This is a genomic window from Pseudomonas sp. P39-UII1 (genome assembly GCF_039672635.1).
Lineage (GTDB): Bacteria > Pseudomonadota > Gammaproteobacteria > Pseudomonadales > Pseudomonadaceae > Aquipseudomonas.
The window spans coordinates 57,672-112,486 of the sequence record NZ_JBDFPP010000002.1; the positions used below are offsets into that span (position 1 = coordinate 57,672).

56 protein-coding genes, 3 tRNA genes and 1 pseudogene (1 of these 60 only partly in view) are annotated in these 54,815 nt (G+C 62.6%); 25 read left to right on the forward strand and 35 right to left on the reverse strand.

Annotated features, from left to right (window positions below; translation table 11 throughout):
• The 8 genes from ABEH27_RS02830 to ABEH27_RS02865 form a co-directional block, all read right to left on the reverse strand.
• Positions 1-1,002: the 5' portion of a DNA topoisomerase III gene (locus ABEH27_RS02830; protein WP_346612113.1), read on the reverse strand. Its footprint begins 945 nt before the window's first position; 1,002 of the gene's 1,947 nt are visible here — the first part of the coding sequence; its start codon is at positions 1,000-1,002; its stop codon lies off the left edge, out of view.
• Positions 1,003-1,381: 379 nt separating this feature from the next.
• Entirely contained in the window at positions 1,382-1,816 is a 435-nt protein-coding gene (locus ABEH27_RS02835) for a GNAT family N-acetyltransferase (RefSeq protein WP_346612114.1), read from the reverse strand.
• Positions 1,809-2,975 (reverse strand): cupin domain-containing protein, encoded by a 1,167-nt coding sequence (locus tag ABEH27_RS02840; RefSeq protein WP_346612115.1) that lies wholly within the window; start codon positions 2,973-2,975, stop codon positions 1,809-1,811. The genes ABEH27_RS02835 and ABEH27_RS02840 overlap by 8 nt, the downstream gene beginning before the upstream one ends.
• Before the next feature lie 81 nt (positions 2,976-3,056).
• Positions 3,057-4,427 (reverse strand): adenylosuccinate lyase, encoded by a 1,371-nt coding sequence (purB, locus tag ABEH27_RS02845; protein ID WP_346612116.1) that lies wholly within the window; start codon positions 4,425-4,427, stop codon positions 3,057-3,059.
• A gap of 132 nt (positions 4,428-4,559) precedes the next feature.
• Positions 4,560-5,186 (reverse strand): high frequency lysogenization protein HflD, encoded by a 627-nt coding sequence (hflD, locus tag ABEH27_RS02850; protein ID WP_346612117.1) that lies wholly within the window; start codon positions 5,184-5,186, stop codon positions 4,560-4,562.
• Positions 5,183-6,307 (reverse strand): tRNA 2-thiouridine(34) synthase MnmA, encoded by a 1,125-nt coding sequence (gene mnmA, locus ABEH27_RS02855; protein ID WP_346612118.1) that lies wholly within the window; start codon positions 6,305-6,307, stop codon positions 5,183-5,185. The genes hflD and mnmA overlap by 4 nt, the downstream gene beginning before the upstream one ends.
• A gap of 59 nt (positions 6,308-6,366) precedes the next feature.
• The gene (locus tag ABEH27_RS02860; protein WP_346612119.1) at positions 6,367-6,807 is read right to left on the reverse strand and encodes an NUDIX hydrolase; all 441 of its coding nucleotides are present in this window, start codon (positions 6,805-6,807) and stop codon (positions 6,367-6,369) included.
• A 202-nt stretch (positions 6,808-7,009) separates the two neighbouring features.
• A complete protein-coding gene (locus ABEH27_RS02865) occupies positions 7,010-9,235 on the reverse strand; it encodes an NADP-dependent isocitrate dehydrogenase (RefSeq protein ID WP_346612120.1) in 2,226 nt (741 codons plus the stop codon).
• A gap of 415 nt (positions 9,236-9,650) precedes the next feature.
• Here ABEH27_RS02865 and icd point away from each other — a divergent pair, with 415 nt between their 5' ends.
• Positions 9,651-10,907, forward strand: a complete 1,257-nt coding sequence (gene icd / locus ABEH27_RS02870; RefSeq protein ID WP_346612121.1) for an NADP-dependent isocitrate dehydrogenase — start codon at positions 9,651-9,653, stop codon at positions 10,905-10,907.
• A gap of 75 nt (positions 10,908-10,982) precedes the next feature.
• Here icd and cspD read toward each other — a convergent pair whose 3' ends face one another.
• Complete coding sequence (gene cspD, locus ABEH27_RS02875) at positions 10,983-11,252, reverse strand: cold shock domain-containing protein CspD (RefSeq protein ID WP_346612122.1); 270 nt, start codon at positions 11,250-11,252, stop codon at positions 10,983-10,985.
• 230 nt (positions 11,253-11,482) lie between these two features.
• Between cspD and clpS the strand changes: the two genes are divergently transcribed.
• Positions 11,483-11,845: an ATP-dependent Clp protease adapter ClpS gene (clpS, locus tag ABEH27_RS02880; RefSeq protein WP_012315251.1), complete on the forward strand. Its 363-nt coding sequence runs from the start codon at positions 11,483-11,485 to the stop codon at positions 11,843-11,845.
• A gap of 30 nt (positions 11,846-11,875) precedes the next feature.
• Entirely contained in the window at positions 11,876-14,146 is a 2,271-nt protein-coding gene (gene clpA / locus ABEH27_RS02885; protein ID WP_346612123.1) for an ATP-dependent Clp protease ATP-binding subunit ClpA, read from the forward strand.
• Positions 14,147-14,302: 156 nt separating this feature from the next.
• Here the strand turns inward: clpA and infA are convergent, their stop codons facing one another.
• From infA to aat, 3 genes are all read right to left on the reverse strand, one after another.
• Entirely contained in the window at positions 14,303-14,521 is a 219-nt protein-coding gene (gene infA, locus ABEH27_RS02890; protein WP_002553999.1) for a translation initiation factor IF-1, read from the reverse strand.
• 102 nt (positions 14,522-14,623) lie between these two features.
• Positions 14,624-15,331, reverse strand: coding sequence for an arginyltransferase (locus ABEH27_RS02895; RefSeq protein ID WP_346612124.1), 708 nt, complete (start codon positions 15,329-15,331; stop codon positions 14,624-14,626).
• Positions 15,332-15,387: 56 nt separating this feature from the next.
• On the reverse strand, positions 15,388-16,068 hold the full coding sequence (gene aat / locus ABEH27_RS02900) for a leucyl/phenylalanyl-tRNA--protein transferase (protein WP_346612125.1): 681 nt from the start codon (positions 16,066-16,068) through the stop codon (positions 15,388-15,390).
• A 383-nt stretch (positions 16,069-16,451) separates the two neighbouring features.
• On the opposite strand from aat, the gene ABEH27_RS02905 reads away from it, so the two are divergent.
• The 6 genes from ABEH27_RS02905 to cysG all read left to right on the forward strand — a co-directional run bounded on the left by ABEH27_RS02905 (position 16,452) and on the right by cysG (position 24,005).
• Entirely contained in the window at positions 16,452-18,908 is a 2,457-nt protein-coding gene (locus ABEH27_RS02905) for a DNA translocase FtsK 4TM domain-containing protein (RefSeq protein ID WP_346612126.1), read from the forward strand.
• A 61-nt stretch (positions 18,909-18,969) separates the two neighbouring features.
• Complete coding sequence (gene lolA, locus ABEH27_RS02910; RefSeq protein ID WP_346612127.1) at positions 18,970-19,593, forward strand: outer membrane lipoprotein chaperone LolA; 624 nt, start codon at positions 18,970-18,972, stop codon at positions 19,591-19,593.
• 12 nt (positions 19,594-19,605) lie between these two features.
• A complete protein-coding gene (locus tag ABEH27_RS02915) occupies positions 19,606-20,931 on the forward strand; it encodes a replication-associated recombination protein A (RefSeq protein WP_346612128.1) in 1,326 nt (441 codons plus the stop codon).
• On the forward strand, positions 20,928-21,302 hold the full coding sequence (gene crcB / locus ABEH27_RS02920) for a fluoride efflux transporter CrcB (RefSeq protein ID WP_346612129.1): 375 nt from the start codon (positions 20,928-20,930) through the stop codon (positions 21,300-21,302). The genes ABEH27_RS02915 and crcB overlap by 4 nt, the downstream gene beginning before the upstream one ends.
• A 30-nt stretch (positions 21,303-21,332) precedes the next feature.
• Positions 21,333-22,613, forward strand: coding sequence for a serine--tRNA ligase (gene serS / locus ABEH27_RS02925; RefSeq protein ID WP_346612130.1), 1,281 nt, complete (start codon positions 21,333-21,335; stop codon positions 22,611-22,613).
• The gene (gene cysG, locus ABEH27_RS02930) at positions 22,614-24,005 is read left to right on the forward strand and encodes a siroheme synthase CysG (RefSeq protein WP_346612131.1); all 1,392 of its coding nucleotides are present in this window, start codon (positions 22,614-22,616) and stop codon (positions 24,003-24,005) included. It abuts the gene before it with no gap.
• A 253-nt stretch (positions 24,006-24,258) separates the two neighbouring features.
• Here the strand turns inward: cysG and ABEH27_RS02935 are convergent, their stop codons facing one another.
• The 8 genes from ABEH27_RS02935 to ABEH27_RS02970 all read right to left on the reverse strand — a co-directional run bounded on the left by ABEH27_RS02935 (position 24,259) and on the right by ABEH27_RS02970 (position 30,354).
• Complete coding sequence (locus ABEH27_RS02935; RefSeq protein WP_346612132.1) at positions 24,259-25,218, reverse strand: glutathione S-transferase family protein; 960 nt, start codon at positions 25,216-25,218, stop codon at positions 24,259-24,261.
• 92 nt (positions 25,219-25,310) lie between these two features.
• Positions 25,311-26,297 carry a glycosyl transferase family protein gene (locus ABEH27_RS02940; protein ID WP_346612525.1) on the reverse strand — a complete coding sequence of 329 codons (987 nt, stop codon included), beginning with the start codon at positions 26,295-26,297 and terminating at the stop codon, positions 25,311-25,313.
• A 14-nt stretch (positions 26,298-26,311) separates the two neighbouring features.
• Positions 26,312-26,647 (reverse strand): TusE/DsrC/DsvC family sulfur relay protein, encoded by a 336-nt coding sequence (locus ABEH27_RS02945; protein WP_346612133.1) that lies wholly within the window; start codon positions 26,645-26,647, stop codon positions 26,312-26,314.
• On the reverse strand, positions 26,644-26,940 hold the full coding sequence (gene tusB, locus ABEH27_RS02950) for a sulfurtransferase complex subunit TusB (RefSeq protein ID WP_346612134.1): 297 nt from the start codon (positions 26,938-26,940) through the stop codon (positions 26,644-26,646). Before tusB ends, ABEH27_RS02945 begins: the two co-directional genes overlap by 4 nt.
• Entirely contained in the window at positions 26,940-27,299 is a 360-nt protein-coding gene (tusC, locus tag ABEH27_RS02955; RefSeq protein WP_346612135.1) for a sulfurtransferase complex subunit TusC, read from the reverse strand. Before tusC ends, tusB begins: the two co-directional genes overlap by 1 nt.
• 1 nt (position 27,300) lies before the next feature.
• Complete coding sequence (gene tusD, locus ABEH27_RS02960) at positions 27,301-27,693, reverse strand: sulfurtransferase complex subunit TusD (protein ID WP_346612136.1); 393 nt, start codon at positions 27,691-27,693, stop codon at positions 27,301-27,303.
• A 210-nt stretch (positions 27,694-27,903) separates the two neighbouring features.
• Entirely contained in the window at positions 27,904-29,283 is a 1,380-nt protein-coding gene (locus ABEH27_RS02965; RefSeq protein WP_346612137.1) for a uracil-xanthine permease family protein, read from the reverse strand.
• A gap of 399 nt (positions 29,284-29,682) precedes the next feature.
• Positions 29,683-30,354 (reverse strand): Bax inhibitor-1/YccA family protein, encoded by a 672-nt coding sequence (locus ABEH27_RS02970; RefSeq protein ID WP_346612138.1) that lies wholly within the window; start codon positions 30,352-30,354, stop codon positions 29,683-29,685.
• A 134-nt stretch (positions 30,355-30,488) separates the two neighbouring features.
• Between ABEH27_RS02970 and ABEH27_RS02975 the strand changes: the two genes are divergently transcribed.
• A tRNA-Ser gene (locus tag ABEH27_RS02975) sits at positions 30,489-30,576 on the forward strand.
• Between the two features lie 294 nt (positions 30,577-30,870).
• Positions 30,871-31,749, forward strand: coding sequence for a LysR substrate-binding domain-containing protein (locus tag ABEH27_RS02980; protein WP_346612139.1), 879 nt, complete (start codon positions 30,871-30,873; stop codon positions 31,747-31,749).
• Between the two features lie 153 nt (positions 31,750-31,902).
• Here the strand turns inward: ABEH27_RS02980 and ABEH27_RS02985 are convergent, their stop codons facing one another.
• The gene (locus ABEH27_RS02985; protein WP_346612140.1) at positions 31,903-33,120 is read right to left on the reverse strand and encodes an amidohydrolase family protein; all 1,218 of its coding nucleotides are present in this window, start codon (positions 33,118-33,120) and stop codon (positions 31,903-31,905) included.
• Positions 33,121-33,385: 265 nt separating this feature from the next.
• On the opposite strand from ABEH27_RS02985, the gene ABEH27_RS02990 reads away from it, so the two are divergent.
• Positions 33,386-34,540 carry an MFS transporter gene (locus ABEH27_RS02990; RefSeq protein WP_346612141.1) on the forward strand — a complete coding sequence of 385 codons (1,155 nt, stop codon included), beginning with the start codon at positions 33,386-33,388 and terminating at the stop codon, positions 34,538-34,540.
• A 27-nt stretch (positions 34,541-34,567) separates the two neighbouring features.
• On the opposite strand, the gene ABEH27_RS02995 is transcribed toward ABEH27_RS02990, so the two are convergent.
• Positions 34,568-34,753, reverse strand: coding sequence for a hypothetical protein (locus ABEH27_RS02995; protein WP_346612142.1), 186 nt, complete (start codon positions 34,751-34,753; stop codon positions 34,568-34,570).
• A gap of 462 nt (positions 34,754-35,215) precedes the next feature.
• On the opposite strand from ABEH27_RS02995, the gene ABEH27_RS03000 reads away from it, so the two are divergent.
• Positions 35,216-35,569, forward strand: coding sequence for an SH3 domain-containing protein (locus tag ABEH27_RS03000; RefSeq protein WP_346612143.1), 354 nt, complete (start codon positions 35,216-35,218; stop codon positions 35,567-35,569).
• A 381-nt stretch (positions 35,570-35,950) separates the two neighbouring features.
• Positions 35,951-36,145: a hypothetical protein gene (locus tag ABEH27_RS03005; RefSeq protein ID WP_346612144.1), complete on the forward strand. Its 195-nt coding sequence runs from the start codon at positions 35,951-35,953 to the stop codon at positions 36,143-36,145.
• Positions 36,146-36,261: 116 nt separating this feature from the next.
• Here the strand turns inward: ABEH27_RS03005 and ABEH27_RS03010 are convergent, their stop codons facing one another.
• Positions 36,262-37,182: a LysR substrate-binding domain-containing protein gene (locus ABEH27_RS03010; RefSeq protein WP_346612145.1), complete on the reverse strand. Its 921-nt coding sequence runs from the start codon at positions 37,180-37,182 to the stop codon at positions 36,262-36,264.
• Positions 37,183-37,281: 99 nt separating this feature from the next.
• On the opposite strand from ABEH27_RS03010, the gene ABEH27_RS03015 reads away from it, so the two are divergent.
• Positions 37,282-38,043: a TSUP family transporter gene (locus tag ABEH27_RS03015; protein ID WP_346612146.1), complete on the forward strand. Its 762-nt coding sequence runs from the start codon at positions 37,282-37,284 to the stop codon at positions 38,041-38,043.
• Between the two features lies 1 nt (position 38,044).
• Here ABEH27_RS03015 and ABEH27_RS03020 read toward each other — a convergent pair whose 3' ends face one another.
• From ABEH27_RS03020 to ABEH27_RS03035, 4 genes are all read right to left on the reverse strand, one after another.
• Positions 38,045-39,469 (reverse strand): diguanylate cyclase, encoded by a 1,425-nt coding sequence (locus tag ABEH27_RS03020; RefSeq protein ID WP_346612147.1) that lies wholly within the window; start codon positions 39,467-39,469, stop codon positions 38,045-38,047.
• A gap of 138 nt (positions 39,470-39,607) precedes the next feature.
• Positions 39,608-41,437 (reverse strand): SLC13 family permease, encoded by a 1,830-nt coding sequence (locus tag ABEH27_RS03025; protein WP_346612148.1) that lies wholly within the window; start codon positions 41,435-41,437, stop codon positions 39,608-39,610.
• Positions 41,438-41,586: 149 nt separating this feature from the next.
• A complete protein-coding gene (locus ABEH27_RS03030; protein ID WP_346612149.1) occupies positions 41,587-41,973 on the reverse strand; it encodes a glycine zipper domain-containing protein in 387 nt (128 codons plus the stop codon).
• A 51-nt stretch (positions 41,974-42,024) separates the two neighbouring features.
• Entirely contained in the window at positions 42,025-42,204 is a 180-nt protein-coding gene (locus ABEH27_RS03035; protein ID WP_346612150.1) for a hypothetical protein, read from the reverse strand.
• A gap of 224 nt (positions 42,205-42,428) precedes the next feature.
• On the opposite strand from ABEH27_RS03035, the gene ABEH27_RS03040 reads away from it, so the two are divergent.
• A complete protein-coding gene (locus ABEH27_RS03040) occupies positions 42,429-43,589 on the forward strand; it encodes a diguanylate cyclase (protein ID WP_346612526.1) in 1,161 nt (386 codons plus the stop codon).
• Position 43,590: 1 nt separating this feature from the next.
• On the opposite strand, the gene ABEH27_RS03045 is transcribed toward ABEH27_RS03040, so the two are convergent.
• Entirely contained in the window at positions 43,591-43,893 is a 303-nt protein-coding gene (locus ABEH27_RS03045; protein WP_346612151.1) for an RcnB family protein, read from the reverse strand.
• Positions 43,894-44,006: 113 nt separating this feature from the next.
• Between ABEH27_RS03045 and ABEH27_RS03050 the strand changes: the two genes are divergently transcribed.
• Positions 44,007-44,357, forward strand: a complete 351-nt coding sequence (locus tag ABEH27_RS03050) for a hypothetical protein (RefSeq protein WP_346612152.1) — start codon at positions 44,007-44,009, stop codon at positions 44,355-44,357.
• Positions 44,358-44,364: 7 nt separating this feature from the next.
• Positions 44,365-44,454 (forward strand): annotated as a pseudogene (locus ABEH27_RS03055) (SAM-dependent methyltransferase); the annotation flags it as partial.
• On the opposite strand, the gene ABEH27_RS03060 reads toward ABEH27_RS03055, so the two are convergent.
• From ABEH27_RS03060 to ABEH27_RS03075, 4 genes are all read right to left on the reverse strand, one after another.
• Positions 44,455-45,222: an SDR family oxidoreductase gene (locus ABEH27_RS03060; protein WP_346612153.1), complete on the reverse strand. Its 768-nt coding sequence runs from the start codon at positions 45,220-45,222 to the stop codon at positions 44,455-44,457.
• Positions 45,223-45,245: 23 nt separating this feature from the next.
• A complete protein-coding gene (locus ABEH27_RS03065) occupies positions 45,246-46,313 on the reverse strand; it encodes a phosphotransferase family protein (RefSeq protein WP_346612154.1) in 1,068 nt (355 codons plus the stop codon).
• Between the two features lie 192 nt (positions 46,314-46,505).
• The gene (locus tag ABEH27_RS03070; RefSeq protein ID WP_346612155.1) at positions 46,506-46,823 is read right to left on the reverse strand and encodes an SCP2 sterol-binding domain-containing protein; all 318 of its coding nucleotides are present in this window, start codon (positions 46,821-46,823) and stop codon (positions 46,506-46,508) included.
• A 56-nt stretch (positions 46,824-46,879) separates the two neighbouring features.
• Positions 46,880-47,590 (reverse strand): histidine phosphatase family protein, encoded by a 711-nt coding sequence (locus tag ABEH27_RS03075; protein WP_346612156.1) that lies wholly within the window; start codon positions 47,588-47,590, stop codon positions 46,880-46,882.
• Positions 47,591-47,788: 198 nt separating this feature from the next.
• On the opposite strand from ABEH27_RS03075, the gene sohB reads away from it, so the two are divergent.
• Both sohB and ABEH27_RS03085 read left to right on the forward strand, forming a co-directional pair.
• Positions 47,789-48,808, forward strand: a complete 1,020-nt coding sequence (gene sohB / locus ABEH27_RS03080) for a protease SohB (RefSeq protein WP_346612157.1) — start codon at positions 47,789-47,791, stop codon at positions 48,806-48,808.
• Positions 48,809-48,960: 152 nt separating this feature from the next.
• Positions 48,961-49,034, forward strand: a tRNA-Cys gene (locus ABEH27_RS03085).
• A 254-nt stretch (positions 49,035-49,288) separates the two neighbouring features.
• Here the strand turns inward: ABEH27_RS03085 and ABEH27_RS03090 are convergent.
• Positions 49,289-50,014 (reverse strand): hypothetical protein, encoded by a 726-nt coding sequence (locus ABEH27_RS03090; protein WP_346612158.1) that lies wholly within the window; start codon positions 50,012-50,014, stop codon positions 49,289-49,291.
• A gap of 414 nt (positions 50,015-50,428) precedes the next feature.
• Here ABEH27_RS03090 and ABEH27_RS03095 point away from each other — a divergent pair, with 414 nt between their 5' ends.
• Positions 50,429-50,623: a hypothetical protein gene (locus ABEH27_RS03095; RefSeq protein WP_346612159.1), complete on the forward strand. Its 195-nt coding sequence runs from the start codon at positions 50,429-50,431 to the stop codon at positions 50,621-50,623.
• Position 50,624: 1 nt separating this feature from the next.
• Here the strand turns inward: ABEH27_RS03095 and ABEH27_RS03100 are convergent, their stop codons facing one another.
• Together ABEH27_RS03100 and ABEH27_RS03105 are read right to left on the reverse strand one after the other, a co-directional pair.
• Positions 50,625-51,038: a DoxX family protein gene (locus ABEH27_RS03100; protein ID WP_346612160.1), complete on the reverse strand. Its 414-nt coding sequence runs from the start codon at positions 51,036-51,038 to the stop codon at positions 50,625-50,627.
• Positions 51,039-51,141: 103 nt separating this feature from the next.
• Positions 51,142-51,226, reverse strand: a tRNA-Leu gene (locus ABEH27_RS03105).
• A 203-nt stretch (positions 51,227-51,429) separates the two neighbouring features.
• Between ABEH27_RS03105 and ABEH27_RS03110 the strand changes: the two genes are divergently transcribed.
• From ABEH27_RS03110 to ABEH27_RS03125, 4 genes are all read left to right on the forward strand, one after another.
• Positions 51,430-51,714, forward strand: coding sequence for a hypothetical protein (locus tag ABEH27_RS03110; RefSeq protein WP_346612161.1), 285 nt, complete (start codon positions 51,430-51,432; stop codon positions 51,712-51,714).
• A gap of 83 nt (positions 51,715-51,797) precedes the next feature.
• A complete protein-coding gene (locus tag ABEH27_RS03115) occupies positions 51,798-52,958 on the forward strand; it encodes an ATP-binding protein (RefSeq protein ID WP_346612162.1) in 1,161 nt (386 codons plus the stop codon).
• A gap of 5 nt (positions 52,959-52,963) precedes the next feature.
• Positions 52,964-54,409: an ATPase domain-containing protein gene (locus ABEH27_RS03120; protein ID WP_346612163.1), complete on the forward strand. Its 1,446-nt coding sequence runs from the start codon at positions 52,964-52,966 to the stop codon at positions 54,407-54,409.
• A 12-nt stretch (positions 54,410-54,421) separates the two neighbouring features.
• Positions 54,422-54,775 carry a response regulator gene (locus ABEH27_RS03125; RefSeq protein WP_346612164.1) on the forward strand — a complete coding sequence of 118 codons (354 nt, stop codon included), beginning with the start codon at positions 54,422-54,424 and terminating at the stop codon, positions 54,773-54,775.
• The last annotated feature ends 40 nt before the right edge of the window (positions 54,776-54,815 follow it).

Consider the following 54,815-nt stretch of genomic DNA (forward strand, 5'->3'; position numbering starts at 1 on the left):
TTCGCTGTGCTGGCTGAGGGGCAGGTAGCCGCAGTCGCTGCGCGGGTAGGTGATCAGCTTGTGGGTTTCGTACAGGGCCTGGGCAATGTCCAGGGTTTCCTGGGCGCCCAGGCCGAACTTTTTCGAGCACAGCTCCTGCAGGGTGCCGAGGTCGAAGGGCAGGGGTGCAGCCTCGCGCACGCGCTCGGTGGCGACCTTGATCACCCGTGCCGAGCCGGCGTTGCCCATGTCGGCAGCGGCTTGTTGGGCCAGCGCCTGGTTGAGGCAGCGGCCCTGGTCGTCGCAGGCGTCTTCCGGCGCCCGCCATTGGGCATTGAAGCGCTGGCCGGTATGTTCGAGCTGGACGTCGATGGCCCAGAACGGTACCGGGACGAAATCGGCGATGCTGCGGTCGCGGTCCACCACCAGGCGTAGCGTCGGCGTTTGCACACGGCCCACTGGCAGCACGCCCTGGTAGCCGGATTGGCGGCCGAGCAGGGTGAACAGCCGGCTCATGTTCATGCCAATCAGCCAGTCGGCGCGGGAGCGGCCCAAGGCCGAGTGGTACAGGTTGAAGGTTTCCTGCCCGGGCAGCAGGCGGGCCAGGGCCTTGCGGATCGACGCGTCGTCCAGTGCAGACAACCACAGGCGCTGGATCGGCCCACGGTAGCGGCAATGCTCGACCAGTTCGCGGGCGATCATCTCGCCCTCGCGGTCGGCGTCGGTGGCGATGACCAGTTCGCGCGCTTCACCTAGCAGGCGCTTGACGGCCTTGAATTGGCTGGCGGTCTTGGGCTTGACCAGCATTTTCCACTTTTCCGGGATGATCGGCAGGTCGGCGAGGTTCCAGCGCTTGTAGCGTTCGTCGTAGCTGTCGGGCGGGGCAGTTTCGAGCAGGTGGCCGATGCACCAGGTGACGCAGACGTCGGTGCCTTGCCAGCAGCCGTCGGCCTTGCGGGTGGCGCCGAGGACCTTGGCGATGTCTTTTGCCTGGGAGGGTTTTTCGCAGAGGAACAGGCGCATGGCCGGGAACGCTTTATCGAGGGTGATAAGCGCTAGGATGCGCAAGCGGGGGCGCGGAGGCAAGTTTTATCTGGATGGATGTACAGGTTTTTATCAGTGAGGATGTTGCTGTGACCACCGGCCTCTCGCCGGCAAGCCGGCTCCCACAGGTGCATCGCCGCTCTTGAAGGCTATGAGGTCTCTGTGACCAGCGGCCTCTCGCCGGCAAGCCGGCTCCCACAGGTGCATCACCGCTCTTGAAGGCTATGAGGTCTCTGTGACCACCGGCCTCTCGCCGGCAAGCCGGCTCTCACAGGTGCATCATTGCTCTTGAAAGCCATGAGGTCTGTGTGGGAGCCGGCTTGCCGGCGATAGGGCCGGTGAGGTCAACCGCCAGGGATCAGGCGATCTCGCGAGAGTCGCGCACCATGTCCACGTGCGGGATGCCGGCTTCGAGAAATTCCTCGCTGACCACGCGAAAGCCCAGCCGCTCGTAGAACGGTGTGGCGTGCACCTGGGCGCTGAGCATCTGCTGCTTGAGGTCGCGGTTCTGCGCTTCGACGATCACCGCATTGACCAGCGCATCGCCGACCTTGAGGCCTCGCCAGTCCTTGAGCACCGAAATGCGGCCGATGGTGCCGTCCGCCAGCAGGCGGGCGGTGCCAATCGGGTAGTCCCCTTCCAGTGCCAGGAAGTGCAGTGCCTCCTGGTCCTCCGAGTCGAATTCCAGTTCCGGCGGAATGTGCTGTTCGGCGACGAATACTGCTTCCCGGATACGGCGGATATCGGCGTTGTCCTTCTGCCAGTCGGCGAGGCGCACACGTATCTTATTCATTGGCGAATCCCAGGCTGCCTTGTTTGATCAGCTGCTGTACCAGCATAAGGCCATCTTCATCCTGCAGCCACTGCTCAAGGTTGTCGATGTGTAACGCGTCGGCCGAGCACACCAGCTTCAACAGCTCGCGCAGCTTGGCTGGCAGCGGGCAGCTGCGGCCGCTGGCGAACAGCATCAGGTCGTCGCCCAGCTCCGACCAGGCCATGCGGGCGCTCGGGTTGCGGATCAGGATGGCGCCATCTTCCAGCGCTTCGATCAGCTCTTGCTCCTCCAGCTCTTCACCCACCACCTGCTCGGGGTAGCGCGGTTCGGTCATGAACTGGCCGAACCAGGTCAGCAGCAGGTCCTTGTCGTTCATGTGCTTGTCGATCAGCCCCTTGAGGCGGTCGAGGGCATCGTGCTGGATCTGGTGCGGGTCGCTGACTGGCTGGGCGTCGGCGTCGCTGTAGCGCTCTTCGTCAGGCAGGAACTGGCCGAGGAAGTCGGTGAAGTGGGTCAACACTTCGGCGGCGCTTGGGGCGCGGAAGCCGACCGAGTAGGTCAGGCAGTCGTCCACGGCCACGCCGTAGTGGGCCAGGCGCGGTGGCAGGTAGAGCATGTCCCCCGGTTCCAGGGTCCATTCACCGCTCTGTTCGAATTCGGCGAGGATGCGCAGGTCGGCGTGCTCCAGCAGCGGGCTCTCGCTGTCGCACATCTGGCCGATTTTCCAGTTGCGCTGGCCGTGGCCCTGCAGCAGGAACACGTCGTAGTTGTCGAAGTGCGGACCGACGCTGCCACCTGGGGCTGCGAAGCTGATCATCACGTCGTCGATACGCCAGCTCGGCAGGAAGCGGAAGTGCTCCAGCAGCTCGGCGACTTCCGGCACGAACTGGTCGACAGCCTGCACCAGCAGGGTCCAGTCCTTTTCCGGCAATTCGGCGAAGGTGTCATCGTTGAACGGGCCGCGGCGCAGCTCCCACGGGTGGGCGCCGTGCTCGAGCACGATGCGCGACTCGACTTCTTCCTCGAGGGCCAGGCCGGCCAGCTCGTCGGGGTCGATCGGGCTTTCGAAGTCCGGGAACGCCTGGCGCACCAGCAGCGGCTTCTTCTGCCAGTAGTCGCGCATGAATTCGCGGGCCGAGATGCCGCCGAGCAGCTGCAGTGGAGTATCAGGATTCATGTTCAACCTATTGAAAAAACGTAATTTTCGTCCGGGAATAAAAACGCCCGGCTAGGCCGGGCGTTGAACGCGACGGGCAACTTAGATGCGTTTGGCCTGTGCTGCCGCGTTACCGATGTAGCTGGCAGGGGTCAATTGCTTGAGCTCGGCCTTGGCGTCGGCTGGCATGTCCAGGCCGTCGATGAAGGTCAGCAGCGCTTCAGGGGTGATGCCCTTGCCACGGGTCAGCTCTTTGAGCTTCTCGTAGGGGTTCTCGATGTTGAAGCGGCGCATGACGGTCTGGATCGGCTCGGCCAGGACTTCCCAGCAGGCGTCCAGGTCGGCGGCGATACGAGCGGTGTTGACTTCCAGTTTGCCGATGCCTTTCAGGCTGGCTTCGTAGGCGATGACGCTGTGGGCGAAGCCCACGCCCAGGTTGCGCAGCACGGTGGAGTCGGTCAGGTCACGCTGCCAGCGCGAGATCGGCAGCTTGCTGGCCAGGTGCTGGAACAGCGCGTTGGCGATACCCAGGTTGCCTTCGGAGTTTTCGAAGTCGATCGGGTTGACCTTGTGCGGCATGGTCGACGAGCCGATTTCGCCGGCAACGGTCTTCTGCTTGAAGTAGCCCAGCGAGATGTAGCCCCAGACGTCGCGGTCGAAGTCGATGAGGATGGTGTTGAAGCGGGCGATGGCGTCGAACAGCTCGGCAATGTAGTCGTGCGGCTCGATCTGGGTAGTGTACGGGTTGAACTGCAGGCCCAGCTCGCCTTCGATGAAGGCGCGGGCGTTCTCTTCCCAGTCGACCTGCGAGTAGGCCGAGAGGTGGGCGTTGTAGTTGCCCACGGCGCCGTTGATCTTGCCCAGCAGCGGCACGGCGGCTACCTGGGCGATCTGGCGCTCCAGGCGGTACACCACGTTGGCCAGCTCTTTGCCCAGGGTGGTCGGCGAGGCCGGCTGACCGTGGGTACGCGACAGCATCGGCACGTCGGCGTGAGCGTGGGCCTGGGCGCGGATGGCATCGGCGATCTGGCGCATCAGCGGCAGCAGCACTTCGTCGCGACCGGCGCGCAGCATCAGGGCGTGGGACAGGTTGTTGATGTCCTCGCTGGTGCAGGCGAAGTGGATGAACTCGCTGACCTTGGCCAGCTCAGGCAGTTGCGCAGCCTGCTCCTTGAGGAGGTATTCGATCGCCTTGACGTCGTGGTTGGTGGTGCGCTCGATTTCCTTGACGCGTTCGGCGTGCTCGAGCTTGAAGTCGGTGGCCAGGCCGTCCAGCAGAGCGTTGGCCTCGGCGGAGAACGCCGGCACTTCGCTGATCTGCGGGTGGGCGGCCAGACGCTGCAGCCAGCGTACTTCGACCAGGGCGCGGAAACGGATCAGGCCGTATTCGCTGAAAATGGGGCGCAAGGCCTGGGTTTTGCCGGCGTAACGGCCGTCTACAGGGGAAACCGCAGTGAGCGAAGAGAGCTGCATGGGGTGTTCTCGGACAGTCAGGCTTTTGGAGGGCGCATATCATACATGAAAAATGCGCCGGGGTCGGGTGGCTGACCAAAGGTCGGGCCTATCAAAACATGTCGCAGTGCCTATGTGGGGGCGGCGCCGCCTTCAGGAAGGCTTGCGCATCATGTCGTACAGTTCGTTGAGCAGCTTGCGCCGGCTGAACACCAGTTGCCAGCGGTGCCCGCCCAGCTGGCGCCACAGGCGCGCGGCGCGGATGCCGGCAAGCAGCAGCGCGCGGATTTTCGAGGCGTTGTTGGGCTGCTGCAGGAAACGCATGTCGCCATGCACCTGGATGCGCTGGCGCAGGGTGCTGAGGGTGTCCTGGTACAAGGCGCCACTGGAAGCGATGACGTTTTCGTGAACCAGGCCGAAATGGTCGGCCTGGGACTGGATCTGCGGCAGGCGGTTGCCGATGGTGTCGAGCAGGTCGCCGCGCTTGTTCAGCTGGCGTTCCAGGCCGAGCATCGACAGCGCATAACGCAGCGGCTCGCGCTGCAGGCTGTTGGGGTCGCGCTCGAGTGCGCCGACCAGCGCGCGGTAACCGTCGCGCAGGTTGCTGTCATCACCGCCAAATACCTCGAGGGTGTCCTTGGGGTCACGCACCAGCAAGCTGCCGAGCATGCAGCCGATATTGGCCTCGCTGGCCTGACCGGTGCGGGCGATGCGGTCGACCAGCACGGCGGCCTGGAACACGCCGCCCAGGGCAATCAATTGCTCCTGCAGGTTGCTCATGCGCGCGGGCTCCACGGCTCGGCCGTCTCGATCACGCCGCCGCCCAGGCACACCTCGCCATCATAGAACACCACCGACTGGCCCGGGGTGACGGCGCGCTGCGGTTCGTCGAACACCGCGCGGTAACCGCTTTCGGTCAGTTCCAGGGTGCAGTGCTGGTCGCTCTGGCGGTAGCGCACCTTGGCGGTGAGCTTGCGCGGGCTGCTGAGGTCGACCGGGTTGACCCAGAAGATTTCCGAGGCGAGCAGGGCGCGGGAGAACAGCCACGGGTGTTCGTTGCCCTGGCCGACCACCAGCACGTTGCGGGTCAGGTCTTTGTGCAGCACGTACCACGGCTCGTCGCCGGCGTCTTTCAGGCCGCCGATGCCCAAGCCCTGGCGCTGGCCGATGGTGTGGTACATCAGGCCGTGGTGGCGGCCGATGACTTCGCCGTCGGTGGTCTGGATTTCACCCGGCTGGGCCGGCAGGTACTGCTTGAGGAAGTCGCTGAAACGGCGCTCGCCGATGAAACAGATACCGGTGGAATCCTTCTTCTTGGCGGTGGCCAGGCCGTGTTTTTCGGCGATGGCGCGCACTTCGGGCTTTTCCAGCTCGCCCACCGGGAACAGCGTGCGGGCGATCTCTTTGCCGCCCACGGCGTGCAGGAAGTAGCTCTGGTCCTTGTTCGGGTCCAGGCCCTTGAGCAGCTCGGTGAGCGCGCCGGTGTCGCGGCGGCGCACGTAATGGCCGGTGGCGATCAGGTCGGCACCCAGCGACAGGGCGTAGTCGAGGAACGCCTTGAACTTGATTTCGCGATTGCAGAGGATGTCCGGGTTGGGCGTGCGACCGGCCTTGTACTCCTCGAGGAAGTGCTCGAACACGTTGTCCCAGTATTCGGCGGCGAAGTTGGCGGTGTGCAGCGTGATGCCGATACGGTCGCACACGGCCTGGGCGTCGGCCAGGTCTTCACGGGCGGTGCAGTATTCGGTGCCGTCGTCCTCTTCCCAGTTCTTCATGAACAGACCTTCCACCTGGTAGCCCTGCTCGATGAGCAGAAGGGCGGAGACGGAAGAGTCCACGCCGCCGGACATGCCGACGATGACGCGGGTCTTGGCGGGGTCTTTAAGTGCTGGGCTGGTCATGGCTACCGATGTGTATCAAGGGGGAAAAACGCCGATTCTATCAAACCCGAGGCGGCGCGTCAGTCGCGCAGCAGGTCGAGGCTGTGCAGCGGCCCTGCGAGGTAGTCGTCGAGGCAGCGTGGCACCAGCTCGCTGCGCCAGCGGCTGGGGTCGGCGAGCAATTCTTCGCGGGTAAGCCACACGGCGCGCACGATGTCGCTGTCCAGTGCCAGGTCCGGGTGATGGCGCAGCGGGCGTGCGGCGAAGCAGATGCGCTGGTAGGTCACGCCATTGCTGGGGGCGGTGTACAGGTAGATGCCGACCACGCCGGTCAGCTCGACTTCCCAGGCGGTTTCTTCCAGGGTTTCGCGCAGGGCGGCCTGGGGCAGGGTCTCGAAGGCTTCGAGGTGGCCGGCGGGTTGGTTGAAAACGTGCTGGCCGGCTTTGAATTCTTCGACGAAGAGGAACTTGCCGTCCTGTTCGACGATGGTAGCGACGGTGATGTGGGGTTGCCAGGTCATGTGGTCTGTCCTTTTATCGCTGGGGCCGCTGTGCGGTCCATCGCGGGCAAGCCCGCTCCTACAGGTACAGTGCAGGGCTCAATGACAGCACCTCTCCTGTAGGAGCGGGCTTGCCCGCGAAGGGCTGCGCAGTGGCCCCAATTCCCAGAAAGCACAAACCCCGGTGCGTGGCCGGGGTTTGTGCTGTTACTTCAAGCGAGCCTTACAGGGCAGCAATGGCGCTGTTCAGGGTCTGGCTTGGGCGCATCACCTTGGCGGTCAGCTCGGCATTCGGCGCGTAGTAGCCACCGATGTCGACTGGCTTGCCCTGAACGGCGTTGAGCTCGGCGACGATGGTCTCCTCGTTCTCGGTCAGGGTTTTGGCCAGCGGGGCGAAACGTGCCTGCAGCGCAGTGTCGTCGCTCTGGGCAGCCAGCGCCTGGGCCCAGTACAGGGTCAGGTAGAAGTGGCTGCCGCGGTTGTCGATACCACCGACTTTGCGCGAAGGCGACTTGTTGGTGTCGAGGAACTTGCCGGTAGCCTGGTCCAGGGTGTTGGCCAGGACCTTGGCGCGCGGGTTGTCGTAGGTGTTGCCCAGGTGCTCCAGGGAAGCGGCCAGGGCCAGGAATTCACCCAGCGAGTCCCAACGCAGGAAGTTCTCTTCAACCAATTGCTGTACGTGCTTCGGTGCCGAACCGCCGGCGCCGGTTTCGAACAGGCCACCGCCGTTCATCAGCGGCACGATCGACAGCATCTTGGCGCTGGTGCCCAGCTCCATGATCGGGAACAGGTCGGTCAGGTAGTCGCGCAGCACGTTGCCGGTCACCGAGATGGTGTCCTTGCCTTCGCGGATGCGGGCCAGGGAGAACTTGATGGCGTCGACCGGGGCCAGTACACGGATGTCCAGGCCAGCGGTGTCGTGATCCTTCAGGTACGCCTGCACCTTCTCGATCATCACGCCGTCGTGGGCACGGGCCGGGTCCAGCCAGAACACCGCTGGGGTGTTGCTCAGGCGGGCGCGGTTGACGGCCAGCTTGACCCAGTCCTGGATCGGCGCGTCTTTGGTCTGGCACATGCGGAAGATGTCACCGGCTTCGACGTTCTGCTCCAGAACGACCTTGCCCTTGCCATCGACCACGCGCACAACGCCGTCGGCCTTGACCTGGAAGGTCTTGTCGTGGGAGCCGTACTCTTCGGCCTTCTGCGCCATCAGGCCAACGTTCGGTACGCTGCCCATGGTGGTCGGGTCGAATGCACCGTTGGCCTTGCAGTCTTCGATGGTGGCCTGGTAGATGCCGGCGTAGCAGCGGTCCGGGATGATCGCCTTGGCGTCCTGCAGTTCACCGGCGGTGTTCCACATCTTGCCCGAGTCACGGATCATGGCCGGCATCGAGGCGTCGACGATGACGTCGCTCGGCACGTGCAGGTTGGTGATGCCTTTGTCGGAGTTGACCATGGCCAGGGCCGGGCGAACGGCGTACAGGGCCTGGATGTCGGCTTCGATTTCGGCCTGCTTGTCAGCTGGCAGGTCCTTGATGCGGGCATACAGGTCGCCAATGCCGTTGTTGGCGTTGAAGCCGACTTCGGTCAGGGCAGCAGCGTGCTTGGCCAGCACTTCGCCATAGAAGGCTTCGACGATGACGCCGAACATGATCGGGTCGGAGACCTTCATCATGGTGGCTTTCAGGTGCACCGACAGCAGCACGCCGGAGGCCTTGGCATCGGCGATCTGCTCGGCGATGAAGGCTTTCAGGGCCTTGCGGCTCATGGTGGCGCAGTCGATGATTTCAGCGGCTTTGACGGCGGTCTTTTCTTTCAGCACGGTGGTGCTGCCGTCTTTGCCGACCAGCTCGATGCGCAGGCTGTCGTCAGCCTCGATCAGTGCGGCTTTCTCGCTGCCGTAGAAGTCGCCTTGGGTCATGTGGGCAACGTGCGACTTGGAGTCGGCGGCCCAGGCGCCCATCTTGTGCGGGTGCTTGCGCGCGTAGTTCTTGACCGACAGCGGTGCGCGGCGGTCGGAGTTGCCTTCGCGCAGTACCGGGTTCACGGCGCTGCCCTTGATGCGGTCGTAGCGCGCGCGGGATTCTTTTTCTTCAGCGGTCGCCGGCTCGTCGGCGTAGTCCGGGATGTTGTAGCCCTTGCCTTGCAGCTCCTTGATCGCCGCTTTCAATTGCGGGACCGAGGCCGAGATGTTCGGCAGCTTGATGATGTTGGCTTCAGGGGTGGTGGCCAGCTGGCCCAGTTCCGCCAGATGATCGGCTACCTGCTTGTCGGCGCCGAGTTGCTCCGGGAATGCCGAGAGGATACGGCCTGCCAGGGAGATATCGCGCGTTTCGACGGCGATGTCGGCGCAAGCGGTGAAGGCTTCGACGATCGGCAGCAGCGAGTAGGTGGCGAGGGCAGGGGCTTCGTCGGTGAAGGTATAGATGATCTTGGAACGGGTGGGCATGCGGGTTAACTCTCTATGTGCTGAGCGTACTCGAGTCTCGAGGTGCGCAGGGTAGGCGCTTCGCCCTGGCGACGCCATGAGCGGAAAGTCGAGAGGCTGCGAGCGGTGATGGTGGATGCATCAGTCGAGCGTCAAGTGCTGAGCTGCGGTAACAGCCCAGGCTTCGTGGCCATTGCTGGCCGAGGGCGAGCCGCATTTTCCTAGGGTTCGCCCTGGTGACCCTTCGGTCGCGGCGCAGTATATCAAACCAATCGGGCTATTCAGCAAGGCGAAGTGACATCGGCGCCATTTATAAGACCAAAGACGTAGGGGCAATGTGGTGTGTTGTCGCAGTGCTTGCAGGTCGGCGGATGTGGTTTAGGCTCAGTGGGATCGCATGATGTCCAATCACACCCGAAAGCGGAGTAGTGCAAGCATGGGATACCAGAAAATCAAGGTTCCGACCGACGGCACCAAGATCACCGTCAATGCAGACCATTCGCTCAATGTGCCCGACAACCCCATCATTCCCTATATCGAAGGGGACGGGATTGGCGTCGACGTTTCTCCCGTCATGATCAAGGTCGTGGACGCGGCCGTGCACAAGGCCTATGGCGGCAAGCGCAAGATCGCCTGGATGGAGGTGTATGCCGGCGAGAAAGCTACCCAGGTCTATGACCAGGACACCTGGCTACCGCAGGAAACCCTCGACGCGGTGCGCGAATACGTGGTGTCGATCAAAGGCCCGCTGACCACCCCGGTGGGTGGCGGCATTCGTTCGCTGAACGTGGCCTTGCGCCAACAACTCGACCTGTATGTGTGCCTGCGCCCGGTGGTGTGGTTCCAGGGCGTGCCGAGCCCGGTGAAAAAGCCTGGCGACGTGGACATGGTGATCTTCCGTGAGAACTCCGAGGACATCTACGCCGGCATCGAGTGGAAAGCCGGCTCGCCCGAAGCGAACAAGGTGATCAAGTTCCTCAAGGAGGAAATGGGCGTCACCAAGATCCGTTTCGACCAGGACTGCGGCATCGGCGTCAAGCCGGTCTCCCGCGAGGGCACCAAGCGCCTGGTGCGCAAAGCCTTGCAGTATGTGGTGGACAACGACCGTGAGTCGCTGACCCTGGTGCACAAGGGCAACATCATGAAGTTCACTGAAGGCGCCTTCAAGGACTGGGGCTATGAGGTGGCCAAGGACGAATTTGGCGCCGAGCTGCTCGATGGCGGCCCGTGGATGAAGTTCAAGAACCCCAAGACCGGCCGTGAGGTGGTGGTGAAGGACGCGATCGCCGACGCCATGCTGCAGCAGATCCTGCTGCGCCCGGCTGAGTACGACGTAATTGCCACGCTCAACCTCAACGGTGACTACCTGTCCGATGCCCTGGCGGCGGAAGTGGGCGGCATCGGCATCGCGCCGGGCGCCAACCTGTCCGACACCGTGGCCATGTTCGAGGCCACCCACGGCACTGCGCCTAAATACGCGGGCCAGGACAAGGTCAACCCCGGTTCGGTGATTCTCTCTGCGGAGATGATGCTGCGCCACATGGGCTGGACCGAAGCGGCCGATCTGATCATCAAGGGCACCAACGGCGCGATAGCGGCCAAGACCGTGACCTACGACTTCGAGCGGCTGATGGAGGGGGCGAAGCTGGTGGGCAGTTCAGGTTTTGGCGACGAGATGATCAAACACATGTAAGGCAATATAAAACCGGCCGTCTCCCTGAAGAGGCGGCCGGTTCATTCGTATACCGGCACAGAGCAATGGCCAGGCTCAGGCGGTTTCGCTCTGCGGTTCGCCCTGGTTTTTGGCGACCTCCGCCGCCGCTGCTGCTGCCTCCGCGGCATCCTTGATTTCGACCGCATGCAGGCCTTTGGGGCCCTGGACGATGTCGAACACTACGGACTGGCCCGCTTTGAGGGTCTTGTATCCGTCCATCCGGATGGCTGAGTAATGAGCGAACAGGTCTTCGGATTTACCTTCCTCATTGATGAATCCGTAGCCCTTGGCATTGTTGAACCACTTGACTTTACCGCTTGCCATCCCTATGTCCCTCTGCAAAGGACTCCATCACTGGAGTATCATCCACTTCATCCGCATACGAACCTTGCGAAAAATCTGGTTGACTGCGCGGATCTTTATCGACCACGGTGGGTTCTTATTGGTTGTAACACCGTTTTGCCGATAGTCAAGGTCGCCCAGCGTGCGCGCTGGCAGTGGCCTGTGCGGTCAACCCATAACCTTAACCTGACGATCATGATGAAAATCTTTCCATGCATGCACGTAGCGAGATTCGACTAACATTCAATCAGGATCGCCCGCAATCGAATGAGGACGACGGCTCAGGTCTTGCAGTCCAGGAAGCCAAGCCGATCCTGCAGGCGCCACCCATGTACAAGGTGGTTTTGTTCAACGATGACTACACGCCGATGGATTTCGTCGTCGAAGTGCTCGAAACGTTCTTTAGTTTGAACCGCGAGCTGGCGACCAAGATCATGCTGACCGTCCATACCGAAGGGCGGGCAGTGTGCGGATTGTTTACCCGTGACATCGCCGAAACAAAGGCCATGCAGGTCAACCAATACGCCAGGGAAAGCCAGCATCCGCTACTCTGTGAAATCGAGAAGGACGGTTAATCGCCGACCACTTGGGTATGAGGTGAAGCTATGTTAAACCGCGAGCTCGAAGTCACCCTCAATCTTGCCTTCAAGGAGGCCCGTTCGAAACGTCATGAGTTCATGACCGTCGAACATCTGCTGCTGGCACTCCTTGACAATGAGGCTGCTGCGACCGTTCTGCGCGCCTGTGGCGCCAATCTCGACAAACTCAAGCACGACCTGCAAGAGTTCATCGATTCCACCACGCCCCTGATTCCAGTCAACGATGAAGACCGCGAAACCCAGCCAACCCTGGGCTTCCAGCGTGTGCTGCAGCGTGCCGTGTTCCACGTGCAAAGCTCCGGCAAACGCGAAGTAACCGGTGCCAACGTGCTGGTGGCGATCTTCAGCGAACAGGAAAGCCAGGCCGTGTTCCTGCTCAAACAGCAGAGCGTGGCCCGTATCGACGTGGTCAACTACATTGCCCACGGCATTTCCAAGGTGCCGGGCCATGGCTCGCACGCCGAAAGCGACCAGGAGATGCAAGACGAGGAGGGCGGTGAAACGTCTTCTTCCAGCAACCCGCTGGATGCCTACGCCAGCAACTTGAACGAACTGGCCCGTGCCGGGCGTATCGACCCGCTGGTCGGGCGCGAGCAGGAGGTCGAGCGCGTTGCGCAGATTCTTGCCCGCCGCCGCAAGAACAACCCGCTGCTGGTCGGTGAGGCTGGCGTGGGCAAGACCGCCATTGCCGAAGGCCTGGCGAAACGTATCGTCGACGGCCAGGTCCCCGACCTGCTGTCGCAGAGCGTGGTGTATTCCCTCGATTTGGGCGCGTTGCTGGCGGGTACCAAGTACCGTGGCGACTTCGAAAAACGCTTCAAGGCGTTGCTGGGTGAGTTGCGCAAACGCCCGCAGGCCATTCTGTTCATCGACGAGATCCACACCATTATCGGTGCGGGTGCGGCGTCGGGCGGGGTGATGGATGCGTCCAACCTGCTTAAACCGCTGCTGTCGTCCGGCGAGATCCGTTGCATTGGTTCGACGACCTTCCAGGAGTTCCGCGGCATTTTCGAGAAGGACCGTGCACTGGCGCGGCGCTTCCAGAAAGTCGATGTCAGCGAACCTTCGGTCGAAGACACCGTCGGCATTCTGCGCGGCCTCAAAGGGCGCTTCGAAAGCCATCACAACATCGAGTACAGCGACGAGGCCCTGCGCGCCGCCGCTGAACTGGCATCGCGCTACATCAACGATCGCCACATGCCGGACAAGGCCATCGACGTGATCGACGAGGCGGGTGCCTACCAGCGCCTGCAGCCCGAGGCGAATCGGGTCAAGCGCATCGACGTGCCGCAAGTCGAGGACATCGTCGCCAAGATCGCGCGTATTCCGCCGAAGCACGTCAGCAGTTCCGACAAGGAGCTGCTGCGTAACCTGGAGCGTGACCTGAAGCTGACCGTGTTCGGTCAGGACCAGGCGATCGACTCGCTGGCCACGGCGATCAAGCTGTCCCGCGCAGGCCTGAAGGCGCCGGACAAGCCGGTTGGTTCGTTCCTGTTCGCCGGGCCTACCGGTGTCGGCAAGACCGAAGCGGCGCGGCAGCTGGCCAAGGCGCTGGGCGTGGAGCTGGTGCGCTTCGACATGTCCGAGTACATGGAGCGGCATACCGTATCGCGTTTGATCGGTGCGCCTCCTGGCTATGTCGGGTTCGACCAGGGCGGCCTGTTGACCGAGGCCATCACCAAGCAGCCGCACTGCGTATTGCTGCTCGATGAAATCGAGAAGGCCCACCCGGAAGTCTTCAACCTGCTGCTGCAGGTGATGGACCACGGCACGCTGACCGACAACAACGGGCGCAAGGCGGACTTCCGCAACGTGATTGTGATCATGACCACCAACGCCGGTGCTGAAACCGCGGCCCGGGCGTCGATCGGCTTCACCCATCAGGACCACGCGTCCGATGCCATGGAGGTCATTCGCAAGAGCTTCACGCCGGAGTTCCGCAACCGTCTGGACACCATTATCCAGTTCGGCCGCTTGAGCCACGAAACGATCAAAAGCATCGTCGACAAGTTCCTCATCGAACTGCAGGCGCAGCTGGAAGACAAACGTGTGCTGCTGGAAGTCAGCGATGACGCCCGCGGTTGGTTGGCGGCCTCTGGCTACGATGTGCAGATGGGCGCGCGGCCGATGGCGCGGCTTATCCAGGACAAGATCAAGCGGCCGTTGGCTGAGGAGATCCTGTTTGGCGAGCTGGCCGAGCATGGCGGTGTGGTGCACATCGACCTGCGCGATGGCGAACTGGTGTTCGACTTCGAGACTACCGCAGAAGTGGCCTGACAATGGGGCCGCTCTGCGGCCCAATCGCCGGCAAGCCGGCTCCTACACCGCCCCCGTGGGAGCCGGCTTGCCGGCGATTGGGCTGCAGAGCAGCCCCTGCTATTTCAGAGGCACAAAAAAGCCCGGCACATGGCCGGGCTTTTTCATGGCTGGAGCTTAGCGCGCACGGTAGGTGATGCGGCCCTTGCTCAGGTCGTACGGCGTCAGCTCGACGCGTACCTTGTCGCCAGTGAGAATACGGATGTAGTTCTTGCGCATCTTTCCGGAGATGTGCGCGGTTACGACGTGCCCGTTTTCCAACTCCACGCGGAACATGGTGTTGGGCAGGGTGTCGACGACAGTACCTTCCATTTCGAAGCTGTCTTCTTTCGACATGCAGTTGAGCCCTCGGTGTCCAGTGTTGGCCCGACGCATAACCGCACCGGGCAAAAAAGTGGCGTGGATTATGCCGGAAAATAGTGTGTCAAGCCAATGCTTTCAGTTGAGGGTGACCCAGCGCTGGTTGATAAGGAGTTCGATGGGGCGGTACTGGGTCTTGTAGTTCATCTTCTTGCAGTTCTTGATCCAGTAGCCCAGGTACACCGCTTCCAAGTCCTGGCGCACCGCTTCGGTGATCTGCCAGAGGATGGCAAAGCGGCCCAGGCTGCGCCTTTCCTCGCCAGGCTCGTAGAAGGTGTACACCGCCGACAGGCCATTGGGCAGCAGGTCGCACACCGCGACGGCCAGAAGGCGGCCGGCCAGGCGGAACTCGTAGAACCAGCAGAACGGCAGGTCGCGCACCAGGAAGGTAGAAAACTGGTCGCGGCTCGGCGGGTACATGTCGCCATCGGCGTGGCGGGTTTCGATATAGCGCCGGTACAGGTCGAAGTACTCTTCCTTGAAGGCCGGGCGTGCGGCGGTCACGGTGAGGTCGGCGTTGCGCTTGAGGATGCGCCGCTGCTGGCGGTTGGGGATGAAGCGCGCAGCGGGGATGCGCGCGGGTACGCAGGCATTGCAGTTCTGGCAATGCGGGCGGTACAGGTGGTCGCCACTGCGCCGAAAACCCATTTCCGACAGGTCGGCGTACACGTTCACATCCATCGGCTGGCTGGGGTCGAGGAACAGCGTGGTCGCCTGTTCGTCCGGCAGGTAGCTGCAGGAGTGGGGCTGAGTGGCATAGAACTTCAACCGCGCCAACTCTGTCATGATCGACCCCTTCGGTGAGACTTTGTTTTAAGTGTAAGCCAGCTCTCGCAACTCGCCTAGTTGAGCCAGGTGGCGCTGTTGGGCTGGTCGAGGTGGCGGGCCAGGTACTCGGCAAAAGTGGCGCGGCTGATGGCGCGGGCGCCCAGGCTGTGCAGGTGGTTGGTGGGCATCTGGCAGTCGATCAGCACGAAGCCGGCCTGGCGCAGGTGCTCGACCAGGGTCACGAAGCCGACCTTGGAGGCGTTGTCGGCACGGCTGAACATCGATTCGCCGAAAAACAGCTGGCCCATGGCCAGGCCGTACAGCCCGCCCACCAACTCGCCGTCCTGGCGCACTTCCACAGAATGGGCGATGCCACGTTTGTACAGTTCGCAGTAGGCGTTGCGCATGGTGTTTGTGATCCAGGTACCGTCGGCGTAGTCGCGGGGTGCCGCGCAGGCGTCGATCACGGCGGGGAAGTCGGTGTCGAAGCTGACCTGGTAGCGGCCCTGGCGCATCAGTTTTGCCAGCGAGCGCGAGACATGCAGTTCGTCCGGCAGCAGCACGGTGCGCGGGTCGGGCGACCACCAGAGAATCGGCTGGCCGTCCTGGTACCAGGGGAAGCAGCCGTGGCGATAAGCCTGCACCAGGCGCTCGGGGCTCAGGTCGCCGCCAGCGGCTAGCAGGCCGTTGGGGTCATGCAGGGCCTTTTCCAGGGGCGGGAAGGTCAGCGAGTCGCGGGTTAGCCAGGTGAGCATGGTCTATCGTGCGGTGGGGGAGGGGAGAGGGCAGCATGGCAAGGCAGGCTTGTGGGGTCAATGCTGTTGGCCCGCCCGGTTGCCGTTTTGCCCGTAATGCGTCTGGTCAGATGAAACAATAGGCAAATTCCTACACATTACGGCGGCCGTAGGCACCATCTGGCACATTTGCTGTCACACCTGTGCAAAAACACAGCATAAGCCTTTGTCACGAAAGAAAATGCATGCTCAAATTGCACCTATACGAAAGTCGCCCCCAGCCAAGCTCCATACGGCGTACCGCCATGGCGGCCGGCGGGCAGTAATGTTAAAAGTAGTGGTTCATTGGCCGGGCGCCGGCCGATCACTACTGGACGCGCAGCACGCGCAGGAATAGACGCGTTTTGAAGAAATCCACCGCAACTCCAGCTCCTTTGCCTGTGCCCCTGTGGCGGCAGCAGCTGCATTACCGCCTCAAGGAAGGTGCGTTGATCGCTGTCGGCGCCCTGTGCCTGTACTTGTGGATGGCGCTGCTGACCTACGACACCTCGGACCCTGGTTTCAGCCACACCAGCAACGTCGACCAGGTGCAGAACGCCGCCGGGCGTGCCGGTGCCTACTTCTCCGACATCCTGTTCATGGTGCTCGGCTACTTCGCCTACATCTTCCCGCTGCTGCTGGCGATCAAGACCTGGCAGATCTTCCGTGAGCGCCACCAGCCGTGGCAGTGGAGCGGCTGGCTGTTCTCCTGGCGCCTGATCGGCCTGGTGTTCCTGGTGCTGTCCGGTGCGGCGCTGGCGCATATCCATTTCCACCCGCCGGCGAGCCTGCCGTTCTCTGCGGGCGGTGCCCTGGGCGAGAGCCTGGGTGACCTGGCGCGCAACCTGCTGAACGTGCAGGGCAGCACGCTGATGTTCATCGCCTTGTTCCTGTTCGGCCTGACCGTGTTCACCGACCTTTCGTGGTTCAAGGTGATGGACATGACCGGCAAGATCACCCTTGACCTGTTCGAGCTGGTGCAAGGCGCGGCCAACCGCTGGTGGGAGGCGCGCAACGAGCGCAAACGCCTGGAAGCGCAACTGCGCGAGGTGGACGAGCCGAGCTTCAAGGCAGCGCCGATGGCCGCTGAAAAACGCGAGCCGGCCAAGGCTCAACTGCGCGAGCGCATCGTCGAACGCGACGAACCGCCAGCCCGGCCCGTTGCTGCGCCACGCGAACCTGTGGTGCCACGCGAAACGGTCGTGCCGCGCGAGCAGGCTGCGGCCCCTGTCATCATCCCGCCAGCGCCGGCCAAGGCGCCGGAGCCAAGCAAACGGGTGATGAAAGAGAAGCAGGCGCCGCTGTTCGTCGACAGCGCTGTGGAAGGCACCTTGCCGTCGATTTCCATCCTCGACCCGGCCGAGGAAAAAAAGATCGAGTACTCGCCAGAATCCCTGGCCGGCGTCGGCCAGCTGCTGGAAATCAAGCTCAAGGAATTCGGCGTTGAAGTTTCGGTGGACTCGATCCACCCGGGCCCGGTCATTACCCGTTATGAGATCCAGCCAGCGGCCGGGGTCAAGGTCAGCCGTATCGCCAACCTTGCCAAAGACCTTGCGCGTTCGCTGGCGGTGACCAGTGTGCGGGTGGTCGAGGTGATCCCTGGCAAGACCACCGTGGGTATCGAGATCCCCAACGAAAACCGGCAGATGGTGCGCTTCTCCGAAGTGCTGTCGTCGCCGCTGTTCGACGAATCCAAGTCGCCGGTTGCCTTGGCCCTGGGCCATGACATCGGTGGCAAGCCGGTGATCACCGACCTGGCCAAGATGCCTCACCTGCTGGTGGCCGGTACCACCGGTTCCGGTAAGTCGGTGGGTGTGAACGCGATGATCCTGTCGATCCTGTTCAAGTCCGGCCCTGAAGACGCGCGGCTGATCATGATCGACCCGAAGATGCTCGAACTGTCGATCTATGAAGGCATCCCGCACTTGCTATGCCCGGTGGTCACCGACATGAAAGACGCCGCCAACGCACTGCGCTGGAGCGTCGCCGAGATGGAGCGCCGCTACAAGCTGATGGCCGCCATGGGCGTGCGTAACCTGGCGGGCTTCAACCGCAAGATCAAGGACGCCCAGGAGGCCGGCGAGGTCGTCCACGACCCGCTGTACCGCCGCGAGAGCATGGATGACGAGCCACCGACGCTGAACACCCTGCCGACCATCGTGGTGGTGGTGGACGAGTTCGCCGACATGATGATGATCGTCGGCAAGAAGGTCGAAGAACTGATCGCCCGTATCGCCCAGAAGGCGCGTGCTGCCGGTATCCACCTGATCCTCGCCACCCAGCGCCCGTCGGTGGACGTGATCACCGGCCTGATCAAGGCCAACATCCCGACCCGCATGGCGTTCCAGGTGTCGAGCAAGATCGACTCGCGGACCATCATCGACCAGGGTGGCGCCGAGCAGCTGCTGGGCCACGGTGACATGCTGTACATGCCGCCGGGCACCAGCCTGCCGATCCGTGTCCACGGCGCGTTCGTCTCTGACGATGAAGTGCACCGTGTGGTCGAAGCTTGGAAGTTGCGCGGTGCGCCGGACTACAACGACGACATCCTCAACGGCGTCGAAGAGGCCGGCAGTGGCTTCGAAGGCGGCGGCGGTGGTGGTGGCGACGAGGATTCGGAAAGCGACGCCCTGTATGATGAGGCGGTGCAGTTCGTGCTCGAAAGCCGCCGCGCGTCGATCTCGGCCGTGCAGCGCAAGCTGAAGATCGGCTACAACCGCGCCGCGCGCATGATCGAGGCGATGGAGATGGCCGGCGTGGTCACCCCGATGAACAGCAACGGCTCGCGGGAAGTGATTGCCCCGGGCGGCCCGCGCGACTGATGAACACCTTGCCAGGTGCCCGCAGGGCGCCTGGCTCATTTACTGCCCTAAGAGGATTTCCATGCGCGCGATTCGCATGCTGTTGGTTTCTGCCCTGGCTATGGGTTCCGTGGCGGCTTACGCTGGCGAACAGGACGTGCAACGCCTGACCCAGCTGCTGGAAAAGTCGCAGACCATCGAGGCCAATTTCTCTCAATTGACGTTGGGCGCCGACGGTACCAGCCTGCAGGAAACGGCTGGCCAGATGACCGTCAAGCGCCCGGGCCTGTTCTACTGGCACACCAACGCGCCGCAGGAGCAGGTCGTGGTGTCTGACGGCAAAATGGTCACCCTGTGGGACCCGGACCTGGAGCAAGCCACCATCAAGAAGCTCGATGTGCGCCTGAACCAGACCCCGGCGCTGCTGTTGTCCGGTGACGTGTCGAAGATCAGCCAGAGCTTCGACATCGCGTCAAAGGAACAGGGCGAAGTGATGGACTTCACCCTCAAGCCGAAGACCAAGGACACCTTGTTCGACTCGCTGCGCGTGTCGTTCCGCAAAGGCCTGATCAATGACATGCAGCTGATCGACAGCGTCGGCCAGCGCACCAACATCCTGTTCAATGGCGTGAAAGCCAACCAGGCGGTGCCGGACAGCAAGTTCAAGTTCGACATCCCGAAAGGCGCGGACGTCATCAAGGAGTAAGCAGAGCTCACCATGGACCTGTTTCGAAGCGAACCTGTTGCCCAGCCCCTGGCCGCCCGGCTGCGCCCGTCCAACCTGGACGAGTACGTCGGCCAGGAGCACCTGCTGGCGCGCGGCAAACCGCTGCGTGAGGCGCTGGAACAGGGGGCGCTGCACTCGATGATCTTCTGGGGGCCGCCGGGGGTGGGCAAGACCACACTCGCGCGGCTGCTGGCGCAGTTCTGCGATGCGCACTTCGAAACGGTTTCGGCGGTGCTGGCCGGGGTCAAGGAGATCCGCCAGGCCGTCGAGGTGGCCAAGCAGCAGGCTGCTCAATATGGCCGTCGCACGATTCTGTTCGTGGACGAAGTGCACCGCTTCAACAAGTCCCAGCAGGATGCTTTTCTGCCTTTTGTCGAAGACGGCACGCTGATCTTCATTGGCGCCACCACCGAAAACCCGTCGTTCGAGCTGAACAACGCCTTGCTCTCGCGGGCGCGGGTGTATGTGCTCAAGAGCCTGGATGAACCGGCATTGCGCAAGCTGGTCGACCGAGCCCTCAGCGAAGAGCGCGGCTTGGGCAAGCGTCATCTGAGCGTCGGTGACGACGCCTTCAAGATGCTCATGGCCGCCGCCGACGGTGATGGCCGGCGCATGCTCAACTTCCTCGAAAACGCCTCGGACCTGGCCGAAGATGGCGGCGAGATTGGTGTCGACCTGCTGCAAAGCCTGCTCGGCGACAGCCGCCGGCGCTTCGACAAAGGCGGCGAAGCGTTCTACGACCAGATTTCCGCCCTGCACAAATCGGTGCGCGGCTCCAACCCTGATGGCGCGCTGTACTGGTTCGCGCGCATGCTCGACGGCGGCTGTGACCCCCTGTACATCGCCCGCCGCGTGGTACGCATGGCCAGCGAAGACATCGGCAACGCCGACCCGCGCGCCCTCAGCCTGTGCCTGGCGGCATGGGATGTCCAGGAGCGCCTGGGCAGCCCCGAAGGCGAGCTGGCGGTGGCCCAGGCGATCACCTACATCGCCTGTGCACCCAAGAGCAACGCGGTGTACGTGGGCTTCAAGACGGCCCTGCGTGAAGCGGCCGAGCATGGCTCGCTGGAAGTGCCGCTGCACTTGCGCAACGCCCCGACCAAGCTGATGAAACAACTCGGCTATGGCGACGAATACCGCTACGCCCATGACGAACCCGACGCCTACGCCGCCGGCGAAGATTACTTCCCAGAGCAGCTAGAACCGCGCCAGTACTACCAGCCCGTGCCCCGTGGCCTGGAGCTTAAAATCGGCGAAAAACTGCGCCATCTGGCCGAACTTGACCGCAACAGCCCCCGCCAGCGGAGAAAATCGTGATTGCACTCATTGCCGCGGTCAGCGCGGGCGGTATCGCCGGTACCTTGTTGCGCTTCGCCACCTCGAACTGGGTCACGGCCCACTGGCCTCGGCATTTCTACCTCGGTACGCTGGCCGTCAATCTGGTCGGCTGCCTGCTGATCGGCTTGCTTTACGGCCTGTTCCTGCACAAGCCGCTGGCGCCGGTCGAGCTGCGCGCCGGTCTGATCGTCGGCTTTCTTGGCGGGCTGACGACGTTTTCCTCCTTTTCGCTCGATACCGTGCGCCTGATGGAAAGTGGGCAAGTGCCCCTGGCCGTGGGCTATACCGGTATTAGCGTGATGGGCGGGCTACTGGCCACCTGGGCCGGCCTGTCCCTGACCCGACTCTGAACCAACCTATACACATAACGAGAGAACGACATGCTCGATTCCAAACTGTTACGCGGCCAACTTCAGGAAGTGGCTGACCGCCTCGCCTCCCGTGGCTTCAGCCTGGATGTCGCGCGCATCGAATCGCTGGAAGAGCGCCGCAAGGCGGTGCAGACCCGCACCGAGCAGCTGCAGGCCGAGCGTAACGCCCGCTCCAAATCGATCGGCCAGGCCAAGGCCAAGGGCGAGGACATCGCGCCGCTGATGGCTGATGTCGAGCGCATGGCCGGTGAGCTGGCGGCTGGTAAAGTCGAGCTGGACGAGATCCAGGCTGAACTGGACGGTATCGTCCTGACCATCCCCAACCTGCCGGACGCCAGCGTCCCGGTGGGTGCCAGCGAAGACGACAACGTCGAAGTGCGCCGTTGGGGTACGCCGAAAGCGTTCGATTTCGAGATCAAGGACCACGTCGCCCTGGGCGAGATCAGCGGTGGCCTGGACTTCGAAGCGGCAGCCAAGCTGTCGGGCGCCCGCTTTGCCGTGCTGCGCGGCCCGATTGCCCGCCTGCACCGCGCCCTGGCGCAGTTCATGATCAACCTGCACACCGGTGAACACGGCTACGAAGAGCACTACACCCCGTACCTGGTCCAGGCCCCGGCGCTGCAGGGTACCGGCCAGCTGCCGAAGTTCGAGGAAGACCTGTTCAAGATCACCCGAGAAGGTGAGGCTGACTTCTACCTGATCCCGACGGCCGAAGTGTCGCTGACCAACCTGGTGGCCGGCGAAATCATCGACGCCAAGCAGCTGCCGCTTAAGCTGGTTGCCCATACCCCTTGCTTCCGCAGTGAAGCTGGCGCGTCCGGCCGTGACACCCGTGGCATGATCCGCCAGCACCAGTTCGACAAGGTCGAGATGGTCCAGGTGGTCGAGCCGTCCAAGTCCATGGAAGCCCTGGAAGGCCTGACTGCCAACGCCGAGCGCGTTCTGCAGCTGCTGGAGCTGCCTTACCGCGTGCTGGCCCTGTGCACCGGCGACATGGGCTTCGGCGCCGTGAAAACCTACGACCTGGAAGTGTGGGTGCCGAGCCAGGACAAATACCGCGAAATCAGCTCTTGCTCCAACTGCGGTGACTTCCAGGCGCGCCGCATGCAGGCCCGCTGGCGCAACCCGGAAACCGGCAAGCCGGAGCTGGTGCACACCCTCAACGGCTCCGGCCTGGCAGTGGGCCGTACCCTGGTGGCGGTGCTGGAGAACTACCAGCAGGCCGACGGCTCCATCGTCGTGCCGGAAGTGCTCAAGCCCTACATGGGCGGTGTCGAGGTCATCCGCTAAATGGATTACCTGCCGCTGTTCCACAAGCTGCAGGGCGGCCGTGTGCTGGTCGTCGGCGGCGGCGAAATCGCCTTGCGCAAGGCGCGCCTGCTGGCCGATGCCGGCGCCGCGCTGCGGGTGGTGGCGCCCGAGGTCGACGGCCAACTGGCCGCGCTGGCCCGTGAAGGTGGCGGTGAGGTCCTGGTGCGTGGCTATCAGGCAGCCGACCTGGTCGGCTGTCGCCTGGTGATTGCGGCCACCGATGACCCTGGGCTCAATGCCCAGGTCTCGGCCGATGCGCAGGCGCGCAACCTGCCGGTGAACGTGGTGGATGCGCCGGCCCTGTGCACGGTGATCTTCCCGGCCATCGTCGACCGTTCGCCGTTGGTGGTGGCGGTTTCCAGTGGTGGTGAAGCCCCGGTGCTGGCGCGCTTGATCCGCGCCAAGCTGGAGGCCTGGATCCCGTCGGCCTATGGCGAGTTGGCGGGGTTGGCGGCGCGGTTCCGGCACAAGGTCAAGGCGCTTTACCCGGACGTCAACCAGCGTCGTGGCTTCTGGGAAAACGTGTTCCAGGGCCCCATTGCCGAGCGCCAGTTGGCCGGGCAGGGCGCCGAGGCCGAGCGCTTGTTGCAGGCGATGGTCGACGGCGCGCCGGTGCAGCAGGGCGGCGAGGTGTATCTGGTGGGGGCAGGGCCGGGTGATCCGGACTTGCTCACCTTCCGCGCTTTGCGCCTGATGCAGCAGGCCGATGTGGTGCTATACGACCGCCTGGTGGCACCCGCCATCATCGAGATGTGCCGGCGTGATGCCGAACGCATTTACGTGGGCAAGCGCCGCGCCGACCATGCCGTACCGCAGGACCAGATCAACCGCCTGCTGGTCGATCTGGCCAAGCAGGGCAAGCGTGTGTTGCGCCTGAAAGGCGGCGACCCGTTCATCTTCGGCCGGGGTGGCGAAGAAATCGAAGAACTGGCCGAGCAGGGTATCCCGTTCCAGGTGGTGCCCGGCATTACCGCGGCCAGTGGGTGCTCCGCCTACGGCGGCATTCCCTTGACCCATCGCGATTATGCCCAGTCGGTGCGCTTCGTTACCGGTCACCTCAAGGACGGTACCAGCAACCTGCCTTGGAATGACCTGGTGGCGCCTGCCCAGACTCTGGTGTTCTACATGGGGCTGGTGGGGTTGCCGACCATCTGTGCCGAGCTGATTCGCCACGGCCGTGCGGCGAGCACGCCAGCGGCGCTGGTGCAGCAGGGGACAACGCGTAATCAGCGGGTGTTCACCGGTACCTTGGCGGACTTGCCAGCGCTGGTGGCACAGCATGAAGTGCATGCGCCGACCCTGGTGATTGTCGGGGAAGTGGTGCAGTTGCGCGAGAAGCTGGCCTGGTTTGAAGGGGCGCAGAACAGCTGAAATTGTTGGGGCCGCTTTGCGGCCCATCGCAGGCAAGCCAGCTCCTACACGGACCGCGCAACCCCCAGGCTTAACGCGACCTCTGTAGGAGCGGCTTCAGCCGCGAACACCCGCAAAGCGGGTGCCATCCAGCGCAACCCCCAGGCTTAACGCGACCTCTGCAGGAGCGGCTTTAGCCGCGAACACCCGCAAAGCGGGTGCCATCTGGCGCAATTCCCAAGCTTCGTGGTCCCTGTGGGAGCAACTGTCTTGCTCAACCTTGCCAAATCCCTTTACCCGCCAACCGCTCCCGGTCATGCGGCAGGTTGAAATCCTGCAGCGGCCCTTTGGGCACGATGCCGTTCGGGTTGATGGTCTTGTGGCTCATGTAATAGTGCTTCTGGATGTGCTCCATGTTCACCGTTTGCGCCACGCCCGGCCACTGGTACAGCTCGCGCAGCCAGTTGGACAGGTTCGGATAGTCGCTCAGCCGGCGCAGGTTGCACTTGAAGTGGCCGTGATACACCGCATCGAACCGCACCAGTGTGGTGAACAACCGAACATCGGCCTCGGTCAGGTATTCGCCTGCCAGGTAACGATTGCGGCTCAGCAAATCTTCCAGGTGATCCAGTTCGTTGAACACTTCGTCGAACGCCGTCTCATAGGCTTCCTGCGTGGTGGCAAAGCCTGCGCGATAAACGCCGTTGTTCACTGCTGGGTAGATGCGTGAGTTAAGCGCCTCGATGGCTGGACGCAGCGGCTCCGGGTACAAGTCCAGGTGGTTGCCCGTCAGCTCGTTGAACGCGCTGTTGAAGATGCGGATGATCTCTGCCGACTCGTTGTTGACGATGCGCTTCTCTTGTTTGTCCCACAGCACGGGCACGGTCACGCGGCCGGTGTAGTGCGGGTCGTCCTGGGTGTAGCGCTGGTGCATGAATTCAAGGGCGTCGAGGTGATCCCCGGTGGAGCCTTGCTGCTGGTCGAAGGTCCAGCCGTTTTCCTGCATCAGCCAGCTGACCACCGACACATCGATCAACGGTTCCAGGCCTTTGAGGGCGCGAACGATCAACGTGCGATGAGCCCATGGGCAAGCCAGCGACACATACAGGTGATAGCGACCGGCCTCGGGGGCCGGCAACTGATTGCGACGCTGGGCGTTCTCCCGCTTGAAGGCGCCATCCTTGCCGTTTTCGTACCACTGGTCGTGCCAGCGGCCGTCGATCAAAAGGCCCATGGTGAGTTCCTCGGAACAAAGTTGTTTGTCGTTGGAGCCCAGTCTAGGGGAAATCGTTCGAACAAATAGCGCAAAGACTGCGCACTTATTATCTACTTATTCGATTGGTTTCGGGCGGCCCAATAAGCGCGTGCAGCTGCAAACGCCTCGTCACGAGTCTGGCCCAAACCGCGCAGGGCAAGGGCCATGGTTGCAATGACGGCCATCTCGCCGTAACTGTCTGCAGCCTCGCCGCGCCACACTGCCAGCAACTGTTCGGGCTGCAGGCTCGCGGGTTTGACATGGCGGCGTTCACTCAGCGCCGGCCATTCCTCGTCCCAGGCTTCGCCTGCGCTGGTGCCGTACAGGTGGCTGATGACGTCCGGGTTGACCTCGATCTCACCACCATCGCCCTTGATCACCACGGCGTGGTCGCCGAGCAGGCGGCTGGCTTCGCGGTGCACGGCCTGGTAGCCGGGGTGGAAGATGCTCTGCAGCCCGCAGCGTGCACTCAACGGGTTGAGCACCCGGGCCAGCGAGTGGATGGGCGAGCGCAGGCCGAGGGTATTGCGCAGGTCGATCATCCGTTGCAGCTGCGGGGCCCAGTCTTGCAGCGGGAAGAACGCCAGGCGCTGCTGGTCCAGTGCCTGCTCGACGGCGGACCAGTCGCGGCACAGGGGGATCTCCAGCAGGGCCAGCAGTTGCTCGGTGTACATGCGCCCGGCCGTGTGCGCGCCACCGCCGTGCAGGAGGATGCGCACGCCATTGTTGGCCAGGCACTTGGCGGCCAGCAGGTACCAGGGCAGGTGGCGCTTCTTGCCGGCGTAGCTTGGCCAGTCCAGGTCGACGGCAATGCGCGGGGCCTGCAGATGCGCGCGCAGGGCTTCGGTGAAACCGGCCAGTTCCTCGGCACTTTCTTCCTTGTGCCGCAGCAGCATGAGGAAGGCACCCAGCTGGGTGTCCTCGACCTTGCCTTCCAGCAGCAGGGTCATGGCCGCACGGGCTTCCTCACGGGTCAAGCCGCGGGCGCCGCGCTTGCCTTTGCCAAGGATGCGCACGAATTCGGCGAAGGGGTGTTCGGCGGGGGTTTCCAGGGTCAGCGGGCGAGCTTCTGTCATATGCAATTGGTCGGCTTGGGCAGGCCCGCCAGCTTGGCGGCGAGTTTGGCGGGGGTGCCATTGAACAGGCGGTTCAGGTGCGGGCTGTTGCCCTTTTCCGGGCCCAGCTTGAGCGCGGTGTACTTGATCAACGGGCGCGTGGCAGGCGACAGCTGGTACTCCTCGTAGAACTGGCGCAGCAGTTCGAGGATCTCCCAATGGTCGGCGGTCAGGGCCATGCTTTCGCGCTCGGCCAGCGCCTCGGCGACGGCGCGGGACCAGTCTTGCAGGTCGACCAGAAAGCCGTCTTTGTCCAGGGCAATGGCCTGGTTGTCTACCGTCAGGGTGTTCATAGCCAGCTGTTGACCTTGTCGTAGTGCAGCGACAGCGCAACGAACGCCTGGTAGTCCACCGCTTTGGCCAGCCCGCCGGTGATGGCGCGGGCCTGCAGGTCTTCATCGAGGGCGAACAGGCGCTGACCCAGGCCGGCTGCTTGCAGCAAGCGCTGCGTCTCGCTGCCATCGCGCAGGGCGTAGACCGCATCGCCGCACAGCAGCAAGGCATCCTCGCTGCCGAGCAGGCGCAGGCAGCTGCCGAGGCGGTCGTCGCCGAAGGGGGAGTGGGTAATCACGTGCAAGGTCGGCATCAGAGCGTCACCACTTGGTCGAAACGGGCAATCAGTGCCCTCAGTGCTGCGTCGTCCAGCACATCTACCGGCAGCGCCAGCGTATCGGCGGCCAGCCCGCGCACGGCCAGGCTGTGCTGACAGGCGAACAGTGCTTCTACGCCAAACATCGGCAGGGCCTGCAGGTTGGCGGCAAGATTTTTTTGCTGCACGGCGGCGGGTTGCTGATGGGGCGCTAGCTGGAATACGCCGTCATCGAGAAACAGCATGCCCAGCGGCAGATCGAAGGCACCGCCAGCCAAGGCGATGTCCAGTGCTTCGCGGGCGGATGGGCCGTTCCACGGTGCCTGGCGGCTGATGATCAACATGGATTTGGCCATTTCAGTCACCTCCAAAGCAGATCAGGCGGTCGGCTTGCTGCGCCGCTTCGTGCAATTGGCCCAGGCCGGACAGCTCCCACGGCTTGGGCAGGTTCACTGCCGGGCGCTGGTAGCGGCTGGCCTCGGTTTCGTCGAGCACACCGCGGCGCAGGGCTGCGGCGATGCACACCACAGCGTCGAGCTGGTGGCTGTCGATAAAGGCGCGCCACTGGGCGGCGATGTCCTGTTCATCCTGGGGCGCGACGACGTTGGCCGAGGCGCTGTGCACGCCATCCTGATAGAAGAACAGCCGGGCAATCTCATGCCCGCCAGCCAGCACCGCCTCGGCGAAGCGCAAGGCGCGCCGCGAAGAGGGCGCATGGGCCGGGGAAAAAACCGCGATAGCGAATTTCATGGATAACTCGTGCAAAAGAATGCCGCCATGATAAAGCAAAAAAGCCCGCGCCCGCTTGTGCAAGCGGCCCGAGCTTTCTATTCAAACCCAGGTCTGTGCGATCCCACAGGTGCTTCGCATGGCTTGAGCCCGATGCGGTCGGTGTAGGGGCTGGCTTGCCGGCGATGGGCCGCGCAGCGGCCCCTTGGCACAGCCAGAAGGGCACAATGCTCAAGCCTGCTCCTTGCTCTCCGGCAAGAACCAGTTCAGCACCAGCGCACAGATCCCCCCAGTAGCCACACCCGACTCCAGCACATTGCGAATCGCCGCGGGCATATGCGCCAGGAACTCCGGCACCTGCGCCACGCCCAGGCCCAGCGCCAGCGACACGGCGATGATCAGCAACGCGCGGCGGTCCAGGCGGGTGCTGGCCAGGATGTTGATGCCCGAGGCCGCGACCGCGCCGAACATGACCATGGCCGCGCCGCCCAGTACCGGTTCAGGCACTGCCTGAATCACCCCGGCAACGCTTGGGAACAGGCCCAGCAACACCAGCATCACGGCAATCCAGATGCCGATGTGGCGGCTGGCAATGCCAGTCAGCTGAATCACGCCGTTGTTCTGCGCGAAGATCGAGCTAGGGAAGGTATTGAACAGGCCGGCCAGCAGCGAGTTGGCACCGTTGACCAGCACGCCACCCTTGATCCGCTGCATCCACACCGGCCCTTCAACCGGCTGGCGCGACACCTTGCTGGTGGCGGTAACGTCACCGATGGCTTCCAGCGAAGTCACCAGGTAGATCACCAGCATCGGAATGAACAGCGCCCACGAGAAGCCCAGGCCGAAGTGCAGCGGCGTCGGCACCTGGAACAGCGCGGCTTGATGCATGCCGGTGAAATCCAGGCGGCCCATGTAGCCGGCCAGTGCATAGCCAACCGCCAGGGCGATGACGATGGCGCAGCTGCGCATCCACACCACCGGGACGCGATTGAGGATCACGATGATCGCCAGCACCACGCCCGACAGCAGCAGGTTATCGCCGTTGGCAAAGGTGCCATTGGCCATGGCGCCAAAGCCACCGCCCATGCTGATCAGGCCGACCTTGATCAGGGTCAGGCCGATCATCAGCACCACGATACCGGTCACCAACGGGGTGATCAGGCGTTTGACGAACGGCAGGATGCGCGACACGCCCATCTCGACAAACGAGCCGGCGATTACCACACCAAAGATAGCCGCCATCACGCCCTCAACCGGCGTACCTTGCTTGACCATCAGCGCGCCACCGGCAATCAGCGGCCCGACGAAGTTGAAGCTGGTGCCCTGCACGATCAGCAGCCCGGCGCCGAATGGGCCAAAGCGTTTGCACTGCACGAAGGTGGCGATACCCGAGATCACCAGCGACATGGAAACGATCAGGTTGGTATCACGCGCCGAAACGCCCAGCGCCTGGCAGATCAGCAGGCCAGGGGTGACGATCGGCACGATGATCGCCAGCAGATGCTGCAGGGCTGCCAGCAGGCCGATCAGTAGCCGTGGTTTGTCCTCCAGGCCAAGCACCAGTTCATTGGCAGGCGCCGCTGCGCCTGGGCTGTGTTCGTGTGAGCTCATTGCTGAAAGCCGCCCCGGAAGAAAAAAGGAGCGCATTCTACGGGGTGATGAAGGATTGCGGTAGAGAAAAGCACGATGGCGGCATGATCGGCGAGCATTTGCCTGATTATCTGACTTTTTAGTCAATTATTGGCGTGCGCCACGTTCCCTGTAGGATCAGCACAAGGTTGCTTTCAGAGAACAAAACTTGACTCGTCAATGTAGCCGGGGACTCTGTAGGAGCGGGCTTGCCCCGCGAACACCGGCAAAGCCGGTGCCATGCACCGCACGGCCCCTTCGCGGGGCAAGCCCGCTCCCACAATGACCACTGTTATCTGCGTGACCGCGCAGCCCCAAGGGCTGGCAGTCTCCGGCCCACAAAAAAGCCCGCCGAAGCGGGCTTTCTCACACAGCAATCAATCAGTCATCACGGCCCATGATGCCAAACAGCTGCAGCAGGCTGACGAACAGGTTGTAGATCGATACATACAGGCTGATGGTCGCCATGATGTAGTTACGCTCGCCACCGTGGATGATCGCGCTGGTCTGGAACAGGATGCAGACCGACGAGAACAGCACGAAGCCAGCGCTGATCGCCAGTTGCAGGCCGCTGATCTGGAAGAAGAAGCTGGCAACCACGGCGCCCAGCAGGACAAAGAAGCCGGCAGTGATGAAGCCACTGAGGAAGCTCATGTCCTTGCGGGTGATCAGCACGTAGGCCGACAGGCCGCCGAACACCAGCGCAGTCATGGCAAACGCCGAGCTGACCACTTCAGCGCCACCGGCCATGCCCAGGTAACGGTTCAGGATCGGGCCGAGGATGAAGCCCATGAAGCCGGTGAGGGCGAAGGTGGACACCAGGCCCCAGGCCGAATCACGCAGTTTGTTGGTGAGGAAGAACAGGCCGTAGAAGCCGATCAGCACGACGAATACGTTCGGGTAGCCGACACGCATCTGCTGGGCAACGAAAGCCATGACACCACTGAAGGCGAGGGTGAGTGCCAGCAGGCTGTAGGTGTTGCGCAGGACCTTGCTGACCTCGCGCTGCTCGACCTGTTGGCCGCTGTGTACGGCATAATCCTGTTCGCGCATGGCGACACTCCTTGGTAAACCTGTGGTTTTGGAACGTTCAGATGCTAGGAGTCTATCAGAGCTCCTGCAACCGGCGACATAGAGAGTTTGACAGCGTGTTTCATTACGGTATTATGGCGGCCGCAAAACGAGCTGGAAGCGTGGCCGAGTGGTTTAAGGCAACGGTCTTGAAAACCGTCGATGGGCAACTATCCTAGAGTTCGAATCTCTACGCTTCCGCCACTATTTTCAACAAAAGCCCCGACTATTCGGGGCTTTTGTGTTTCTGAGGTTTGGCACAAGGTCCCCACCGGCCACAAGCGTGCGTTGTACCTGTAGGAGCGGGCTTGCCCGCGATCAGGCCAGATCAGCCAACCAATCATTTCCAGTCTCAATGCAGCGTCCGCGCCACAGCGGCACATTGAGGCAAGCAGAGAATGCACGCGTACAAAGAGCTCTCGCACTCAGGCACAGTCCTTTGCACCCTCGCTTCATGCATCATGCTCCAAGCACCCCTCCCAAAGCTGAACCCGCCAAATGCCAGACTCCGCCAAACCCAACCGTGCCATCTACGACCTGGACATGCTCCGCACCCTGGTCATGGTCGCCGATTGCGGCAGCTTCACCACCGCCGCCGCGCGTCTGCATTCCACCCAGTCGACCGTCAGCCAGAAGGTTCGCCGCCTTGAGGAAATGGTCGGCCAGCAGTTGCTCGACCGCAGCAACCGCGAGGTTCACCCGACCGACGCGGGTGAGACCCTGCTGGGCTACGCACGTCATTTGCTCGCAGTCAGCCACCAGCTGACCGAAGCAATGGCTGGCGGTGTCACAGTCACCGTGCGCATCGGCCTGCCGGATGACTTCGTCGCCGGCAAGACCATGCAGGCGCTGGCGGCCTTCAACCGCAAGCACCCCAAGGTCAAGCTGGAGATCACTGGCGGCTTGAGCCGCGATCTGATGAGCACCTACGACCGTGGCGAGCTGGACCTGGTGCTGGTCAAGCAGCGCCGTAACAGCCGCGAAGCGGTTGCCTGTCAGCCGGAGCGTATCGACTGGTTCGACAGTGCGCAGTATCCGTGTTTCGCCCTGGACCCGATCCCGCTGGTGGCCTTCCCGCCGCGTGGGCTTTACCGTGACGACATGATCAGCGCGATCGAGGCCATGGGCCGCAATTGGCGTATCGGCTTTACCAGTTCGAGCCTGGCCGGCATTCAGGAAGCGGTGGCCCAGGGGTTGGGCGTCAGCCTGCTGCCGCACCGGGTGGTGACGCCAGCGCATCGGATACTGGGGGCGCAAGAGGGGTTCAAGCCGATCAGGGTGTTCGAGGCGGCGATATTTCATCGGCCCACGGCGGATCCGATGGTCAGGGCGTTGGCTGAGATACTTGAGGGAATTCTGCGGGTGGAGGCTGAGTAAGGGGTTAAGGCTGTTAAACGTCAGTTGGGGCTGCTTTGCAGCCCATCGCCGGCAAGCCAGCTCCTACAGGTACAGCGCAAATCTGAATACTTGCGCAGTGCCTGTAGGAGCTGGCTTGCCGGCGATGGGCCGCAAGGCGGCCCCATTCACGCATTATCGACGAATTTCTGCAGCAAACTGCGCCGCCTTCAGCTGCAACTGCGCAGGCCCGCCCCAGAACGCGCCGTGGCGCACGATCACCCGCTCGTGGATGGCGGCAGCCACGGCGGCGGCTGCATTTGGCGCTTTGAACAGCACAAAGCTCGCTTCATTGCCGACCTTCAGCCCATAGTCCTGCTTACCCATCACCCCGGCACTGGCGACGGTCGCCATCTCCAGCGCTACGCGCAATTCCTCGTCGGTGTTGAACCCCGAGCGGTAGCTGACCAGCATGGCCCGTTGCAGCATGTCGCCATTGCCGTAGGGCCACCAGGCGTCCTGGATGTTGTCGTTGCCAGTAAACACCCGCACGCCGCCGGCACGCAGGCGCAGCACCGGTGGGAAGGCGTGCTCGCCGGGGGCGTTGGTCATGATCGAAATGCCGGCCCGGGCCAGCACCTCGGCGGTGCGGTCGACCACACTGTCGGACACATCGCCCAGGCCATAGGCATGGCTGACCGCCACCAGGCCTTGCATGCCCAGTGCCTGGGTGCGGGCCGCGATGCGTTCGAGCTGCGCGATGCAGATGTCGCCTGGCTCGTGCAGGTGAATATCGGCCTTGACGCCATGCCTGTCGGCGATGCCGAAGACGATATCCAGCTGGGCGTCGGCGTCGCCGTCCAAGGTGGTCGGGTCGATACCGCCCACCACCTGGACGCCTTCGCGCACGGCCGCGTCCATCACGTCGGCGGTACCGGGGCAAGTGACTACGCCGGCCTGGGGGAAGGCCACCAGCTCGATGTCGACCAGGCCTTTCCACTTTTCGCGGGCTTCGAGGATGGCGTGCAGGTGGGTGAGACCGGTTGTGGCGTCCACGTCCACGTGGCAGCGCATGGCGATTGTGCCGAAGGAGGCGGCCTGGCGGATCAGCGCGTCGGCGCGCTCGACGATGGGCGGGGCGCTGGCGAGCTCGCGTTTTTCCACGGCCAGGCGCTCACGCAAGGTGGCCACCGGTTGATGTGGGCGCCAGCGGTCACCAACGAAACTCTTGTCCAGGTGAATGTGGCCATCGACAAAGCCCGGCAGTGCCAGCAGGCCTTCCAGGTCGATGGTTTCGCGGGCCGCTTCGGCGGCGCGTTGCGGGCCGATGTGGGTGATGCGCCCGTTGGTGACGGCGATGTGCAGGGGCAGGCCATCCTGGTCGATGGCGTTGATGAACTCACGGTCGTTCATGGTCGGGCCTTTTTTCCGAGGCTTGGGTGACGTCATACGGTAGGGATGATGCGGGCACGGCTCAAATTAATTATCGGGATCGAGTGCAGTGCATTTATGGATGCAGGCCTGCATTAAAAAGCCCACTGGGGTCGATGCCGATAATTAACTTTCCAAGCCCGGGCACTCGGCCCAGCATTGGGCGCGCGCCCCGCTGGCCGCTTGCTGCGGCGCTTGCGGGCGGGTCATCACCAACAATAAAAACAAATGCCGTGTCGGGGTCCTCATGATCAAAGATTCCAAGCTACTGCGTGCCGCCCTCATTTTCATTGCCTGTACTTCCTTCATTGTCTGCGGGGTGCAACCCATCTTCATGGGCTTGATCACCGAGCGGTTGAGCCTGCCACTCGACCTGCAAGGCTGGGTGGTGTCGGTCGAGATGATCGGCATGACCCTGGGCACCTTACTGTGCCCGCTGCTGATGAAGCGCCACGGCGGGCGCAGCCTGTGCCTGTTCGTCGGGATGCTGTGCGTGGCCCTGAGCATCGCCACTGCCTTTACCACGACCAGCACGATGCTGTTGGTGGTGCGGGTTGCGGCCGGTGCCTGCGCGGGGCTGGTCTATGCCTATGCGGTGACGACGCTGGGGCGTTTGCCCGACCAGGACCGCTCTTTTGGTTTGATGCTGTTGTTGCAGACACCGGAGTACTCGTTGTTTTCCGCAGCCCTGCCATTGCTTGCCGCGCAGAGCGGGGCTGTGACGGCCTTGTGCTCGTTCGGGCTGTGGTACCTGCTGATTTGCGCCGCCAGCCTGGTGTTGCCGCGTCGCCCGGCGGCCGCGCTTGAAAGTGGCGAGGGCACCCCGGCCCAGGGTGGTTCGGCGCGCACCGGGCGCAGCGCGCTGGTGGGCATGCTGTTCATGCAGGTCGCCATCTACTGCGTCTGGGGGTTCATTGACCAACTGGCACGTGACCAGGGTATCGGTGGCGTTGATATTGGCTGGGCATTTGGCCTGTCGGCCATTGGCGGGCTGCCCGGGGCTGCACTGCCAAGCCTGCTGGGCGCCCGGGTCAACCGCCAGCTGATGATCGCCGTGGGGCTGGTGGCGGTGTTCATTTCCATTGCCATGCTCACCGGCCATACCCGCACGCCGATGCAGCTGTGTGTTGCGCTGCTGTTGCTCAACTTCGGCTGGGTGCTGTCACTGTCGTACTACATGGCACTGATTACCACCAACGACCCGACCGGTAAACTCACGCCCTTGGTCAGCATTACCTTGATGGGGGCCGCAGCGGTGACGCCAGCGCTGATCGCCCTGTTGGTGGAGGGCTCCAACCAGCAACTGATCTTCCTGCTGGGGACCGGGGCGCTGGGGCTTGCCTTTGCCGTGACGTGCCTTGGGGCAATGCCCAGGCGTGCGCGCGACAGGGCTGCTTGCTGAGCAACAGCGCGCGGGGGGACGTCGCCGTCACTGCAGCGTCGGCGGCTTCATCCCTTGTGGCAACCCGGCCACTACCGCTTCCATCCGCGCGATTTTCCGCGCAAGCCGTTGTGCTTCCTCTTCTTTGCCCAAGGCCTTCAGACGGTCTCGCTCCTTGCGCAATGCAAGCAGGTTTTTTTGCAGTGCCATGCCGGACTTATTGAACGGGTCCATTTGTTTCTCACGCTAAGGGCCTCCGTGCCGTTGTAGGAAAAATGGACCGTAGCAGCTCGATAATCCTGCGAAAACTGAGGTTTCATACAGCGAATGCTCGGAGTCAGGATATTGCCTACCGCATCAGGTAAAACGTCCTACAAATCTGTGCTGCACCTGTTTCTAATCGTGTAGCTGGGTCTTGGGCGCAGCACCCGGATTTGTTGGGTTGTCGGCAATTAGCGTGTGCAGTTACACCGCGCACAGCTGCCAGGCCGATGGTGCTCGGGCTGAAACCTCAGGTTGCAATTGCGTGCTCGTATTTACAGGCGATCGGCATCCACCGCCCCCTTGGCGAACCCCTGCGGCAGCTTATGCCCGGTACCTCCTCTGATCGGCCGATCTTGGTACTTGCCGGTTCCTTTTATCGGCCCGGCGTATCAGCTCTGCTACGATTCACGCCTTTCAGCCAAGGACCGGCCCGTGGAATACGTTGTCATCGCACCCCATCGCAGTGCATACCCCAAGCCTTTGCGCTTCGCCAAAGGCACGTTGCTGGAGGTGGGGCAGCGCTACGAGGGGGAACCAGGCTGGCAGGACTGGTACCTGTGTCGCTGTGACGGGCAGCTGCCGGGTTGGGTGCCGGCGCAGGTGATCGAGCGGCTCGGTGTGGGGCAGGGCAGGGCGCTTGAACACTATTCGGCGCATGAGCTCGATGCCGATCCCGGTCAGCGGGTATACAGGCTGCGGCAGCTTAACGGCTGGATGTGGTGCAGGCGCCTGAGCAATGGCGAACTGGGCTGGCTGCCGCTGGAAAAGCTGAAACTCGAGCGCTGAAAACCATCTGATACGCTTTTTTTACGCCAACCTGAAGCTGTAACCGTATCAGCCAGAAACCGATAATGCTCTTCATCCCTACACACATTTGAAGAGGTTCCGATGGGCAAGCTCGCGCTGTTTCTGGGTGGCTTTCTGCTGTTGACCATTCTGATAGGCCTGCTGGGTACTATCCCGCCAAGCTGACATTCCGCCGACCCTCCGGCCCGTCTCATTCGCCAGACGGGCCAGCTTCCTGCCATCTCGACAGGGTTGTTGGTATACCGCTGGACTAGCGGTAGCTGCAAGTCGTTCTCAAGTGCAAAGCGCTCGTGTACTCTCCCGCTCGCGTCATAATGGGTCGCAGTGCGGGCCGGTCTTTTGCCTTGGAGTCAATACATAGTGGAATGCAAGAAGGGCACTTCAGCCGTGCTGGAGTGGCGTAGCCGTTTTCTCACCGCAGGCACCCTCGACGAGGAAGAATACGATCAGGCGTTGCGCAGCGCCGAAGCACTGGAGCAATCAGGTGTGATCAACGCAGTTGAATGGATCGAGCTGGTCAAGGCTGCCAATGTGGCGCTGCTGCGCGTGCGATAAGTCCTTCTTTGCAAGGGGAAATCTGTCCACAAAAATCGTGGGTAGGTCTGTGGATAAAATGCTGTAAGCCAAGCCGGTAAAGGCTTCTGTTAAATTGAGCAGATTTTGAGCAGCCCTCAACGGGCCCTTTGCAAGCCCGCTTCACCCGCCTGGCGTAGTGCCAACAACAGTTCACGGACCCGCGCCGGCAGCTCGCCAGCAGGGTAGACCGCATGCATCTGTGGGTCCTGGCCGGTGCTCGACGTCAGCCGGTAATCGGGGCATACCCGCACCAACCGCCCCGCCGTCACTTGCGCTTCGCCGACCCAGTCAGCCAGGCGAGCGATACCGGCACCCGCCAGCGTGCTGTGGTACACAGCATCGCCCGAACTCAAGCGCAGTCGTGGGTGGGGGCGCAGGCTGGTGATGCGGTCATCGCGGCAGAAGTGCCATGCCTTGAGGATGCGCGGGGCGGTGTGCAGGATCAGTGAGTGGTTGGCCAACTCCTCTGGCTGCCGAGGGGTGCCGTGACGGGCCAGGTAATCCGGGCTGGCATACAGATGGCGTTGATAACGCCACAGCGGATAGCCAATCAGCTCGCTCGACTGCGGAAAAGCACCGCGGACCACGAAATCGAGCTTGTTCAACAGCGGGTCGGTGGCCTCATCGCCATAGTGCACATCCAGGGTCACCTGGGGGTGATGTTGGGAAAACGCCGCCAGTACCTCGGGCAACACGTGCTCGCCCAGTAATTGCGGCACCCCGAAGCGGATCCAGCCTTGCGCACTACCCCTGAGCGCTGCCAGCTCGTCGGTGGCATCCCGTTGCACATCCAGCAAGCGCTCCGCATGCGGCAGCAGGCGCTCACCGGCGTCGGTGAGGGTCACTGCATTGGCGTTGCGGTTAAGCAGCTTGCACCCGGTATTGTCTTCCAGCATCTGCACTGCGCGGGTGACAGCGCTGGGCGAGCGCCCCAGGGCGCGGGCTGCGGCGACGAAGCTGCGCTTGTGCGCGACGCTGACGAAGGCCTGGATTTCGCGAAGCATGTCCAACGCCATGAAGCGCTCCTTGTTGCAGTTTTTGCAATATGGCATTTCAACACACACGCGCCGCTTTGATTAGCCTTGCAGTCTGCATTTACTGCCTGGAACCGCGTCATGATGGATATCGCCGTACTTTCCCTGTTTGCCTTTGCCGCTGGGCTGATCGACGCCGCCGTGGGGGGCGGAGGGCTGATTCAGATCCCGGCGCTGTTCAACGTGCTGCCCACCGCGCAACCGGCGGCACTGCTGGGCAGCAACAAGCTGGCGTCGGTGTGCGGCACGGCCTTCGCCGCACGTTCGTTCATTCGCAAGGTGACCCTGGATTGGGGGCTGATCGTGCCGGCGGCACTCAGCGCATTCGTCATGTCATTCGCCGGCGCCGCGACGGTGTCGCTGGTGCCGCCCAGCGTGATGCGCCCGGCGGTGCTGGTGCTGATCGTGCTGATGGCGATCTACACCTTCTGCAAGAAAGATTTTGGCACTCTGCACAAACCGGCGAAGATCGGCCGTAAGGAGCAGTGCCTGGCGGTACTGATTGGCGGTGCCATCGGGTTCTACGACGGCCTGTTCGGGCCAGGCACCGGCAGCTTCCTGATCTTCCTGTTCATCCGCTTCTTCGCCTTGGATTTCCTGCATGCCTCGGCCTCGGCCAAAGTAGTCAACATCGCCACCAACCTGGCGGCGCTGGTGTTCTTCGTGCCCACTGGCAACGTGCTGTACGCGATTGCCTTGCCGATGGCGGTGTGCAATATCCTTGGCGCGCTGACTGGCACCTGGCTGGCGGTGCGCAAGGGTGCAGGGTTCGTGCGCGGGCTGTTCCTGATCCTGCTGTGCGTGCTGATCGCCAAGCTGTCCTGGGACCTGCTGGCCGGTTGAGTCAGCTCACCTCGCGCCGCGCGTGCGCCTGTTCGACGCGGTTGCGGCCGTGCGCCTTGGCGCGGTACAGCGCCTCGTCAGCCCGTGCCATCAATTCATCAAGGCTCGGCGCGGCACTGTCCGCGGCACAGCCGTCCAGGCCAATGCTCACGGTAATCTGCAGGCGCGCATCGCGCTGGGCAAGGTGCAAGTCCTGCACCGCGCGGCGCAGGCGCTCGGCGGTGAACGTGGCGCTCTCCGGCGCAAGGCCCGCAAGCAGGACCACGAATTCTTCGCCACCCATGCGCGCCAGCAGTTCACCGTCGTGTAACTGGTCCTGCAGGGTGCGGGCAAACTGACGCAGGACCTGGTCGCCGACGGCGTGGCCGTGGCGGTCATTGATCGATTTGAAATGATCGATGTCGAGCATCATCAAGGTCAGCGGCAGGGCCTGGGCATGCTTTTGGCGGCTGTCGAGCAGGGCGTTGGCGCGGCGGGTGAAGGCGCTGCGGGTCAGCACGCCGGTGAGGTGATCAATGGTGGCCTGATGGGCCAGGCGCGCCAGCAGGCTGCGATTGGCCTGGCTGACACAGGCCACTACCAACGGCCCGAGCACCAGCATGGCAATGCCCAGACGCGCCGACATCAACGTGGTGACCCCGGTTTCGCTCTGCGGCACGCTGAAATGCATGAGGTTTTGCGCCACGGCGACAATCAGCGTGCTGCCCGTCGTGAGCGTCAGCAGTGAAACCAGAAACGGCGAGTAGGTCCAGGCACACCACAGCAACGCTGCGATCGGGAAGGCAATGGCACCCGGCCCGCCAAAGGCAATGCTCAAGGCCAGCGATGCCAGCAGCATCAGCAAGGGCGCCAGGCGGATGGCCTGGGCACCGCTGCGCACCAGCGCCCGGGCCGAAGGCGCGGTGAGCAACACTGGCAGGACCATTACGCTGGTCGAGAACTGCTCGCTGAACCACGCCAACCAGGTTGAGCGCAGCGATTGTTCGAACCACGGCGCGGCCATCACGCAGGCCAGGCTGGCGGCCACCGCTGCACCTGCCGCGCAGGCGCCGAATACACTAAGCACGCCATGCGGGCTGCGCATGCGCCGGTGCAGGCGCGGCAGGCGTGACAGCAGCAGCCACACCGTCGCCACCGCACCCAGGTTGCTCAGGTTCAACCACAGGGCCGGGGCCCACTCGCTGCCACAGGCCAGGTCGGCAGCGACCATCGCCAGCCAGACCAGGGTAAAACCGATCAGCCCGGCCTGGCGCGGGTAACGCAGCAACACGCCAGCCAGAACCGCATTCACGGGCCAGAACAGTGACAGGGATTCGATTGGCCGGGCCAGGATGCCACCCAGGGTCAGGGCGAAGGTCAGGCCGAACAGAGCGACGTAGGGCATCAAGCGCGATTGGGCTGGAAAAACCATAGAATCGACCGACAAGCGGAGACGAAATCCAGGACAACGGCTGTAGGCACCTGGGGCAATATCGCGTCAGTGTGTTTCCACCCAACGGTTGGTGTCAATCTGCCCCAATCGCACCGGCTAATGCCGATTAGCCTCCATTGTGTGCCGAGCTCGTCACAAACCGTAGAACCAGGGCACCATGAGCACTGCCACCAGCATCACCAGTACGGTGAAAGGTACGCCCACCTTGACGAAGTCGGCGAAGCGGTACTGGCCAGGGCCGAGCACCAAGGTGTTCACCGGCGAGGACACTGGCGTCATGAACGCCGCCGAGGCTGCTAGGGCCACGATCATGGCGAACGGGTAGGGTGACAGGCCCAGCTGGGTTGCGGTGCTGATCGCCACGGGGGCCATCAGCACGGCGGTGGCGGTGTTGGAGATGAACAGGCCGATTACCGCCGTGACCATGAACAGGCAGGCGAGCATGGCGATGGGCCCGGCGCCACCCAGCAGGCTGACCAGCCCGCCGACCGCCAGGTCGATGCCGCCGGTTTTCTGCAAGGCTTGGGCGAACGGCAGCATGCCGACGATCAACACCAGGCTTTGCCAGTGGATTGCCCGATACGCGCTGTTCATGTCGATGCAGCGCCCGGCGCCCATCAGCAGGCAGCCGATCAGCGCGGCGATCACGTTGGGCACCGCACCACTGACCATCAGCCCGACCATCACCGCCAGGCTGATCACGGCATACGGTGCGCGGGTGCGGGCCGGCGCCACCTGGTCGATCTCGGCGGGCAGGCTCAGCACCAGGAAGTCTTTGGGTTGGCCTTGCAGCTGACGTACCGCCTTCCACGGGCCGACCACCAGCAGCGTGTCGCCCAGTTTCAGCGGTTCTTCCACCAGGCGCTCGTCGATGGCCGCCTGCTCGCGGCGCAAACCGACCACGTTAAGGCCATAGCGGGTGCGAAAGGCCATATCCAGGATGCTTTTGCCGATCAGTTGCGAGCCTGGCGGCAGCGACACTTCGGCCATGCCCAGTTCCTGGGACTGGTCGATGAAGTAAGCGGCCTTGAAGTGCAGCGGTTCCAGCTGCATAGTCTGGCACAGGTTGCGCAGGTCGTCGCGGTTGGCGAACAGGTCGAGCAGCAGTACATCGCCCGGGTGCAGCACGGTGTTGGAGTCGGCGGCGATCACGCGGGTGGTGAATTTGTGCTGGCGCTCGATGCCGATCACGTTGGCACCCTGCCGGGTGCGTAACTCCAGCTCGCCGAGGGTATGGCCGATCAACGGGGATGTCGGGCGAATGCGCAGGCGTCGCTCGCGGCCGTTGAGTTTGTAGTCGAGCACCAGGTCGAGCAAGGTGCGGCGGCTTTCCACACGGCCGTCCTTGCGCACTTCGCCATTGAGCCAGTTGCGCGTCAGCAGCATGTAGCCGACGCCCAGTACCAGTATCACCAGGCCGAACGGGGTAAAGCTGAAAAAGCTGAAACCCTGTTCACCGTGGCGCACCAGTTCGCTGTGCACCACCACGTTGGGCGGTGTGGCGACCAGGCTGAGCATGCCGCTGATCAGGCCCGCAAAGCTCAGCGGCATCATCAGGCGGCTGGGCGAAATCTGCAGGCGTGCGGCGATACTCAACACCACCGGGATGAAGATCGCGACCACCCCGGTGGAGCTCATCACCGACCCCAGCCCGGCCACCGATACCATCAGCAACACCAGCAGGCGCGCCTCGCTGTTGCCGGCCCGCTCGCTCATCCATTCGCCGATGCGGTAGGCAATGCCGGTGCGCACCAGCCCCTCGCCGATCACGAACAGGGCAGCGATCAGTACCACGTTGGGGTCGCTGAAGCCGGCCAGGGCCTGCTCCACGGTGAGGATGCCCGACAAGGGCAGGGCGAGGATCACCATCAGGGCGACCACGTCCATGCGCGGGCGGTTGATGACGAAGAGGACGACGACGACAGCCAGCAGGCCGAGGACCCAGAGCAGTTCCTGGTTCATGGGGCGGGGGTGTTCCTTCACTCAAGGGGCACGAAAGACAGTAGCAGTCAGTGTGGCAGCTTGTGCAGAAGGCGGTGTTGATGTGTTGCAGGGTTTGCGCGCGTGGTGAAACAAAAAAGGGCCGCTGATGCGGCCCGGTGTTGCATGACTCAGTGGCGGTGACGGCGATGCTTCTTGCCGTTGTTGTCACCCAGGTGGTTGCCGATGGCGCCACCGGCCGCGCCACCCAGGCCGGCACCGATGGTGGAGCCGGACGAACCGCCCACCTTGCCGCCCAGCAGCGAGCCGCCGGCCGAGCCCAGGCCACCGCCGATGGCGGCTTCGGTACGGTTGCCCTTGCGCGCGCCAACGGCGCTGCCTGCTGCGCCACCCAGGCCGGCACCGATGGCCGCGCCGGTGCTGCCGCCCATCTGTTTGCCGACAATGTTACCCAGGGCACCGCCCAGGCCGCCGCCAATGGCGGCAGTGCCGTCACCGGCGAAAGCGCCTTGGCACAGCAGCAGGCCAAGGGCAAGGGAAGGCAAAGTCAGACGCATGATAGGAGCCTCGGAAGAATCATCAGGTTAGGTGTGGAGTGAAAAGACGTATCAACGGTAATTGCGGTCACGGTAGCGACGATCATCATCGTCGCGGTCATGCCGCTGGTGGTGGCGGTGGCCGCGATCGCCATCGCGCCATCCGCCATCGTCATCGCGGTAATGATGGTGGTGGCAGCCGGCAACCAACAGGAAGGCGGCGATCAACGAGAAGCTTGCAAGGCGGGTCATCACGATATAGGTCCTTGATCCGCTTAGGTTTACGGGACACTTTCTAAGACTGCGATCGATCCATTTGGTTTCCTGAGCGGGTAATTTTTTGCCCTGCCGGCGATGGGTGGCGTGCTTGCCGGCTGCTGTTCTGTCCCGCTCGGTCATGGCTCGCCAGCGGCACCGGGCATAGACTCCAGCACAGGCCACAGCAAAGATGGCCACCTGCCACACGGTGAATCATGATGATCGCCCACACGCCCACATTGTTCGCCGCTGTTGCCCTGGTCGCGACCATCATGGCGTTCTGCCTGTTGCTGGTTGGCCAGTTCAACCGCCGCGACAACCTGCTGCTCACCGGCTGCGGCTTGCTTGCCCACGCCCTGGCTTATGTCTGCTACACCGTTTACGGCCACGCGCCGCTCTGGCTCAGCTATGGCGTCGGCAACAGCCTGTTGTCACTGGCCTTGGCGTTCTATTCGGCGAGCCTGTTCCGCGTGCGTGAGCAACGCGTGCCCTGGCGATTGGTATTCAGTATCCCGGCGTTCATGCTGGTAGCGCTGATGCTGCTGCTCGACACCCTGGAGCCGCGCATGCTGCTGGCGACCCTGGTGTTGATGCTGCAATGCTCGCTGATCTTCTACTGGGCTCGGCGGCACGTCGAGCGGCCGGGCAGGGCGCACCTGTTGCTGGAGATAGGCGCCTTGATCAGCCTGATCGGGCTGGGCATGCGTGTGCTGGCGGTCATCAATGGTACCGCTGTGGAGATGCGCTACGACACCAGCAACCTCAAACAAAGCATTTCCGTGGCCATCGGCACGGTCACGGTGATGATGTATTCGATCGGCCTGGTGCTGATGGCCAAGGAGCGCAGCGAGTCACGCCTGCAGCACCTGGCCCTGCGCGATGTGCTCACGGGGACCTACAACCGCCGGGCGATTCTCGAGCGCTTTGCCTTGGAGCTGGACAGCGCCCGCGGCGAGCAGCACAGCCTGGCCGTGGCGATGATCGACATTGACCATTTCAAGCGCATCAACGACCTGTACGGCCACTTGGCGGGTGACGAAGTGCTGTGCCATTGCGTTCGCCAGTTGCAGCAACGCCTGCGCCAGGGCGACAGCCTTGGCCGTTATGGCGGTGAAGAGTTTTTGCTGCTGTTGCCACACACCACTCGTGACGGGGCCATGGCAGCGTTGCAGGGCTTGCGCGAGGCCATTGCCCGCAGCCCGGCGCTTTTCGCCGGTAACGAAATTGCACTGCGTTTCAGCGTCGGGCTGTGGTGCGCTGTGCCGGGCCCGCATGACAGCACTGCGGGCCTGCTTGCCCAGGCGGACGCCGCGCTGTACCAGGCCAAGGCGGCTGGGCGTAACACGGTGCACATGGCGGCGCTGCTCGGGGCCGGTTGAGTCACTTGGCCGGGTGGATGGCGAGCACCACGCCATTGGTGATCTGCACTAGCACATAGTGGTCACCCATGCGCACCCAGTGGCTTTCCTTCTCGGGCGCCGGCAGGCCCTTGGCTTTCCAGTCCGTCAACGTCTGGTCGTCGCGCTTGTATTGGTCGGGGGCCTTGTCGCCAACTTTGAGTTCACGGTTGTGTGTCTCCGGGGCGGTGATGCTTTCTTCGGCCGAAGGTGCAGCCGAAGCGGCAATGGGCAGGCAGGGAAGGGCAGCAAACAGCAGGGCAGGCAACAGACGGGGTGCATTCATGACGATCTCCTTTGGGGGCATACCCTATCTGCGACAGCGGCGATGGCCGGACAATTCACTCTGGATGCCCGGCAATGCTAGAGTCGCTTTCTTTTTTGCCCCGAGGATGGAACATGCGAGCAATTCTGCCGATGGCTGCGGCGCTGGTATTGGTCGGTTGCGCTTCAGCGACCATGGATACGGCGCGCAGCGGCAAGCCGACCGTGCAGCTCGATTCGCGCAAGGCGCCTGAGCTGGTGGCCCAGTGCATCCAGTTCAGCTGGCAGAAAGAGGACGTGTTCGGGGACGATGCCAGTGGCTACCTGGAGCCGCGCAAGCAGGGCGGGCTGACGGTGTATACCCGTGAGGCGGAATCGTTTGTGGATGTGTATCCCCAGGGTAGCGGCACGCGGGTGGATTATTACGCGCAGAAGAACGACAGCGTGGCGTTGCAGCGTCGTGCGGCGGCGGCAACTTGCCTGTAGTGCGCTCATGGATAAAGGCGCAGACGGCGAGTGGCGCCTACGCCAACAGCCCGACCGCCTGCCGCTCACTTACACCCTGCAGGCCATCAAGACCTGATCACGACAGGTAGCCACCGTCCACGTTGAGCGAGGTACCGGTGGTGTAGCTGGAGGCATCGCTGGCCAGGTACAGCACCGCGCCGGCCATTTCCTTGGGGTCGGCCACACGCTTTAGCGGGATCTGTTGCAGCGCGGCGTTGAGGATGGCGTCGTTCTTCACCAGTGCCGAGGCGAACTTGGTGTCGGTCAGGCCCGGCAGCAGGGCGTTGCAGCGGATGCCGAACTGCGCGCACTCCTTGGCGAACACCTTGGTCATGTTGATCACTGCAGCCTTGGTCACCGAGTAGATGCCCTGGAAATGGCCAGGCGAAACCCCGTTGATCGACGCTACGTTGATGATGCTGCCGCCACCGTTTTCGCGCATCAGCTTGCCGGCGTCCACCGACATGAAGAAGTAGCCACGGATGTTCACGTCGACCGTTTTCTGGAAGGCGCTCACGTCTGTGTCCAGCACGTTGCAGAACTGTGGGTTGGTGGCGGCGTTGTTGACCAGCACATCCAGGCGCCCGAACTGTTCACGGATGCCGGCGAACACCTGCTGGATCTGTTCAAGTTCACCGATATGGCAGGCCACCGCAGTGGCCTTGCCGCCTGCCGCGGTGATCGCATCGGCCACCTGCTGGCAGCCTTCGAGCTTGCGGCTGGAGACGATCACATGGGCGCCCTGCTGGGCCAGCAAGTGGGCGATGGCTTCGCCGATGCCACGGCTGGCGCCGGAAACGAATGCAATCTTGCCATCGAGGTCGAACAGGTGGGTCTTGGACATGCTGTTTTCCTTGTTGTCTGCCGTCAGAGCGTGGACTTGGCGATGACCTGCAAGCTCATCTGCTCCAGCAACCGGTTCATGTGAATGAACTGGGCGAAGCGTTTGTCCTGGGTCTGGCCGTGATAGAAGCGGTAGTAGATCTGCTGGACGATGCCCGCCAGGCGGAACAAGCCATAGCAATAGTAGTAATCGAAGTTGTCCAGGCTGATGCCCGCGCGCTCGGCGTAGTAATCGACAAACTGGCGGCGGGTAAGCATGCCGGGGGCGTTGCTCGGTTGGCGGCGCATCAGCTGCACCGGTGCCGGGTCGCTGGCCTCGATCCAGTAGGCGAGGCTGTTGCCCAGATCCATCAGCGGGTCGCCGAGGGTAGTCATTTCCCAGTCGAGCACGCCAATGATGCGCATCGGGTTTTCGGCATCGAGGATGACGTTGTCGAAGCGGTAGTCGTTGTGCACGATGCCTGGGCGGGGGTGGTCCGCTGGCATCTTCTCGCGCAGCCAGGCCATCACCTGCTCCCAGCGCGGGGCATCCGGCGTCAGGGCCTTTTCGTAGCGGCTGGTCCAGCCTTCGATCTGGCGTTGTACATAGCCTTCCGGTTTGCCCAGGTCAGCCAGCCCGCAGGCTTGATAATCGACCTGATGCAGCTCTACCAGTCGGTCTATGAAGCTTTTGCACAATGCCTCGGTACGCGTGGCATCCAGGTTCAGTTCGCTGGGGATGTCCGAACGCAGGATGATGCCTTTGACCCGCTCCATTACATAAAACTCACCGCCGATCAGCGTTTCATCGGTGCAGTGGGCATAGGCCTTGGGGCAGTACGGGAAACCGCTGTTGAGCTGGTTGAGGATGCGGAACTCGCGGCCCATGTCGTGGGCCGACTTGGCCTTCTGGCCGAACGGCGGGCGGCGCAGCACGAACTCTTGGCTGGGGTAGGCGACCAGGTAAGTGAGGTTGGAAGCGCCGCCTGGGAACTGGCTGATCTGTGGTGTGCCTTCAAGGCCTGTGATGTGGGCCTTGAGGTAAGGATCGATGACGGCCGCGTCGAGTTCTTCGCCGGGGCGTACCTGGGTGGACTGGTCGGTGAGCGTCATGCGTTTGCCTTATTATCGATCGCAAGGATTATTGGCTAATCTAATGGCCTTGGCGTGTTGGAACAAGCGTGCCAGGCGCCATATAGGTGAGGGTGTTGCAGGCCGATCACTGTTCCGAATGCCTTGCACCGGGCAAAAAAAAACCGAAGCCGGTCAGGCTTCGGTTTTCGCATCGCTCGGCGCGCCCGTCACTCAGGAAGGGAACAGCTCGCTGAGTTTCATCGACAGCATCATGTCGCCTTCAACGCGCAGTTTGCCACCCATGAACGCCTGCATGCCGTCGGTTTCACCGCTGACGATGCCCTTGAGGGTTTCGCTGTCCATTACCAGGGTGCAGTTGGCATCCGGGTTTTCACCTTCCTGCAGGTCGCAGGTGCCGTTCTTGACGATCAACGCGTAGTGCTTGTCTTCGTCGGTGATGTTGAAGCCGAACACCAGGTCCAGGCCTTCGGCTGCGGACGGGTTGAACTTCTCTTGCATCTTTTTCACGGCATCAGCTACGGAGGTCATGGTGCATTCCTTATAGAGTGATTTACACGTCCCCGCAGGGACACAACAGGCCGGGCTCATCGGTAGGTGATGAGCTCCGGCACCTTCAACAGCTGCACGTGGGCTTGGCTGTTGAAAGAAGCCAGTGCCACGTCGCGGCCGCGAAACTTCAGCTGGCTGAGCGACGTGTTGATGATTTGCCAGTTCAGCGCGAAGGCCTGACTTGGGGTAATACCGCTAACCAGGTGGAGCAGGGCGGCGATGGTGCCACCGGAGGTGAACACGGCGATATTGTCGCCACTGCCAGCAGTGTCCAGCACCCGCTGCAGGCCGGCGTTGACCCGTGCGGTGAACGCCTGCCAGGTCTCCAGGCCGTCGCCCTCGTGTTCGCCGGCGTGCCAGCGCTGCACCATCAGGGCGAACAGGCGCTGGAACTCGCTACGGTTCTGCACGCCATTACGCAGGATATGCCCGGCGTTCGGCTCATCGGCCATCAGGCGCGGCAGCAGGGCGCGAATAACGCCGTCGGCATCGAACTCGTTGAACGCCGGGTCGGTCTCGATGGCCGGGACGGCATGGCCATTCCCTTTCAAGGTTTCCAGCGCCAGCCGGGCGGTGTCCTGCTGGCGCCGCAAGTCACCCGCCACGCAGCGGTCCAGGCGCAGGCCAAGCTGAGCCAGGTGTTCGCCCAGCGCCTGGCTCTGCCGGATGCCCACGGGTGACAGCACGTCATAATCGTCGGCACCAAAGGAGGCTTGGCCATGTCGGATAAGGAAGAGGTTGCCCACGAAGTTGTCCGGCCGCTTGAAGGTTGATGCGAGGTTAGGATGCGCCGTACGGGCTGTCAACGAAAAAACATACAAGCGTTTGAAAAGGTTGTTTGAACTGTGTTGCCAGCGTTTACCGCCGCTGGCAGCGCCACCGGCGCACCGGTATGCTTGCAACAGTTTCGCGCGTTTCAAGCGCAAGTTCATAAAGGAGTCAACGTGGAGTTTCTTGCCGAATACGCAAGCTTTCTCGCTAAAACCGCCACCCTGGTGATTGCCATCCTGGTGGTGTTGTCCGCCATCGCCGGCTTGCGCGGCAAGGGGCGGCGCAAGGCCGGCGGGCAGCTGCAGGTCACCCGCCTCAACGAGTTCTATAAAGAGCTGCGTGAGCGCCTGGAGTCGGGCCTGCTCGACAAGGCCCAGCTCAAGGCCTTGCGCAAGCAGCAGGCCAAGGCGGAAAAACAGCAAAAGAAAGGCAAGGCCGAAGAGAAAAGCCGAGTTTTCGTGCTCGACTTCGATGGCGACATAAAAGCGTCCGCCACCGAAGGCCTGCGCAACGAGATCACTGCACTGCTCACCCTCGCCACCTCGCGCGATGAAGTGGTGCTGCGCCTTGAAAGCGGCGGTGGCCTGGTGCATAGCTACGGCCTGGCTGCCTCGCAACTGGCGCGTATCCGCCAGGCCGGCATCCCGCTGACGGTGTGCATCGACAAGGTCGCTGCCAGCGGTGGTTACATGATGGCCTGCATTGGCGAGAAGATCGTCAGCGCACCCTTTGCCGTTCTGGGTTCCATTGGCGTCGTCGCGCAGCTGCCCAACATCAACCGCCTGTTGAAAAAGCACGACATCGACTTCGAGGTGCTGACCGCTGGCGAGTACAAGCGCACCCTGACCGTGTTCGGCGAGAACACCGAGAAGGGCCGGGAGAAGTTTCAGGAAGACCTGGACATCACTCACCAGCTGTTCAAGGACTTCGTTTCCCGCTACCGCCCGCAACTGCATATCGACGAAGTGGCCACCGGCGAAGTCTGGTTGGGCGTCGCAGCCCTGAATCGCCAGCTGGTGGACCAGTTGCAGACCAGCGACGAGTACCTCAGCGACCGCGCCCGCCACGCCAACCTGTTCCACCTGCACTACGCCGAGCGCAAGAGCCTGCAAGAGCGCATCGGCATGGCCGCTAGCGGTACGGTGGAGAACACTGTGGTGGGTTTGTGGAGCAAACTCGGCCGCTTGCGCTAACACCTTGAACCCCTTGAATATTTTTTATCTTCAGGGGGTTGCAAGGTTGGATGAATGAAGACATAATGGCGCCCATCGAAACGCAGGAAACTTTGAAAAAGGTTCAGCGTTTCAAGGAGATAGAAGCGTAAGCAACTAGATCCGAACTTTGAGGCCGAGTAGCAAAGTGGTTATGCTCCGGATTGCAAATCCGTCTACGCCGGTTCGATTCCGACCTCGGCCTCCACCATTCGAAAGCCCCGCAGATTAACGTCTGCGGGGTTTTTATTTGTGCGTCGGAAAAAATCGAGATCGTAACGATCTTAGAGTGGCTGCTAAGCCCATAGCGGACACCGCTCCAACGCTATGTAGTCAGTACCGGCCTCATCGCCGGCAAGCCGGCTCCCACAGAAAAATCATCAGTCTCCGGGCTCGCGCAGTACCCGTGGGAGCCGCGCTTGCCGGCGATGGGGCGCGAAGCGGCCCCGCCCTTATTGCCTATCAGTCAGCAGATGGCTCTGATGCCTCCGCCAGCGAAACCCCCTTCGGGTACACGCTAATAAACGCGCTGATCGCGGCCGTGTCCTGATCATCGATATTGATCTTCGGCGTTTGAGACGATCGGCTTAGCTGCGAGGCAATATTGGCCGCCTTCAAGGCGTGTTCAATCTGCTGGCTGCCCGGGCTGTTGTACACCACCACATGGGTGCCCGTGGCCTCTTTGGTAAGCATCAATTGCTTGATCTGAACCCGGACGCCAGCTTTCGTCAGGGCTACAGCGATCTGCTTGGAGAAGGCCAGGGCTTCGTCGTCATTTTTAACGATATTGAGCAGCACGGTCGGGGTTGCCTTGGCTTTAGCCAATTCCGCCGCCAATGCCGTGAATGCGGCCTGTGCCTGCACCGTCAGCTTGCGTGGCTGCAGGTGCGCTTGGGCTTGCGCTCGGGCCTGTTGTGCCGCGTGCTCTGCTGCACGCAGGCGCGCCGTCAACTCCAGGTTCTGCTGAGTGAGCGCGTCGATTTTCAGCTGCGATTGCGCGGCGGACTGGTTGGCGCTGGCGATGAGTTGGCTGGCGTTTTCCATCGACTGGTCCGAGTGCTTGGTTTGCACCTCGGATGTCAGCTGCGCCAGGATGACCGCACAGGCCGAGATCAGTGCAGCAATGATGGCGGTGGCCGTTGCAATGGTATGAATCAGGCTGGCGTTATCGGCAGAAATTTCTGACATGGTCGTATTCTTGAGGTTTATGTCTTTTTCTTGGGCGTGCGGTATCGAAAGCCGTGGCAGATTGCCATAAACGTTCGGTGCAAGCGACTTTTGCGGCCGGGGTGTTGAACCGGCGCACGGAGGCGGGCCCAGAAAAAGAAAAACCCGCCAACAAGTGGCGGGCCTAAAGAACGTACGAAGCAGTGTCAGTATGCCGAAGCACTTGTCGTAAATTCGTGAATAAACTGTGGTCAGGTTGTCCTGTTTGCTCGGTTTTCGCGAAGCATAAAAAAGCCCGCCATGAAGGCGGGCAAGGAGCGTTTGAAGGGAAAGTCTGTAGGCTGGGGCCCGTAGGTTAAGTCAGCATTAACCGTAGGGCATTGACCGTGGCGGGCGATGCGCCTATACAGGCGTGCCATTTTCCCAGGAGCCACCATGCGCGACGAAGACGACCTGCACGAGCCCGAGCACGATCACCTGCTTGACCATGAATTTCTTCATGACGGCTTCGAGCCCGAGGCGGATGCCCAAGGCGCCGAAGACGATATCGAAGAAGACGATGAACAGCTGGATGACCTCGATGACGACGAGGACGATCATCCAGCCTGGCATGACGACGTGGACGACTGACTCAGCGCCCGTCCAGCGAGAAGCGCCCCGGTCCGCTCACAGCCAGCATCAGCAGGCCGCCGACGATGCTCAGGTTCTTCAGGAACTGGGTCATGTTGGCGGCGCGTTCAGGGTCGACCATGTTCCAGAACGGGTGGCCGATCAGCGCAGTGCCCAGCACGAACAGTGCGAACAGGAAGGCCAGTGGGCGGGTATAGAAGCCCAGGATCAGGATGATGGCAACGAAGAACTCCATGATCACGGCAACCCCTGCGGCGACCATGGGCGCAGGGGCGCCCAGTGAAGTCATGTAGCTGACCGTGCCTTCGAAGCCGGTGAGCTTGGCCCAGCCGGATATCACGAAAAGGATCATCAACAGCACGCGGGCGATCAGGATAATGGCGTCGCGTTGACCAGCGAACAGGGAGTAGCGCATGGCGGCATTCCAGTGGACGGTGACAAGCTCCACTCTAGCAGTTGCGTGAATTTCCGCTGCGCAGCAAAAAGGCGCCCCAAGGGGCGCCTTTTCTACAGAAATATGGTGCGAGTGGCGGGACTCGAACCCGCAAGGCTCACGCCGACAGATTTTAAGTCTGCTGTGTATACCAATTCCACCACACTCGCACGCTTGAAAGGGTCATGTAGACCGGCGCGCTTCCAGGCAGAAGGGCCATGCAATCAAGGCCGCTTTATAACCCATTGTTATAGTTGAGTCAACTACAGCACCTATGATCAAAGGATCGAAGGGTCAAGCAAAAGGGCAATTGACACCTTGCTGTCATTAGGCCACTGTGCCCCTCTTTGGTTGGATCCAATGGGTTCACGTCATGTCACAGGCCAGTTCGTCCAATGTCAGCGGACGCGTTGTTCGCCCAAGGCTCCTCTGGCGCCTGTTGTTGCTGCTGGTGGTAATGCTGGGAGGCTTTCTTTACCTCTGCCTTGTGTGCCTCGGTGGCTACTTGGTGATCCAGGGGTTCGACGTTGAATACCCTCTGCGGCAGCGCCTGATGGCAGTGGGCGGTGGTGCCCTGATCCTGCTGGTGGGCCTGTGGCTGCTGAAGGTGGCGATGCCTCGGCGAATCACCCCGGTGCTCATCGAGTCGCAGCGCTGAATTCAGTTGCCACGCAGGCGGACTCAAGCGAGTACTATTGGCTAAGTTAACTTCGTCCCTCCCGCTGTGCCTGTGGAGTTTGCATGGTTTCAGCTGACTGCATCGATCAACCTGTCATGACCGCCAACCGCTATGAGCAGTTGGTGCAGTCGGTGGTGGACTACGCCATCTACATGCTCGACCCCTCTGGCCGGGTGGTGTCCTGGAACGCAGGTGCCGAGCGGATCAAAGGATATCGCGCCGACGAAGTCATTGGCCGGCATTTCTCGCTGTTTTTCACCCTCCAGGATTGCCTCGACGGGCGCCCCGATTACCTGCTCAACCAAGCCTTGGAGCAGGGCGTGGCCCAGGACGAAGGTTGGCGAGTGCGCAAGGACGGCACGCAATTCTGGGCGCTGGCCGCCCTCGATGTGATTCGTGATGACCTGGGGCAGATCATCGGCCTGGCCAAGGTCACCCGGGACATCACCGATCGTCGTGAGACGGCGTTGCAGCTCGATGCTGTCAGAGCACAGCTGTTCCAGGCTCAGAAGCTCGAGGCGCTCGGCCAGCTGACGGGCGGGTTGGCGCACGATTTCAACAACCTGCTGACCATCATCCTGACGTCGGCCAAGCTGGCGTTGGCCAGCCAGGACCCGGCCCGCGTGCAGCGCATGCTCGAGCACATCATCGATGCCGGCCAGCGTGGTACCGAGCTGACGCAGCAATTGCTTGCGTTCGCCCGGCATCGGCAGTTGGATGTTTCGCTGATCGAGCCTGCCACGCTGATGGTGTCTACCCGTAGCTTGCTGGAGCATGCGTTGCCGCGCGATATCGAGCTGCTGCAGCGTCTGCAGCCCGGTTTGCCCATGATCGAGGTGGATGCCGGGCAGTTGCAGATGGTGCTGCTCAACCTTTTGTTCAACGCCCGTGACGCGATCGGCGAGCGCGGCACCATCTGCATCGCGATCGAGGCTGTCGAACTCAATGGTGAGGTGGAAGGGTTGCTCGGCCCGTTCGTGTGTTTTGAAGTGCGCGACAGCGGGGCCGGCATCGACCCCCAGGTATTGCAGCGTATTTTCGAGCCGTTCTTCACCACCAAGCCGTTTGGCAAGGGTACAGGCCTTGGGCTCAGCCAGGCCTACGGCTTTGCCAAGCAGAGCAATGGCGCAATTACCGTGGACAGTACACTGGGCAAGGGCACGTGCATGCGCCTGTATCTGCCGGCGTCTGTCCAGGCTGGGCACGCTAAACTCAACAGGTAGCCACCATGGTTCAGGCACTCAAGCGGCTGTTGACGGGGATCGAAGGGCTCGACGCGCTGCTCAAGGGCGGCTTGGTGGCGGGCGCCTCGTACATCATTCAAGGCCCGCCCGGCGCGGGCAAGACCATTCTCGCCAACCAGTTGGCCTGCGGCCATGTGCGGGAAGGGGGGCGGGTGCTGGTGGCGACCTTGCTCAGTGAGTCTCATGAGCGGTTGTTCCAGTACCTGGCGACCTTGGAATTCTTCGACCCGAGCTTGGTGGGTGATCAGATCCAGTTCGTCAGCGCCTTCGATACCCTGGAGCAGGAGGGGCTCGATGCGGTGGTCAAACTGCTGCGCCAGGAAATCGGCCGGCAGCAGGCCAGCCTGCTGATCGTCGATGGCGTGCTCAATGCCCGGGTGCGCGCCGAAACGACCCTGGACACCAAAAAGTTCGTTTCCGAGCTGCAGGGCCACGCTGCCTTCGCAGGCTGCACCGTGTTGCTGCTGACCAGCGCACGGCTGGATGAAGGCAGCCCGGAGCACACCATGGTCGATGGCGTGATCGAACTGGGCGAACAACTGCTGGGCAGCCGCGCCGTGCGCCATGTACAGCTGCGCAAGACACGCGGCAGTGGGGCGCTGTCGGGGCGCCACGAGTGCCTGATCGACGAGGCCGGGATGCATGTCTACCCGCGCCTGGAGGCGTTGTACGGCCATCCCAGCCAGCTGGGTTGTGCCGAGTTGAGCCGGGTCACGACGGGTGTTACGGGGCTGGATGAAATGCTCGGTGGCGGCCTGACCACAGGGTCTGTCAGCCTGCTGATGGGGCCTTCGGGCATCGGCAAGACTTCCTTGGGCCTGGCCTTCCTTGGCGCGGCCACCGCCGAGGCGCCTGCCTTGCACTTCGGCTTCTATGAACCCCCTGCAAGGCTTCGCCTCAAGGCGGCGGCGCTGGGTCACGATTTTGCTGCGCTGGAGCGCCAGGGCACCCTGCAGTTGTGCTGGCAGCCCACCACCGAGGGTTTGCTGGACCAGGTCGGGGCACGCCTGTTGGAACACGTCGAGCAGCATGGCAGCAAGCGTGTGCTGATCGACAGCCTGGGTGCGTTCAGCCGCCTGGCGGTCGACCCTGCGCGCCTCAATGCGTTTTTCCGGGCATTGATGGGTGAGCTGCGGGCACGTAATGTCAGCGTGATGCTCACGTGGGAGATGCGTGACCTTTTCGGTTCGGAAATCACCGCGCCGGCGCCCGACCTGTCGAGCATCGTCGACAACCTCATACTGATGCGCTTTGTCGAGCTCGACTCGCAGCTGCGGCGCATGCTGTCGATCCTCAAGGTGCGCGACAGCCACCATGACCCCGCGTTGCACGAGCTGAACATAGGGCCGCAAGGGATCACCCTGCGCAAGGCCTTCGAGGGCACCTGCGGCGTGCTCTCGGGTACCCCGTTGCCGCAAGGAAGCGGGTGACGGAGCCAACCAATGAGCACCATCCTGATCGTCGATGACGAATACCTGATTGCCGATATCCTGGGCTTTGCCCTGGAGGATGAAGGCTTTCTGGTAGAAAAGGCGAGCAATGGGCGCAAGGCCTTGGAAGCGCTGACGGACAAGCGCGTGGAGCTGGTGATCACCGACTACATGATGCCGGTGCTCAATGGTGAAGAGCTGGTACTGGCAATACGCAAGGAGCTGCAGTTGCCTGACCTGCCGGTGATCCTGATGAGCGGCGCCCAGGCCAGCCAAGGACGTCCGGAGCTGTTCGCCGCAGTGTTCGACAAGCCGTTCGACATGGACAAGATGATCGCCAAGGTGCGTGAGCTGCTGGAAGCCTGAGGTTCAGGCTGCAGCCAATGCCAAGCATTCGATCAAGCGC

Excerpts from the sequence above, each read along its gene's own strand:
- ABEH27_RS02835 (WP_346612114.1), bottom strand. The coding sequence starts at position 1,816 with ATGAATAAGATACGTGTGCGCCTCGCCGACTGGCAGAAGGACAACGCC.
- ABEH27_RS02840 (WP_346612115.1), bottom strand. The coding sequence starts at position 2,975 with ATGAATCCTGATACTCCACTGCAGCTGCTCGGCGGCATCTCGGCCCGC.
- purB (WP_346612116.1), bottom strand. The coding sequence starts at position 4,427 with ATGCAGCTCTCTTCGCTCACTGCGGTTTCCCCTGTAGACGGCCGTTAC.
- hflD (WP_346612117.1), bottom strand. The coding sequence starts at position 5,186 with ATGAGCAACCTGCAGGAGCAATTGATTGCCCTGGGCGGCGTGTTCCAG.
- mnmA (WP_346612118.1), bottom strand. The coding sequence starts at position 6,307 with ATGACCAGCCCAGCACTTAAAGACCCCGCCAAGACCCGCGTCATCGTC.
- ABEH27_RS02860 (WP_346612119.1), bottom strand. The coding sequence starts at position 6,807 with ATGACCTGGCAACCCCACATCACCGTCGCTACCATCGTCGAACAGGAC.
- ABEH27_RS02865 (WP_346612120.1), bottom strand. The coding sequence starts at position 9,235 with ATGCCCACCCGTTCCAAGATCATCTATACCTTCACCGACGAAGCCCCT.
- icd (WP_346612121.1), top strand. The coding sequence starts at position 9,651 with ATGGGATACCAGAAAATCAAGGTTCCGACCGACGGCACCAAGATCACC.
- cspD (WP_346612122.1), bottom strand. The coding sequence starts at position 11,252 with ATGGCAAGCGGTAAAGTCAAGTGGTTCAACAATGCCAAGGGCTACGGA.
- clpS (WP_012315251.1), top strand. The coding sequence starts at position 11,483 with ATGCATGCACGTAGCGAGATTCGACTAACATTCAATCAGGATCGCCCG.
- clpA (WP_346612123.1), top strand. The coding sequence starts at position 11,876 with ATGTTAAACCGCGAGCTCGAAGTCACCCTCAATCTTGCCTTCAAGGAG.
- infA (WP_002553999.1), bottom strand. The coding sequence starts at position 14,521 with ATGTCGAAAGAAGACAGCTTCGAAATGGAAGGTACTGTCGTCGACACC.
- ABEH27_RS02895 (WP_346612124.1), bottom strand. The coding sequence starts at position 15,331 with ATGACAGAGTTGGCGCGGTTGAAGTTCTATGCCACTCAGCCCCACTCC.
- aat (WP_346612125.1), bottom strand. The coding sequence starts at position 16,068 with ATGCTCACCTGGCTAACCCGCGACTCGCTGACCTTCCCGCCCCTGGAA.
- lolA (WP_346612127.1), top strand. The coding sequence starts at position 18,970 with ATGCGCGCGATTCGCATGCTGTTGGTTTCTGCCCTGGCTATGGGTTCC.
- ABEH27_RS02915 (WP_346612128.1), top strand. The coding sequence starts at position 19,606 with ATGGACCTGTTTCGAAGCGAACCTGTTGCCCAGCCCCTGGCCGCCCGG.
- serS (WP_346612130.1), top strand. The coding sequence starts at position 21,333 with ATGCTCGATTCCAAACTGTTACGCGGCCAACTTCAGGAAGTGGCTGAC.
- cysG (WP_346612131.1), top strand. The coding sequence starts at position 22,614 with ATGGATTACCTGCCGCTGTTCCACAAGCTGCAGGGCGGCCGTGTGCTG.
- ABEH27_RS02935 (WP_346612132.1), bottom strand. The coding sequence starts at position 25,218 with ATGGGCCTTTTGATCGACGGCCGCTGGCACGACCAGTGGTACGAAAAC.
- ABEH27_RS02945 (WP_346612133.1), bottom strand. The coding sequence starts at position 26,647 with ATGAACACCCTGACGGTAGACAACCAGGCCATTGCCCTGGACAAAGAC.
- tusB (WP_346612134.1), bottom strand. The coding sequence starts at position 26,940 with ATGCCGACCTTGCACGTGATTACCCACTCCCCCTTCGGCGACGACCGC.
- tusC (WP_346612135.1), bottom strand. The coding sequence starts at position 27,299 with ATGGCCAAATCCATGTTGATCATCAGCCGCCAGGCACCGTGGAACGGC.
- tusD (WP_346612136.1), bottom strand. The coding sequence starts at position 27,693 with ATGAAATTCGCTATCGCGGTTTTTTCCCCGGCCCATGCGCCCTCTTCG.
- ABEH27_RS02965 (WP_346612137.1), bottom strand. The coding sequence starts at position 29,283 with ATGAGCTCACACGAACACAGCCCAGGCGCAGCGGCGCCTGCCAATGAA.
- ABEH27_RS02970 (WP_346612138.1), bottom strand. The coding sequence starts at position 30,354 with ATGCGCGAACAGGATTATGCCGTACACAGCGGCCAACAGGTCGAGCAG.
- ABEH27_RS02980 (WP_346612139.1), top strand. The coding sequence starts at position 30,871 with ATGCCAGACTCCGCCAAACCCAACCGTGCCATCTACGACCTGGACATG.
- ABEH27_RS02985 (WP_346612140.1), bottom strand. The coding sequence starts at position 33,120 with ATGAACGACCGTGAGTTCATCAACGCCATCGACCAGGATGGCCTGCCC.
- ABEH27_RS02990 (WP_346612141.1), top strand. The coding sequence starts at position 33,386 with ATGATCAAAGATTCCAAGCTACTGCGTGCCGCCCTCATTTTCATTGCC.
- ABEH27_RS02995 (WP_346612142.1), bottom strand. The coding sequence starts at position 34,753 with ATGGACCCGTTCAATAAGTCCGGCATGGCACTGCAAAAAAACCTGCTT.
- ABEH27_RS03010 (WP_346612145.1), bottom strand. The coding sequence starts at position 37,182 with ATGGCGTTGGACATGCTTCGCGAAATCCAGGCCTTCGTCAGCGTCGCG.
- ABEH27_RS03015 (WP_346612146.1), top strand. The coding sequence starts at position 37,282 with ATGATGGATATCGCCGTACTTTCCCTGTTTGCCTTTGCCGCTGGGCTG.
- ABEH27_RS03025 (WP_346612148.1), bottom strand. The coding sequence starts at position 41,437 with ATGAACCAGGAACTGCTCTGGGTCCTCGGCCTGCTGGCTGTCGTCGTC.
- ABEH27_RS03030 (WP_346612149.1), bottom strand. The coding sequence starts at position 41,973 with ATGCGTCTGACTTTGCCTTCCCTTGCCCTTGGCCTGCTGCTGTGCCAA.
- ABEH27_RS03035 (WP_346612150.1), bottom strand. The coding sequence starts at position 42,204 with ATGACCCGCCTTGCAAGCTTCTCGTTGATCGCCGCCTTCCTGTTGGTT.
- ABEH27_RS03040 (WP_346612526.1), top strand. The coding sequence starts at position 42,429 with ATGATCGCCCACACGCCCACATTGTTCGCCGCTGTTGCCCTGGTCGCG.
- ABEH27_RS03045 (WP_346612151.1), bottom strand. The coding sequence starts at position 43,893 with ATGAATGCACCCCGTCTGTTGCCTGCCCTGCTGTTTGCTGCCCTTCCC.
- ABEH27_RS03050 (WP_346612152.1), top strand. The coding sequence starts at position 44,007 with ATGCGAGCAATTCTGCCGATGGCTGCGGCGCTGGTATTGGTCGGTTGC.
- ABEH27_RS03060 (WP_346612153.1), bottom strand. The coding sequence starts at position 45,222 with ATGTCCAAGACCCACCTGTTCGACCTCGATGGCAAGATTGCATTCGTT.
- ABEH27_RS03065 (WP_346612154.1), bottom strand. The coding sequence starts at position 46,313 with ATGACGCTCACCGACCAGTCCACCCAGGTACGCCCCGGCGAAGAACTC.
- ABEH27_RS03070 (WP_346612155.1), bottom strand. The coding sequence starts at position 46,823 with ATGACCTCCGTAGCTGATGCCGTGAAAAAGATGCAAGAGAAGTTCAAC.
- ABEH27_RS03090 (WP_346612158.1), bottom strand. The coding sequence starts at position 50,014 with ATGTCAGAAATTTCTGCCGATAACGCCAGCCTGATTCATACCATTGCA.
- ABEH27_RS03095 (WP_346612159.1), top strand. The coding sequence starts at position 50,429 with ATGCGCGACGAAGACGACCTGCACGAGCCCGAGCACGATCACCTGCTT.
- ABEH27_RS03100 (WP_346612160.1), bottom strand. The coding sequence starts at position 51,038 with ATGCGCTACTCCCTGTTCGCTGGTCAACGCGACGCCATTATCCTGATC.
- ABEH27_RS03110 (WP_346612161.1), top strand. The coding sequence starts at position 51,430 with ATGTCACAGGCCAGTTCGTCCAATGTCAGCGGACGCGTTGTTCGCCCA.
- ABEH27_RS03115 (WP_346612162.1), top strand. The coding sequence starts at position 51,798 with ATGGTTTCAGCTGACTGCATCGATCAACCTGTCATGACCGCCAACCGC.
- ABEH27_RS03120 (WP_346612163.1), top strand. The coding sequence starts at position 52,964 with ATGGTTCAGGCACTCAAGCGGCTGTTGACGGGGATCGAAGGGCTCGAC.
- ABEH27_RS03125 (WP_346612164.1), top strand. The coding sequence starts at position 54,422 with ATGAGCACCATCCTGATCGTCGATGACGAATACCTGATTGCCGATATC.